Below are 55,908 nucleotides of genomic sequence, written 5' to 3' on the forward strand. Positions count from 1 at the left end.
CGTGGTTCTGTTTGTCACCCTGGGCTATAAAACCTTTTTTACCAAAGATGCCCAGTTTATCAGCAGCCAGCAGTAGCCTCTCCCTTTAATCTTCTGCCAGCTTACCGCCGCAGCCAGTCTTTGGCTGTGGCTCTTTTACTTTAGGAAAATGAAAACTTTTGAAAACTCCTTGACATTTAAGCATTCTTTGATAGAATTATAAATATTATTAGTTTTAAGTTAAAGTTATTTTAAATTTCAAATGAAAAACAGAGAGGAATTATCCATGTCCATAAAAATTATTACCGACTCAACTTCCGATATCTCACAGGAGGAGGCTAAAAAGCTGGATGTCTCCATTGTCCCGCTTAAAGTTATCGTAGGTGATAACCAATACGATGAAGGGGTAGATATCAGCATTGAGGAATTTTACCCAATCCTTGAAAGCTCAAAAACGCTTCCGACCACCTCACAGCCAACTCCCACGCAGTTCCTCCCTTATTTTGAGGAAGCTAAAAAGGCCGGCGACGACGTCATTGTCCTGCTGCTGTCCAGCAAAATCAGCGGAACAGTTCAGAGCGCAACCCTGGCCAAAAATATGGCGGAGTACGACCGCATTCACATCATCGACACCTTAAACGCCAGCATGGGCCTGCGCCTGCTGGTTGAATATGCCGTAAACATGCGGGCTGAGGGTAAAACAGCCGATGAGATCGTCTCTGTCCTCGACGAAGCCCGCCACCGCCTGGTGCTGCTGGCCATGGTCGATACCCTGGAATACCTGCAAAAGGGCGGCCGCCTTGGAAAAGGCGCGGCCACCATGGGTTCCCTGCTGCGGATCAAACCCATCGTTACCCTGAACCAGGGCAGTCTCGAAATGCTGGCAAAGGCCCGCGGCTTAAAAAACGGCAACAAAATCCTTTCTGAACAGATTGCCAAGGCTCAGGGGCTTGACCCTAACGTGCCCGTCTATCTTGGCTATACCCGGGACAAGGAGCAGGTTATGGACTTTAAAGCCCAGGCCATCCGCGACCACCATCTGGGCAAAATCGAAATGCATCCGGTAGGCTGTGTCATCGGAACGCACACCGGCCCCGGGGCGGTCATCCTTGTCTTTTTAAAAGCGAAATAAGCCTGTAACCTAAAAATCCCCAACCGAATCAAAGAACCCGGCTGGGGATTTTTTATTGTTTAACTGGCTAAAATCGGTCTTAAAAGCAATCCGAACTGCTCCTCAATTCGCGGACCCGGAAAGTTTAACAGGGGCAATGAAAGCTGCATGCTGTTGATAAAAAGAGCCAGATGTCTTGCAAAGGCCGCGGTGTCAGGCAAAACAAACTCGCCCTTTCGAACCCCATACTCCAAAATTTCCCGCAGCATTTCGGAGATACCGTCAAACTGCCACTGAAAGATCACCCGGTCATCGGGGTTTTCAAGAAAGAACTCATAAGCAGCGTTGGATAAGGTCGTTCTCTCCTGCTCAAAGGCACATTTCTGCCGCTTCATATAGGAAAAAAGAATGTCTCTGGCAGACATTTCCTCCCAAATCGCCACCTCTACACGCTCCAGCTCCTCTTTGGCGTCACGCTGGAACAACGCCAGAAAAATCTCCCGGGTCGATCCGTAATAGCGGTATAGTCCACCCCGGCTGATGTCGCAGGCCTCCACAATGTCCTTCATGGTAACGGCGGCAAAACCCTTCTGGATAAAAACATCCCGCGCCTTGTCTAAAATATAATTCCGCTTCATATCAGCCTTCAGTGTACTCATAAAACCTCCAAAACGACATACGTGTCACTTTTAATTATATGTTTTATCCCTTCGTTCGTCAAGTAAAGCATGCGTAGATTTTTGTCAGGCTTCAACAAAAGTTTTTCTCCTGTTTAAGACCAGCAAATCCCTTTTTGGCTTAGGTAATAACAGGTTCTGCCGGAACGCCCATCCTGCGGCAATAGTCTACGGTAATATCGTATTGTATGCGGATAACCGCGTACAGGCTTTTTTCCAGGGCGTCTTCATCCTCCTCAAGGTAAGCGTTGAGCGCCCTTTCATAGTTTTCCATAATAGTGCTGACACGGCTGCTGTAATCATATTCGGCAGTCTGTCTGTAATGGCTGCCCTTAATCATGATGTTTTCCAGCTGCATGTAAATATGCCGCAGCGTTGGAGATTCCATCTGGAGGATCATTTCATTAAACAGAGGGATCGGCGAATGGTAGGTCACTGTTTTCAGCCGGCTTTCCTGCTGCTCCGGCCCTTTGTTCCTCCGTTTTCCCTTTAACGCCTCACGGACAAAGGTCTTATGGGTAAGCAGGAACGCAGCGCGGGCATCCAGCAGGTTTTTCAGGTCGTTCTGCATCTGCTGGACCGGTATTTTTTCTTTGTCGATCCGGATGGCCTCACGCTTGATGACAACCGCCTTTTTCCCCTGGGAGCGCTCCACCATACCGGTCTCCTCCAGGCTGCCGAGGGCGTTTCGGGCCGTTTTAACCGAAACCTGGAATTCCTCCCGGATCGCATTGAGGGACGGAATGGAATCGCCTATCTGGTATTCTCCAATTTCAATACGTTTCAGGATAACATTAATGATGGAGTTCGTCAGGTTGTGGCGTTCGCTGCTGATAAACCAGTAAAATGGCACCTGTTCCTCTGCCCCCAGCCTGTCATTATACTTTTCGGAATACGCCACAAACTCGCTGTCTCCAAATACTGCGCCCAGCCCCTGCCGCAGCTTATCCAGGCTGCCTTCCTCCATTCCCTGAAAAAAGACCTGCAGGTAAGGCAGAGACCACACTTTAAAGTCCATCATCATTTTTTCTTCAAAAATAATGGAAAACAGGCCGGTAAACTGAACCATCTGCTGATAAAGCTCTTTGATCAGGGGGTTTTTCAGGGTTTCCAGAAGCTCCTCCCAAAAACGGCTGAAGCAAACGACAATGTTTCTGCCGCAGGCTTCCTGATAATCTGCGTAAAGCTGTTTAAACCGGACAATGTCTTCGGGGCCGCAGTTTAAGGCCGCGTAAATCATAATATCCGAAAAAAACAGCGATGTGGCCCGCATCACATCCACGATGGAGCCAACCCGTTTAGACATAAAGTTCCAGTAAAACTGCGAGTTGTCGTCATGCTCCATATCAAAGGTCACAACCGTTCCCTTTCCCTGAGAGGTGCTCACCAAACTGTTGAGTGCCAGCATCTGGACCGCTGTGCGGATGGTAATCTCTGCGACATTATATTCTTCAGCCAGCTGCTTTCTGGACGGCAGAACATCGCCTTTTTTCAGTATTCCCGTCATGATTCTAAGCAGCAGGTTTTCATAAACATAGGTTGCCAAATTCTGGGTGGCTAATTCACTCATACTCTGTCCTCCGGTTCCAGATTACACACATTTAACAGCCTTGATTATACCATAATCGTTCTAAAAAGCCTACAATATTAAAAATATTATTTATAAAACCTTTTTTCTGCAATAAAAAAACTCCCACAAAGCAGAACACACAGCTACGATACCCCCGTTTATTTGTGCTTTTCCTGTTTTGTTGGAGTTAAAAAACACAAGCCCCGCTTATGTTTTTGGCAAATAGTTTGTCAGCATATCTGCGGGCATGGGCTTTGCATAATAAAACCCCTGTACCCGGTCACACTGGTATTTTTTTAATAAAGCTTCCTCTTCCCGGCATTCAATGCCCTCCACATGTGTCTTGATTCCAAGGTTCTTAACCATCTTCAGCATCGAATCCAAAAGGTTCCGGGCACGCTCATCCTCTATACAGCCAGCCAGAAACGATCTGTCAAATTTAATCACATCAAAGCAGGCCTCCCTGAGCAGGCTTATGGAAGTGTTCTCCTTACCGAAATCGTCCAAAGCCAGTGAAAATCCGGCTTTTTTCAGCGCGCTCAGCGCTTTCATGAGCGTTTCATTTTCTGAAAGCTCAAAGGTCTCGGTGAGTTCAATCTCAATGTATTCGGGCGGCACACTGTTGACTTTGCAAATCTCAAGCAGCCTGTCCGCCAGTCCCGGTTCCCCGATATGTCGTCTTGAAATATTTACCGCAATGGGTACTGGTTCCAGGGCCTGCTTTTTCCAGACGCTTAGCACCCGGCAGGCCTGCTCCATCATATAGAAGTCCAGTTTTCTGATAAAACCGTTCTTTTCAAACAATGGAATAAACTGATCCGGACAGCTGATTGGCCCAGCCTCGGGATTGATCCAGCGGACCAGGGCTTCAGCACCGGACAGGCGTCCCGTTGCCAGTTCAAACTGCGGCTGAAGATATATTCTGAATTCGTTATTTTCAATACCAAACTGCATCCGCTTTTCAATCTTGCGAACTTCCTGAAGGTTTTTCCGCATGGCGTTATCATAAACCGCGAAGCCGTCACCCACAGGCCGCTCAGCGCTTTCCAGAGCATAATTTGCCCGTATGAGCCAGTCGTCACCGCTTTCCATATCTTCGTTATACTCACAGAGCCCAAGGCTCACCACTAACGAATAGGGATAACCAATACAGCGTACAAATTCCGCTTCGATCTGCTGCCTCATTGACTCCAGTCTTTCTTTTATGGCATTAACCGGTCCCAGCATCAGCAGGTAAAAACGGTCCTTGAAAAAGCGCGAAATGCTCTCCCCTCTGCCCAGGACTTTTAGTGACTGGTCAACAATAATTGACAGCAGACGGCTGCCATTGCGCATGCCCCAGATTTCATTCACCAATTTAAAATTATGAATATCCATGGCGGTTAAAACCGCTTCTGTTCTTTTTTCCTTCAGGATTTCTCCAAGATGCCGGATAAAAAGCTCCTTCTTTTGCTCCTTTTCCGGCAGACAGTCTGTCTTATATATTTGAGCAGTCATTTTTTGCTCCTTCATAAAAGCCAGCATTTGCTGATATTAAGAGAGAGACAGCATAAGCGCTGTCTCAAAGAAGAGTAAATGGAGGAAATTGGCGCGCTCCTCCACCCGTCGCACAGGGCCGCCCCTGTGCAGGAATGTAAATGTCTATTCAAGCAGAGAGGGAGTCTCTCGAGAATAGCAGACTTTATGCCCGGATTACAGTCCTCGCTCTAAAACAGCGCTATCTTTTATCCTTATAATCCAAGCAGCTATATTATACAGGATTTTCTTTTACAGTGCAATCTCAAAATAAAAAAATCATATCACTATTTACACTGTGATATGATTCTTTTACCTAAATACTATAATTATTGATTTTGTTTTTGGTAATATTTAAAAACATCTAATTACAGCTATCCTTATTTTAAAAATATGTCTGATACTCAACCGACGGCTTATTTCTTAACGCAAAGACGAAAAAGGGTTCTGTCACCGGGAAAATAATACTTAAAATCAGAAACACCAGCGCCTGGTTGGATGTGCCATAAAGGCGGTATAGCCGGTAGTGTGCCGCAAAAGCATAGATCGTGTAGGCAACCCCGTAAAGGTATCCTATAATCGGAATAAAGGCGACTGCCGGTACCAGAATAAAGCCGATGGGCAGCAGAACATGGGCGTTGGAAATTTTAGCGCTGCCAAAATAAACGCGCCGGTTTATGAGCATCCCCAGCAGATAAAGCTGCGCGATGGGGATCCAGGCGGTCCAGGCATGGGGCAGCTCCCTGTTTTTTGCCATTCGGTAATAAGCATATGCTAAAAGCAGGTAAAGCGCAATACCGATCAGAGCAGAGATAACAGCCACCACGCCGGCGGCTGCGCCAAAAAGGGCGGTCATAAAAGTATTTAAAGTATTACTGGTGCTATAATAATCAAGTGATTCCATTTGTTTAACCTCCAATGTAAGACATATCTATCATATACCCTTATCACTTGCTGAAAATCATCCTTAATGCACTGCCACCTGGCCATAATGCACAAAAAAAGAACAGCTTGTGCTGCTCTTGCCTTTTTAAATATCCTGTTTGTATCTTTTCCGACTATGCCTTTTCCTCTCCGTCCATATTTTGGATAAAGCGGACACCGTCCTCCAATTGGGCAATAGCAATGGTGACATACTCTTCAAAAGCCTTCCCATAACTGGTCAGTACCACATTTCTGCCTTTTTTCCTGAACAGAGGAACGCCGAGCTCTTTCTCCAGTCCCGCAATCGCATAGCTCAAGCTTGGCTGACTGATGTTAAGCTCTTTGGCAGCCTTCGCATAATGTTCCAATCCAGCCAGAGTTTTAAAGTAATATAGATGATTAAGATTCATTTTTTCCGGCCTTTCAATAATTTCTTGAATGTATTGATACAATTATACAAAATTCTAGAGATAATGTCAAAAAAAGATATAAAAATAGAAACTTTTCACAACGTTTATTCTTTATTTTCAATAAAAACGCCAGAGAATGTAGCTCTATGCATCTTCTCTGGCTTATTTTGTTATAATCAATCATCCATCGCAAACTTGTTTTCCAGATTTTCCTTTACAGCCCCAAGGTCATCATCCGCCTTTTCAATATCCATTTTGGCGACCTTATAATCCCTCTCAGAAAGCTTCTGGTTTTGATAGTCTGCTTCTATCTGGTTTTCATAATTGTCAATTTTTTGATCCAGGGTGTTGATTCTCTGCATAATCTCGTTGAACTGCTGAGTTTTTTCATTCATATCATTTTCAATGGGCACCACCGTGTCCACTTTCTGCGAGATTTCCGAGGTTTCGCGTTTGAATTCATTGATTGTACTGTCGTTTGAGGCTTCCTCATCCATTTCCTGGGTTCTGCTGTCAGGGGCAGACGGGCTTTCACCAGAAGGCTGTGTCATGCTACACCCTGCCCCCAAAAATAAAAGAGCAGTCAAAAGCAGCACTAAAACAAAGGATTTTCGTTTCATAGCTTCTCTCCTTTTCATTAATACTGCTTCTGATATACCCTGTTTCTTTCTTATTTAAACTAATTGAACATTTTAAAAATATTCAGCATAACGGTATAGCTTTCACCTGAGAGCTCGTTGATTAACGCTGAAACCGACGGGCTTTCATACCTTGACGGATCATAAAAGTTGGCGGCAAACTGAACGAGAATCTTTTCCTCACTGCCCAGCCCTCCGTTCAGAATTTTGGCGAAGTCAATGGCTGAATCGTTCATGCAGGGCTCGGTTCTGGCCATCAGCTCAGGGGTTGAACTGAAAATATAAGCGCTGACCAGGTATCCCGGCGCCTGGTACACCCTGCCATTGCGGCGGGCCATATCCTTAAATCTTGCTTTGTGAAAATTGTTCAAAAAATAACCATCATTAAAATTCATCTCTGCCTCCAAAAGAAGTGTTTTTTTCATTATAGCACTGCCTGGTTCACGTTAACAAGATACATTTTAGTTCATAAAGGACACACAAATGTCTTAAAGTATGTTATAATATACAGACTGTTAAATGTTTACATGCGGATAGGAGGCATTACACCAATGGGGCAATTGTTAATTGCGTGCGAAACCCTGAAGGATGAAATCCAAAAGGTCATGGATTCACATCAGCTGGAAATACCGGTTCACTGGATGGGAAACTCACTTCATAACGCACCGGACCGCCTGAGAGAAGCCCTGCAGGAAGTTTTAGGCTCCATAACAGACCTCGACCAGGTTTTACTCGGTTACGGTAACTGCGGTAACGGCCTTGTGGGCATTGAATGCCCTGGCGCTGCTATGGTGATTCCCCGTTTTGGCGATTGTATTGATATGCTCCTGAACGATAACTCAGCCCTGGATGAAATACGAAGTAACACCTATTTTCTGACAAAGGGCTGGCTTCGGGGAGAGTGCCCTGTGACAAAGGACCTGAACTACCAGCTTAAACGCTATGGAAAAGAACAGTCAAAAAAAATCATGCGGGTGCTTTTTAAAAATTACACCTACATGATGATGATCCAAACAGGCTCCTACGATATATCAGAGGTGCAGGAGGAGCTTGACGCGTTTTCAGCCCTTACAGAGCTTGAGCTCATCGAGGGCAAGGGCAGCCTGACCATTCTGGAACAGCTGCTGACAGGGAACTGGACAAAAAATTTCTGCGTTATCCCTCCAGGACAGCAGACAACCCTGGAGGATTTTAAGTCCCTTACTTTATGAAAAACACAAAAATCCTCCGGCGCCGGCAGCGGATGCCGGGCCGGAGGCCTGCGAACCCTCAGGAAAGGACCGGTAGATTTCCCGGTCCTTTCCTGTTTATTCTACTGTGATCACTTCTACCGGGCAGCTGTCTGCGGCTTCCTGGACACTGTCCTCCAGATTTTCCGGGACTTCTTCCATAATGACTTCGGCTACGCCGGAATCACCCATTTCAAAAACCTCAGGACAAACCTGTGTACATAATCCGCAGCCGATGCAGCCGCTTTCATCAATACTTACATTCATAACATTCAATCCTTTCTGAATCAATTCAACTGACAATAAGTAATTACCCTTTTAAGGCGTTGTCAAACTGGCTTTTCAGAAAATTTCATGATCTCCGCAAGTCACTGCTCTTTAATATAAGCCTTTTCAATTTCTCCCACATACAGGGTGTGGTAATCCCTATCGGCATACCATTTTTCATCAAGCTCCGGCCCAATGGTAAAGCCCTCCGGCCCCATGTCCGTGGCGTAAAGCTTTTTGCAGATCAGAGCGAGATTTCCCTCTTTAAAGTACGGGGCATCATCCGGCGCCAGCGTCAGGCCGCTTTTAGCAATTTTATCCTCATCCCGTCCTGAGACAGAGCCCAGATAGCCCAGTTCCTTTTTATAGCCTTCATCAAAAAAGGTCAGTGAAAAATACTCTGAGCCATCCACAAATTCTTTTGTAAAACGGCTTTCACGGATGACAATAAAAGCGACATCCTTTCCCCACATTACCCCCAGGCCCCCCCAGCCCGCGGTCATTGTATTGGCTTTTCCATCCTTTTCAGCGGTGATCAGCATCCAATCTTTCGCGATGCGCTTAAATGGGTTCAGGGATAAATCTTCAGTTGTTATTTTTTTATAATCAGACATGGTGTATCACTCCTTTGTTAAAATTATTAATCATTATAAACCTTCTGGTTTAAAAAGTATACCCGTATCAAAAAATAAAAACAGCCAGATCAGCAAATGCCGTTCTGGCTGTTTTCGGCTTAATTTAAATTAAGCAACACTAACGTTTTTAGCCTGTAAGCCTCTTGGACCTTCTTCTGTATCAAAGGTAACTTCCTGACCTTCATTTAAAGTTTTGAAGCCATCGCCTGTAATAGCGGAGAAATGTACGAATACATCATCGCCTTCTTCTCTAGAGATAAATCCAAAACCTTTTTCGCTGTTAAACCATTTTACTGTACCTTTATTCATTTTACGGTACCTCCTAAATTAAAACTTCATTCCAGGAACATATAAATAAAAAAACACATATTTTTGTAAATCATTTCGAAAAGTAAAACCAAAATGACTTGCAAAAATATGTGAAATCAATTGATACTTCCTTGAATACGAGACTTATTATATCCTCTTTTACGCATTCTGTCAATCCCCCAAAGAAAAACTTTTTCTTTTAAGCTTTTTAAATAAAAGCCACTGTCTGAAAGGTGCCAGACAGCGGCTTTCAATATCAGGTATACTGCACCACCGAACGCGTGCCGGCGATGGCGGTCTCAAGCAGAGCGCGTGCCTCTGCCAGATCCTCCTTGACACCCGGAAAGGAAAGGTGCGCAAAGGCGTCCCCCCTGAGCAGAAACTGGTAACAGCCGTACTCTGCTGCCTGAAGCCACTTCAGGGCGTGCAGCACATCCTTTTCCATACCCTCTCCCTTTAAAGCACAGTGCCCAATCCGGGCCGCAATGTTTGGATATTCAGGACAGTCCTCGTCAATTAAGCTGATGGCTCTCCGATACCAGTACACCGCTTTTTTAAAGCTCTGGTCCACATACCTGCCGTGGTAGTACATATCGCCGATTTTATACATACCGCAGTGATTGCCCAGGGCTGCTGCGCGCCCGAAATAATTCCAGGCCTTCTGGTCATCCACATCCACTTCACGGCCGTAATAGTAACAGTAGCCCAGGTTGTTAATACCCCAGACATCACCGGCAGCGGCAGCTCTTTCATACCATTGCCGCGCTCTGGTATAGTCCTGCTTTATATTAACCCCCTCATAGTACATGGCGCCGATCACTGCCATGGCGTGTCCGTTTCCCTGCTCTGCCAGTGTGTGATACCATGACCAGATACGGTCAAAGGTCTCTTTACTCAGCTTTTGCTTATTGGTTTTATAAAAATAATAATCCGCTGCCTGCTCCATGGCCTCCGCATCACCAGCTTCGGCTAGTCCCGTCAGCAGTTCCAGGGTTTCCTGCTCCATTTATACCTCACTTTCAACATAGCCCAGAGGTGTGTCCACCCCGGCTTTTTGTCCTTCCGCCACACAGATCTCACTGAGAACGCCGCCTGCAGGCGCAGTCACAGCGATGCTCTGCTTTTCAATCTCGCCCTCTGCCACCAGCTCCCCCTGGGCTACGGACGCTCCGGCTTGTTTTTGCCAGTAGATCACAGCCTTTTTATATGTCATGAGCACTGGTTCTTTCTTACATTCACAGGCATTCTCATCCTTGACGACAGGCGCTGCCCGGTGGCCGATCAATATCGGGATTTTCATCTTCGCACCTCACATCCTGAAAAAGGGGCAGGCATCCCCTTTGCAGTCTTCATTCACAGTACTGAAGGTGCACTCAATTTCTTCCGGAGCCTCAAGCGTAATGTCTAACGTCTCCTTTAAAAAAGGCACCGCATACTGTAATGCCAGAAAGCAATTGCGCTTGCAGCAGCGCGGACCGTCTATTTCCGCAATCTTCATCAGGCTGCCGGCAGTAATCCGGTTGGTCATGGCCCAGGTTTCCTCCGAATGCGGTGTGGTACCTGTCAGAATGCTCATAAAAATCCCCAGCCCCACAGCTGCGCCACAGTCGCCGTACAGGCCGCAAAAGCCCTTAAGGACATTGAGCGCCCGTTTTTTTGCTTCCTCCAGGGCTGCGCCAAGAGCCTCCTCCGTTTCACCCTGGAGCCGGTACACTGCAGTCAACATAACCGCTGGTACCAGATAATGGTGATAAGGATAATGCATGGGAAATTCCGGATGCCTCATAATCTGGACCGCCAGCCTGGCCGGCACAATGGGCTTGCCCATCCTAAAAGCGCCGAGACATTCCTCCGTAATATAGGCATAGCCATCAAAACATGGTTCCATTTCTTCACTCCTCATTATTAGACTAAATCCAATGTTATTTCTATTATAATAAGTCTCCCAGAACGCGTCAAGGGGACTTTTAATAAAGTCTTAAAAACAGCGTGGATATACCAGTAAAATTTCATAAAATAAAATAAAATTTTGGATATCGTGTTGATTATACCTCAATAAGGGTATAGAGTATACATAGAAAAACATAACAAGCAAAGGAGATGCTAACGATGAGTAATGAAAAAGAACGTAACGATGAAATTATGTTTGGTGCGGATGTAAAGGATGATCCGGCAAGAACCGGTGAAAAAACCAAGGAACAGGAACGCGATGACGAGGTATTTTTCGGTGCTAAGGTGAATGAAAAGGAAGATAAGCCACTTTCCAGCGAAGAACAGGAACGCGCAGACGAAGTTCAATTTGGCGCAAAAGTGAAAAAATAAACAGAAAAAACTCCTGAAGTGCAAAACTTCAGGAGTTTTTTTATACAGGTTCCCCGCAACCGCTTGCCAGACTGCAAAGAATATTAAAAGAGGGTTAAAGATCCTTTCAGACTTCTTCCGGGTCTGTGTTAAGCCCCATGGGGTTTAACGCCTCTGCCCGGTTAAAATACGCTCTGGTTTCCGCAACCACCACACCGCTGAGGGCAATGATGGCGATCAGATTCGGCAGCGCCATCAAAGCGTTAAAGATATCCGCAATGGTCCATACTGCTGAAACCGTCATAAACGGACCGATAAAAACAGCCAGAATATACAGCCAGCGATAGGTTGTCACCGCTGCGCTTCTTCCATTGGCCAGATATTCCAGGCAGCGTTCGCCGTAATAATTCCACCCCAGAATCGTGGTAAAGGCAAAGAATACCAGGCAGGCCATCAAGAGAAAAGAGCTGACCTGCGGCGCGAAGGGCAGGCCTGTTTGAAAGGCATGGGTCGTAACCGCTACTCCCTCAAGTCCGATGTCCCAGGCTCCGGTGATGACAATGCTGAGCCCTGTCATGGTACAGATGATAATTGTATCAATAAAGGTTCCTGTCATGGAGACCAGCCCCTGACGGGCAGGCTCCTTGGTCTGAGCGGCCGCCGCCGCAATGGGGGCGCTCCCCAAACCCGCTTCGTTTGAGAATATACCTCGGGCAATCCCCTTCTGCATGGCCACGATAATGGCCCCGATCGCCCCGCCGGTTACTGCGCGCATGCCGAAGGCACTCTGAATAATTTCGAGCAGCGCGGCCGGAATGGCTTTAAAGTTCATGATCAGAATCAAAAGACAGCACAGAAAATAGGCAATCGCCATAAAAGGTACAATAATTTCAGAAACCCGCGCAATACGTTTGATCCCTCCAATAACCACCAGCCCCACACAAAGCGTTAAAATCAAACCGCTGATCACAACAGTCCAGGAGTAATCCGAGCCAAAAAGACTGACCGTCCAGGCATTGTTCGGGTCAAAAAAACCGTTGACCGCGGAGGCAATCCCATTAACCTGCGTAAAGGTACCGATGCCCAAAAGGCCGACTCCTGCCCCGAAGAAAGCGAAAATTTTACCCAGCCAGCGCCATTTTACCCCCATACCGCGTTCAATGTAATAAAAAGGGCCTCCCAGCACATGGCCGTCCTCCTCAATAACACGGTACTTGATGGCTAAAACGCCCTCGGCATATTTGGTGGCCATCCCAAAGAAGGCCGCGATCCACATCCAGAACAGCGCGCCGGGGCCGCCAGCAACAAGAGCCGTTGCCACACCGACGATATTGCCTGTGCCGATGGTGGCCGATAAAGCCGTGCACAAAGCGCCGAAGCTAGTGACCTCACCGGTCCCGTCTTCTTCATTTTTAACCATAAACTTAAGCGCTTTTGGTAAGTGACGAATCTGTAAAATATGCAGGCGGCAGGTCAGGTAAATACCGACTGCCAAAATCAAGACAATGAGCGGAATTCCCCAAACCTTATCATCCACCCATACCAGAAAATCAGTGAATTGTTGAAACATTTTTGTTCCTCCTTCTTAATATCGTTGGAGTTGAACAAAAGCAAAATAACTGCTCTGTCCTTTTGCCTGAGAGATAGCCCTGAAAACAGGGGGTACACCTTCGGCGCTCTTTTAAAAGAGACTCTCCAGAGTTTTGTTGCATCTTAAGCCTTTCTTAAGGCAACGTATAAAAGTGTACCACACCTTAAAATAAAAGACAATAGTCTTTTCAACAAAGACAAAAACAAATATGCACAAAAATAAAAACAGCAGATCCGGCACACAGGGGGTACCAAAATCTGCTGTTCTCTATTTTTTGAATTTCACGGCAATCTGAGGCCAGACAGGAACGGGTATAAGAACCACCCCAAGCTCCTCCCTTACCCTTGTTGTAAACTGAAAAGCCAGCACATCCGGATTGACGCACCGCGCGTTGGCTGCGTAGTGGGCGGCGCTCTCCGCAATAGCCTTTATCTTTCTGTATTCGCTGTATTCCAGACTTTCCTCCGTCTCATATACATATTGCTGTCCCTTAACCCCAACCACCAGAAACGGCTTTTTTTGCTCATCCATTTTTGATCTTCTCCTATTCCGGGAAATGGTAACGCCCTGCTGCGATTTTCAGCAACTCCCTGCCAAGATTTCCCTTTTTAATGGTATTGATATCCAAAATCACGATGCCCATCTCCCTTGCCCGGATATAAAGGCTGTGATTTGTATTCAGACAATTGTCCGCAGTTATGAGGACAGCCTGTGCCATGTCTCCTCCAAAGCGCTCACACAGTGTCTTAATCTCATATAAATCATAGGGAGAACGCTTGGTGATGCTGGTTTTACAGGAAATAAACAGTGCCCGGATCCCCTTCAGCAAAACCACATCAATCTCATTCTGCGGATAATGATTCTTATTCTCATAATCCCAGCCGATGACAGCGCTCATAACCAGATCATCGAAACCGCCGGTCTGGGCGGCGCTCAGATAAGTGCAGAGCTCCAGCCAGACCCCCTGGTTTGTGAGAAGCCGCCTGATTTCCGTATTTTCAAACCGAAAGCAGACGCGCCGGCTGTCAATAGCCAGATCGTGAATCGCACCCGCCTTCTGCAAAGCGTAAAACACATCCAGATTTTTAAACTGCCGCAGCAGCATATTGACACGGCCATCCCGTTTCTCACTGACCTCCAGACAATCGTAAGCGTGCTCCTCCTCAGCTGCGTTGCGGCACACATACTGGAACCAGATGCTGACATGGGGCCACTCTTCCAGAAACCGCAGAAAAACCTGGCATATCCTGCCAATACAGGCCTCCTGAGCCGCGTCGCCAAGGTTTGGATAATAATGGTCGGTGCGTTCCAGACGCGCGCCGTAGGCCAGCAGCAAATCGCTGATATCAAGCTTTGGCAGCACCAGCGGCTCACGCCGCTCTCCTTCACTGGTAATCCAGATCAGCTCCTGACTGTCCACATCCTTATACAGCTGCGGAACACCGCGCAGCGCACAGAAATGCCCTACCAGGGCCAGAAGCAGATCCGGGCCTCCGGAAATTTCAAAAACACAGTCCGCATGCTCCCAGGTAATCTGCTCAAGCATCCGCACCACCCGGTTGCCGTCCTTTAAATCCGGCTCCATAAAGCGCAGCTCTGCCTCAATGCCCTTTCGTCTAAGCAGACGCTCAACAAGGCTCTGGACCCGGTCAGTAAGACTGCCCTTCAGGCCGATGAATATCAAAACTTCCGGCTTAAAGATCAGCGCCGCCAGAATATTTTTGACCGGATGGGCCGGATCATAAAGCTCAATTAAGGTCTTCATAGGCTTTTTTGTAAGCCGCCAGCGTCCGTTCGTCAAACAAAACAAACAGAATACGGTCAAAGCTGTCCGCATGGGCATCCCAAAAATCCTGAACGGTCTTCAGCGCAATGGCGGCCGCCTGATCCACCGGATAATGGTACACCCCGGTTGAAACCGATGGAAAGGCCACCGACCGCGCGCCGGCTTCCTGAGCCCGCATCATGGCGTTCCCATAGCAATCCCGCAAAAGCGCTGCCTCATGCTGTCCGCCGCCGTGCCACACCGGCCCGACTGTATGGATAACATATTTGCAGGGCAGCCGGTATGCTCTGGTTGTTTTCGCCCCGCCGGTGGCGCATCCCCCCAGAGTCCGGCACTCTGCCAGAAGCTCCGGCCCGGCCGCACGGTGGATGGCGCCATCCACACCGCCGCCGCCCAGCAGCGAGCTGTTGGCCGCGTTGACAATAGCGTCCACACCATAATCCCTTGTGATATCGCCCAGTAAAAGTTCAATGTTTCCCATCCTTTTCCTCCTCTGCTTCCATTTCACATAAAATTATCCAGACATGCATCCCTGCCCATCCTATTCCTGTTTGATCAGATCCTCCCAGTTAACCTCATAGGGCGAATCATACGATGGATTGCGCACAAAGGAAAAGGACGTCTCATCATAATAGAAATAATTGGTATCACAAATAATGTCATCCCGGATCTTCTGCATTTTATCGGAATAATCCCGGGCGCTTTTCAGGCGTCCGTCCTTAAACTTGAGCAGATACACATCCTTGTAGGCATAATGCTTCTGAACACCTGTGGATTCATAAAAATCCTCCACCAGATCCCGCCCAATAAACATACCGCCGCTGTAGGCTGCCGGGATATTGACGCCCCGGTAAACCTTAAACAGGCTCAGAAAAAAGTCCTGGCTGTTGGCCTCTGGAGCCACGCCCCTGATTTCCGGGTAATGGCCCAAGGTGGTCATGTACAGGTTTCTCAGGCACAGACGGCCCTCGCGCAGACCGTACTGCCCATAAAAACCCCTGGCGCAGGCTGGACAAAAGGATACTGGAAAAGCGCCGTAATCCGAAGGATCAAACACCAGCGGATTTTCCAAGGCTGTGATATGATATGCTTCATTTTTGAAAATATACTGATCTGTAAATTGAACGGTCATTTTGTATTCCTTTCCGTAACGGAAATTTTTTCTTGCTTCCCCATCATTTTATGAAAAAAGGCAGACCTGAATAAAACCTCAGCCCTGCCCTCTATCGTTTTTCATTATACCCCATCGGCTAAAAAAAATCAATGCGGGTAAAGGTTTATACCCCAGAGTTAAACCGGCGAATCAAGCCGCTTTCTTCCGCATGGCGAGCAGAGCCCGTTTGTATGCTTTTGTCACTGCCGCCGGGCTCACGCCCTTTTGGGCGGCCTTGTTGTTGTAATACATCAGCAGATGCCAGTAGGCCTGAAGCAGCGTGGACAGCCGGGCGGTCTCCAGCACCTCTCTGTTGATCGGGATATCGTTCTGGCACTGCAGCTCAAGGCCTTCGTTAAGATTTAGCTCATACAAACGCGGTACCTTTCCGGTCGTTTTGATCATCATTTCCACAAGCGACCGCGCGGCCGGGGTGGGGCTTTGAGAATGGCCTGGGCCGGGGTGTCCTCTGGGGTGATGAGGGGGATTAAGGTGTAGTGGGATTCGGGGAGGTGGATGGTCATCATGGGGCTCCTTTGGTTTTGATTTTTTGTATTCGGCGGGCGGTGGGCGGATTGGGGGTTATAAAAAACCGGAAGGCGAAAGGCATTGTAGTATGCTTTCGCTTGCCGGGTGGGTGTCCCGGAAAGCATGGATTTAATTGCAAAAAATTATTTTGCTGACAACTTTGCATTTAATCTATATTTTTTTATCGAAGCAACTCGCTTATGCCAAGGAGGGAATGTTATAATAAATCACGCAGTTGAAAAACAAATCATTTTCTTAAGCGAAAATTTCAAAAAAGTTCGCAGACTACTAAAAGTCCACGAACAATTCCGCCGCTATTTCAACCATAAAAAACACGCGTATTCCCCTGATTTTATCACGGAATACGCGTTTATTTTTTACACTTTACTCATTTTCTTCCTTTTCATTCCAAAAGGCCCGGGTCTCCTGCCGGACGTCCTCTGCATTTCTCACCTTTATATAATGGGACAAATGCGGCGGGAAGAGCCGGCGGTAGCCGCTGCTTGAAAACCGGCTGTCGATAAAGAGCACCATGCCCCGGTCAGCCTCATCCCTGATGACGCGTCCAACGGCCTGGAGGACCTTATTCATGCCAGGAAACTGATAGGCATAAGCAAAGCCGCTGCCCTGCTTATCGTCATAATAATTCCGGATAATATTGCGCTCATCGCCGATTTGCGGCAGGCCCACGCCCACGATAACGGTTCCGATGAGGCGGTCTCCCTTGAGGTCAATCCCCTCGGAATAGATACCGCCCATCACACAGAATCCGATGAGGGTTTCAGGATTTTCGGCGTCGAAGGCTTCCAGAAAAGCTTCTCTTGCGGCCTCGTCCATATCCCGCTCCTGTGCCATGGACCGGATGTCTGGAAAACGCTCTCCAAAAACTTCATAGACTGCACTCAGGTAGGCATAGGATGGAAAGTATGCCATGTAATTGCCCTTTTTCCCTGCCGCAAAGGCAGCGATCATTTCGGCGATGGGGGTATAGCTCTCTTCTCTGTCCACATAGCGGGTGCTGATGGTATCTGCCAGCAGAATACCAAGCTTTGACGGGTCAAAGGGGGAGGGCAGCTCGTAGCGCGGGGTTTCCTCCTCGCCGCCCAGCACAGCGATAAAATATTCCAGAGGGGTGAGGGTGGCTGAAAAGAGAACGGATGCCCTGCCGCAGGCCAGCCTTACCCTCAGCAGCAGCGCCGGGTCCAGGCACACCTGTTTCACGATCACCTCGCTGCCGTAGGTGTGGATGGTGGTAATATAGTGCTCATCGTAAAACTCGGCGATCTTTAAATAGGTCCGGGCTTGAAAATAAAGCTCCAGCACCGCGTCGGCTGCTGGGTGGTCCGGGTGTTTTTTCTGCCAATCCTCGCAGGCAAAGCAGAAGAAGCCCAGAAGCTCGTTAAAATCTCCAAGCTCCTCCCTGCTGATGCGGGACCGGCTGTCCGGGCAGCTTTTGCGCAGGTCGATCATGGCCTGGTTCACCTTGTTCAGGGGCTCCTTCAGGCGTTTGTCCGTTTTGGTCAGCTGTCTTTTAAGGTTCAGAAAATCGGATTTCCTAAGAGCAGCCGAGTACATTTCCCTTGCCCTGTCTACCAGATTGTGGGCCTCATCCACCAGAAAGACGTAGTCCCCTTTCTCGTCTATAAAAAAACGCTTCAGGGCCACCAGCGGGTCAAAGAGATAGTTGTAATCGCAGATAATGGCGTCGCACCAGAGCGTAAGGTCCAGCGAAAACTCAAAGGGGCACAGATTATTCTCAAGGGCGATGGCCTCAATATTCTCTCTTGAAAAGACGGTATCCTGCTGGAGCACCTCATAGAGCACATCGCCCACACGGTCAAAATAGCCGTCGGCATAAGGGCAGTCGTCTGGGTTACAGCTGCGTTCGTCCAGAAAGCAAATTTTATCCTTGGCCGTCAGGGTGACCGTCCGAAGCGCCAGACCCTTTTCCTTCATGAGTGTGAAGGCGTCCACAGCAGCCTGCCGGGTGATGGTCTTGGCTGTCAGGTAAAAGAGCTTTTCTGCCATACCGCCGCCCAGGGCCTTGACAGAGGGAAACAGCGTGGACAGGGTTTTTCCGATGCCAGTGGGCGCCTGGCAGAAAAGCTTACCGCTCTTTTTGATGGTGTTAAAAACAGCCACAGCCATCTCCCGCTGGCCTCTGCGGTAGGTTTTATAAGGAAAAGCTAAAGCATGGATGGATTGATCCCGCTTTTCGACCCACTGGCGCTGCATCTCTGCCCAGCGGATATAAGCGTCTAACAGGGCAAGATAGAAATCCTCCAGCTCGACGACGGAAAAGCTTTTACGGAACCGGCGGATTTCTTTTGTATCTATCTGATAGTAGGTGAGCTGGATATCAATGAAGTCAAGCCCCTGCTGGCTGCCGTAGATATAGCCGTAGCATTTAGCCTGAGCCCAGTGTACTGGACGGCTGTCTTCATCCATGTCCTCCAGGCTTCTGGTGATGGTTTTAATCTCGTCGATGACGATAATGCCATCCTCCTCAAAAATCCCGTCTGCCCGGCCCTGTATTTTAAAGGTAAAGCCCTTCACATCTGTGGTTTCTGCCAGAGTGACCTCTGCCCGGTAATGCTCTCCGGCTTCTTTTTGCAGTTTTCGATGGATACGCGCTCCTTCTGCTGCCCGGTCAAAGCCACCAAAACGGCTATCAATGCTGCCTGAGCGCATAATAAATTCTACCAGCTCCCGCACCGAAAGCTCTACCACCTCATAGGCCATGCTCATCCCTCCTTTCTCGGTAAAGCTATTGTAGCATAAACCCGCCACAATGTGAAATTGCCTCTGCTGCTCCGGCGTGCTATAATGGGCATAACTTACAAAGCGAGGTATCATACCATGTACGATTATATGAAAAGCCGCCCCGAGGAGGGTGCCTACCGCGGCGCCTTTGATGAAAGCCGGCGTAAGCTGCGCGCCCTTGACCCTGTGGTCATCGAAAAAAACACCGGCTGCGCTTATGACGAAAAAACAGGGGTTTTCAGCCTTGTCTGCTTTGGCCAGCCCCTGATGATTCCCTATCCGGATGGTGATGTGTTTTTTGCAGGCACGGCCGAAAAGCCTGAGATCAGCTGGCGGCTCATCGCGCTCAATTATTTTTCCCGCGCTGTGGAGCTTCCTCTTTCGGGTAGATGGATTTCCTATAAGGATCAGCCTAGAGGCGCTGTTTTTTACCCGAACATCCGGAAAAATGTCATTGAACCCATGGGTGTTTTCTATGACCGCTGTGATCCTGAAATACTGAAAGCCAGTCTGCCGGAAATCGGCTTTTCGATCATCCCGGATAAGGCGGATCTCTGTGCACAGGGGTTCTTTGCGCCGCGTATTCCTGCCCGCATCCAGTTCTGGGCAGGTGATGAGGACTTCCCGGGTGCTTTCCAGCTTCTTTTTGACGCCACCATCAGTGACCAGATGCACATCGAAGACAGTGTGGCTCTTTGCAACCTGGTGGCGGATCTGCTTCAGGAGCAGTACTATCTGAAGCTTAAAAAAACAGCTGATGACGACCGGTAATTTTTACCGGTCGTCAAAATGTCTGCTTTATTTTCATAAGGGCGGGTATATTTATACTATAAAAATAAATTTCAATCAGGAGAATGCCATGATTTTTTTAATACCTGCCATTATTATCCTTATCCTGTTTTACCGTCTGTATTATAAGCAGAGGCGCCCCATTGCCGGCGGCATTTTGATAACAGTCCTCCTTGCCCTGTTTCTGCTGGGGCTTTGCGGTTATGCGTTGATGTCCCCTCTCAGCCCGGTTATCTGGGTCATACTGGGAATCGTCGCTTTGATATTTTTAATGGGGCCCCTGCTGCTGCTTTTCTCAAGCATTGCGTTGATGATCAATGGGCAGCGGATGGTATCGCGCGAGGGAACACGGCTCAGCAATTTTCTACCCTTATTTCTCGGACTCATCATGCTTGCCGCGCTGATACTGTTCTACACACTTCCCTTTTTTATGAATGTCAATCCTGTCATTCCACTGATCTATTCCATGCTGGCGATTGTCGTTTTGTTTTTCGGCTTTCTGTTTATCAGCTTTGCCAATGCCTCTGCCCTTTACTACTTCAACAAGCCTTCCTACAACGAGGATTTTATTCTGATCCTGGGCTGTCGGGTGATTGACGGCAAGGTTACACCGCTTCTGGCCAAGCGCCTGAACCGGGCCATTGCTTTTTATGAAAAACAGATGGAAATGACTGGAAAGAAAGCAAAATTTGTTGTCTCTGGCGGTAAAGGAATGGATGAATCGGTTTCGGAGGCCTTGGTAATGAAGGATTACCTTTTGTCCAAAGGCTATCATAAATCGGATATTTTAGTGGAGGAGCATTCCCGAAACACCCGGGAAAACATGCTGTTTTCCAAGGCGATCATTGACAGGCTTAAGCCGAATGCCCGGGGCATATTTGTAACCAGCAGCTTTCACGTTCTCCGTGCCAGTCTTTATGCCCGTGACGCTGAGCTTGACTTTACTGGTGTTCCCGCAAAAACAGCGTTTTACTATTTTCCAAACGCCTTTCTCAGAGAATTCATCGGGGTGCTCTCAATGAACCGGCAGACCTACGCCATCGTCTTTGCCGCTCTGGTCCTCTGTACCATGGTTCCCCAGCTTGTCTTTTTAAACATGGGTCTTCTGTAAACTGAAAAAGGACAGACGCGATCGTCTGTCCTTTTTATATTAAAGCTTTATTTCATATATTTTTCAATAATATCATCCGCTAATTCTTCAAGAACACCCATGTCATAGAAGAACTGAAGTGCAGCATAGCGGTTGCGCAGCTCTTTGGCATACATCAAAATATCCTTGAATTCTTCCTTTGTTACATTGAACTCTGCCGGACTGGTAAGACCGTGGAGGGCTTTTAACAGCTGCGGCGCTTTCTGGGTATCTGCCACCACGTCTTCCATCAGGCTCACCAGCTTCGCTTCATTATTCTGAATGCTGTCAATGCGTTTTTCAACCACTTCAGGATCATTCTGATGTACCTGCTTATAAAGTTTAATGACTTCATCTGCGCCCAAGCCAAAGGAACGCTTGATTTCCTTTTCCCAGGTGTCATAGTCAAAGGTTTCTGCGTGCGCGCGTGCTTTATCATAGTCGAAAGGCATGGTCAGGAATTTTGCGTACATATCGCTGACGATGCAGGTTGCCATGCCAACACAGGTGCCGTGCAGCTGGCCGTATTCGCCCTTGAAGATGGACTTCATTTCCAGGAAGTGGGAGATATGATGCTCGGAGGCAGACGCCGGTCTGGAGAAACCGATATAGCTCATGGCAATCCCGATGAGCACCAGGGATTCCATCAGGTACTGAAGCGCGTCGGATTCTCTATTCACGAGGCCCGGCACCGTATCCACACATTTTTTAACAGAGTAGAGCACCAGCTCTCCGACCTCTGGGCAGTAATATTCGCCGTTGATCAGCTCAGACATTTTCCAGTCGTTGATGGCTAAATATTTACCTAAAACATCGCCTAAACCAGCCGCGATCATGACATCCGGTGCAGTGGCCAGAATATCGGTATCACCGATGATGGCATTGGCACATTCTGCGGAATAGGTGATTTTAAGATTGTTATGAACTAAAGGAGAAACGTTTGAAGCGTAGCCATCCATAGATGGTGCCGTCGCCACAATATAATACGGCAGTCCCGCGCCAAACGCGACATAACGGGTTAAGTCATTTAAAGAGCCTGAGCCAATGGCAATGATCAGCTTGGTATCAGCCGGTAAATGTTCCTTCATTTCTTCGGCGTATTTATCTTCTGCGTGCATGCTCTTATGTGGGAAAATATATTTTTCAACAGGATAGCCTGCTTGCACTACCATACTTTCAACGCGTTCACCGGCTACTTCCCAGGTATTGACATCGGCCACGATAAAAACCTTATCGCTTTTACTCAGGATGCTCCCGTCTTTTAATTTCTGGGTTTCCATAATGCCTGGCAGTTTGTCTAAAGCGTTTTTGCCGATGGCGATATTTTCGATGCTTGCGATATGTTTTTTGCCGCAGCTGCAATCAAACTCGTGGTTAATCAATTCGTTAATGGATAATTCTTTAAAACTCATGTTTTTCTCCTTTTAATATTATAAATAGGTTAGATTCAGATATTTAATTTGTTTTTTAAGAAACATAAAATCATAGATTTGGGTTCTCTAGTTCTGGCCGTAATAGGCGTTTTCGCCATGCTTGCGGTAGAAATGTTTGTTTAAAAGCACATCCTGCATTGGGTACGCGCCGCCAGCCAGCTGCTCGGTGTAGAAGGCCATCATGGCCAGCTGGTCTAAAACAACCGCATTATGGACAGCCTCGTGCGGGTCTTTCCCCCAGGTAAACGGGCCGTGGCTTTTAACCAGGACGGCTGGCATATAATCGGGATTGATGTCCATATCATTGAAGGTTTCAACAATAACCTTGCCAGTATTGAGCTCGTAGTCACCCTCAATTTCTGTATCGGTCATAACACGCGTGCAGGGGATCGGGCCATTGAAGTAATCAGCATGGGTTGTTCCGTAAGCATTAATATCTTTTCCTGCCTGAGCCCAAATGGTCGCCCACTGTGAGTGGGTATGTACCACACCGCCGATATTCGGAAATTTACGGTAAAGCTCAAGATGTGTGTCGGTATCGGAGGATGGATTCAGGTCTCCTTCTACCACTTTACCATCTTCTAACGCGACAATGACCATATCTTCCGGCTTTAGCTTGTCATATTCCACACCGGAGGGTTTAATGGCAATCAGACCTTTTTCCCGGTCAATACCGGATACATTACCCCAGGTAAAGGTAATAAGCTTATACTCCGGCAGCAGCATATTGGCTTCATAAACTTGCTGTTTCAGTTCTTCTAACATGGTTCCTCCCTAAATGATTAAAAATTTCTGTCGATCTTCAAATGTTCTTTTTGTTACTTTATGTTTTTATAATAGCACATTTTTAACATTTCGTCAATTGTAAATTGATAAAATCCTCCAAAAAACAAATAATTTGGGACAAAAAAAGTCATTCCCCTGTTTGGGGAATGACTTTTACTGACTATTTAGCTGCTTCTGCCTTGATGGCTTTCAGACGTTTCATTACGTCGTTTTCGCCGCGGCCGAAGTAATCGTGCAAGATGGCATATTCCGCAAACAGCTTGTCATATACTTTTGCGTTTTCTTCATTTGGTGTATAAAGAATATCTTTTTCATTGGCCAGAACCTGAGCAGCTTCAAATACAGAATCGTAGCCGCCCTCAGCAGCGCCTGCTGCTACAGAAGCCATAACCGCAGCGCCAAGGGCCGGGCCATACTCAGAGCCCGCAATGCGGATCGTTCTTCTGGTAACATCGGCGTAAATCTGCATCATCATGGCATTCTTCATGGCAATGCCGCCAGTTGCGTACAGATTATTGACCGTTACACCGCATTTTTCAAAGTTTTCAATAATTTCTCTGGTACCATAAGCGGTTGCTTCGATTAATGCACGGTACATTTCCTCTGGTTTTGTCTGCAGTGTCATACCGAGCATCATACCCGTCAGGTCGTTGTCGAGGAGGACGGAGCGGTTGCCGTTCCACCAGTCAAGCGCGATGAGTCCACTTTCACCGACCGCCATTTTTTCAGCTTTTTCGGTTAAAATCTGATGCAGGTTTAGGCCGCGTGCTCTTGCTTCTTTAGCGTATTCTTCAGGAACGCAGTTGTCAACAAACCATGCAAAATGATCCCCTACACAGCTCTGTCCGCCTTCGTATCCAAAATAACCTGGCAGAATACCATCTTCAACGACGCCAAAGACGCCGGGCACAATTTTTTCTTCTTTAGAGATCAGCATGTGGCAGGTGGATGTCCCCATGATCATGAGCATCTGGTCCGGACCGGCCTGTTTCATGGCACCCGGTACACCTGCATGAGCATCGACATTGGCAATGGCCACAGCGGTACCAACCTTAAGGCCTGTCAGCGCGGCACCCTTTGTGTCAATTTCGCCTGCTCTGCTGCCGATCGGTGAGATTGGGCAGTTTAATTTTTCTTCTACCACATTTTCAAACTGTGGGTCGAGTGCTTTATAGAAATCCTTTGACGGATAACCGTCTACTTTGTGATATAAAGCCTTGTAGCCTGCTGCACAGGAGTTTCTGGTCTGTTTTCCGGTCAGCTGCCAGATTACCCAGTCGCCAGCTTCAATGTAATAATCCATGTCTTCATATAATTCATGGTCTTCAACACAGATCTGCCACAGACGCGGTGTCATGGATTCAGATGACGCCTTGCCGCCATAGCGGGCCATAAAATCTTCTCCGCGCTGTTCTGCAATTTCAGTCAGTTTATTGGCATAGCTCTGAGCGCCATGATGTTTCCACATCATAACATACGCCATTGGGTCGTTCTTATATTTGTCTAAGAAGCACATAGGTGTGCCGTCAGCTTTTACCGGCAAGACTGTACATGCTGTAAAGTCAACCCCTACGCCGATAACATCTGCCGGGTCTACCTGTGTGCGTGATAAAACTTCCGGAACCGCGTTCTTGAAAACGTCCAGGTAATCCTGCGGATGCTGGAGTGCATAGTCCATTGGCAGCTTTGTGCCATCCGGCAGCTCTCTGTCCATTACCGCATGCGGATAATTGTAAAATGCCGAGCCAATTTCTTCCCCTGTTTTTACATTGACCACAACTGCTCTACCGGAGAGCGTACCGAAGTCGATACCGATTACATACTTTGCCATCTTTGTTATTCCTCCTCATGTTTTAAATGAACCTTTAACATGTTCGTTTGGATACTTTATGTTTGTATAATAGCACATTTTATAATAGAAGTCAACCGTTTACCTTTAAGCTACTTGCAATTAATCCTAAAATGGTTTATTCTATAGATAAGTGACACAAAAGAGCACATAAAGGAGACATAAACGATGTTAAAAGAACAAAGAGAGGAACAAATTCTACAACTTTTGGAACAACACGGCAGTGTAGAGGTTTCACAGCTCTGTAATCTTTTTGGCGTTACCAAAATGACGATTCGCAGAGATCTTGATAAATTGGAGAATGAAGGAAAAATTTCCAGAACACATGGCGGTGCTGTCTTAAACAATACAGATATTCTTTTGGAAAAACCTCTTTATGTGCGTTTAAACACAAATACCGAACATAAAGAGCGCATTGCCAGAAGAGCCGCTGCCATGATTTCAGACGGTCAGAAGATTTTTCTGAGCTCCGGCACCACTGTCTTTACCCTGGCGCGGCAGCTGGACAATTCCAGACGTCTGCTTATTGTGACCGATGGTCTCAACACAGCCCTTGAGCTCAGCAAGCGCACAAATATATCCATTATCATCATCGGAGGTGAACTGCGCAGTAACACCCTAGCAACAACCGGCAGTTTTGCAGAGGGAATGATCCGGGAATTTAAGTTTGAAACAGCTTACATCGGTGTAACCAGCATCGGCACAGACGGCTCTCTGCACCACGGGAGTCTGGTGGAAATCGGACTGTATAAAGTGCTGGCTGAAATCTCAAAGAAACTTGTGATTATGGCCGATTCCGACAAGCTTGGAAAGGATGACTTTGTCTGTGTAGGAAAATTAAAATCCGGCGACACACTGATCACAGACTCTGACGCAGACCCTGACATTGTAAAGCTATACCGGGATATGGGTGTTGAGATCATTCTGGCATAATTTTCGTTTTCGCAAATTCGCAAATATGCTATAATAGCATTAGGATTAATTTTGTCAAAGGATGTGACGCCATGAATACAACCCTTACGCTCAATAAAGCAATCCAGAACCTCTCAAAGGCCATTCAAATAAAAACAATTTCCAACAGGCCCGGACGTGTACCAGACTATCAGCCTTTCGATGATTTTATTGTCTTCTTGAAGGAGGCCTACCCTATCTGCCACGAGCATCTTGAGCACACCCGTGTGAATAATTATGGACTGGTTTACCGCCTGAAGGGTAAAAACCGCGATGCAGAGCCCTTGCTTTTTCTGGGGCATTATGATGTTGTTCCGACCGCCCAGGGCAGCGAATCGAAATGGACCTACCCGCCTTTCAGCGGTACTGTTGCCGATGGCTATATCTGGGGGCGCGGTGCTTTAGACGACAAATTCCAAATTATTGCTCTTTTCGAAGCACTGGAACGCTTTATTACCATGGAGCAGCAGCCTGAGCGTGATGTTTATCTCGCCTTTGGATTTGATGAGGAGGTTGGCGGAAACCTTGGCGCCTCCCGGATTGCTTCCTTTTTCAAGTCGCAGAATATTCAATTTGACTGTGTGCTGGATGAAGGCGGAATGTGTATTGAAGATCTTTTCCCGCAGATTAACCGCCCAATGGCGACTGTCGGCGTCGGCGAAAAAGGGCAGGCCAACTTAAGGGTTACCTTCTCACAGAAGGGCGGGCATTCCGCTGTGCCTTCACCGGGCAGCGCTATCTATCAGCTTTCAAGGCTTCTGGTCAGCATCGAAGACCATCCTATGCCTCCGCACCTCACCGAGCCGATTAAACAGCTGCTCAAAAAGGTCTCACCGGATGTCCATGGTAAAAGACGTCGTTTTTACGACCATATTGAGCTTTTAAAGCCTGCGCTCTATAAAGAGCTCTCAAAAGTACCCATGACAAACGCCATGATAAGAAGCACCATTGCTCCAACCATTCTGCAGGGCAGTGATATGGCTAATGTACTTCCAGGAGAGGCATCTGCTATTTTAAACTGCCGTATACTCCAGGGCGATACTGTGGAGGATATGATCCGGCATATCACCAGGCTCTGTGGCAAGAAAAAACCGGATTTTGAAATTTTGATGAATCATCCCCCTTCTGCATTCTCGGAAACTGATACCCAAGCCTACAGGCATCTGGAAGCCTGTATTTCTGTTATCTTCCCTGGCGCAGAAACGACGCCGACCATTTCACTGGGCGGAACAGACGCGCGTAAATACGATATTGTATCAAAAAATATTTATCGTTTTACCCCTGTTCAGGTCACTAAAAGTGAACGTGATGCCATGCACAACATCAATGAACGTATTTCCATTGAAAACCTGGGCCGGGCCATTACTTTTTACACCACGTTTATTCAAAATTACCGGTAAATCTCAAAAGACACAGAGGCTTTTCCTTTTGTGTCTTTTTTATTTTTTAAAATTATATAAAAACCGCTTGCGAGTTCTGTTTTACAGCGTTATCATAAGAACAGGTTTACATAATTAGGAGGAGAGAATGTATAAACGTAATTACCGAAACACTGAAGATGCTATCTCAATTTTAGGCTTTGGCTGTATGCGCCTGCCAAAAATCAACCCGGACAGACCGGAGATTGATGAAGTGGCCGCGCAGGCACTTTTTGACTATGCCTTTGAACATGGCATTAACTATTTTGACACAGCTTTTAACTATCATCAGCGGCTGTCTGAACCCTTTGTGGGCAAAGCTCTGAAAAAATATCCCCGGGATCAGTTTTATCTTGCCAGTAAGATGCCAGGTTTTCTGGTAAAAGAGGAAAAGGATGTCGATGAGATCTTTGAAAAGCAGTTAGAAAACTGTCAGGTAGACTATTTTGATTTTTACCTTTGCCATGCGATTTCGGATGAAAGTTTCAAGGTCTATGATGACTGTAACATTATGGAACATCTGCTGAAGCGCAGGGCTGACGGACAGATCCGCCATCTGGGCTTTTCCTTTCACGGCTCTCCGGAAAAGCTGGAGGAGCTGGTTGAACGTTACGACTGGGATTTTGTCCAGCTTCAGTTAAACTATGTGGACTGGAATGTTCAGAATGCCAAGCGCCAGTATGAAATTCTTGATGCACATGGTCTTCCATGTATTGTCATGGAGCCTCTGCGCGGCGGCACCCTGGCAGTCCTCTGTGATGAGGCGGCTGCTGTTCTTAGAGAGTCTGAACCAGATAAAAGTCTGGCTTCCTGGGGATTGCGCTATGCTGCCACTCTGCCAAATGTGCTCACTGTGCTCAGCGGCATGTCCGCCATGGACCAGGTCGCTGATAATATCTGTACCATGGAAAATTTTGAACCCTTATCCGAATCCGAGATGGCGCTTGTCAACAAGGCCGGTGATATCTTCACTAAAACAAAGACCATTCCCTGCACTGGCTGCCGGTATTGTATGGACTGCCCCTCCGGCGTAGAGATTCCAGGACTTTTCAAGCTCTATAATGAATATATGCTGGGCGAGGACAAAAATGATTTTGTCAACGGCTATAAAGCGCTGGGCCCAGAAAAGCAGGAATCACAGTGTACTGCCTGTGACCAATGTACAGAACATTGCCCGCAGAGCATTGATGTTCCTGAGGCCTTAAAAAAAGTGACCGCGCTGGCGGAAAAGCTTTTATAATAAACAAAAACCGTCCAGGCTTATCAAACAAGGCCTGAACGGTTGCTTTTATTATTGATTCATACATTTCTCAATAACATCAATCAATTTGTTAAAATCAATGGGTTTAGAGACATAGTCGTTCATCCCTGCTGCCAACGCTTTAGCCATATCCTCCGCAAACGCATTGGCCGTCAGGGCAATAATTGGTATAATTTTTGCTTGAAAATGCTCACAGTCACGGATCTCACGCGCCGCGGTATAGCCATCCATGACTGGCATTTGCAAATCCATTAAAATAAGCTGATAAGTGTAAGGCTCTGATTGCATAAAAATTTTAAGTGCTTCCTCTCCATTTTCAGCACATTCCACCAGATAACCTTTTTCTTCAAGTATTGTCTGGGCAATCTCCAGGTTAAGTGAATTATCTTCGACCAGCAGCAGCTTTATCTTGTCTGCAGCCTTTGATTTCTGTTTTTGGACATCTGCTCTCTCTGCTGGTTTCTTAATAACATCTGAATGGTCTTCCTCTATTTTCAAATTGAGGGTGACAACAAAGCGGCTTCCTTTCCCTTTTTCACTTTCAACCTGAATATTCCCCTGCATGGCGGCAACTATCTTTTGTGAAATGGACATTCCCAGGCCCGTTCCCTGGATCTTCTGAACCTGTGGGTCCTCTGCACGTGAAAAGGGCACAAAAATATAATCCAGAAAATCCTCATCCATTCCAATACCGTTATCCTCAACCGTAAAAACAAAGCTTCCATAGCCCGATATTTTTCCTGACACCTCCTGTACTGTTAAAAGGATCTCCCCGCCATTCAAGGTATATTTGATAGCATTGCTGATCAGATTTAACAGTACCTGCCGGATACGTCCAGCATCTCCGATCAATATATTGTGCTCAATATCCTTAATAATCACTGTTAACTCATGATTTTTCTCCGCTGCCTCTGTACGGACCATCGCGCTTATGTCCTCGATCACTTCACTGAGGCAGAAAGGTTCCTCTGCCAAAGCGATTTTCCCCTTTTCGATTTTAGACATATCTAAAATTTCATTGATCAATGCCAGCAGATGCTTGCTGGACAGGTTGATTTTTTCCAGACAATCCTTTACTTTTTGAGGATTATTGATCTGACTGGCCGCTATAGACGACATACCGATGATAGCATTCATTGGCGTACGGATGTCGTGGGACATTTGTGCCAAAAAGCTGCTTTTGGCTTCATTGGCTGTTTTTGCTGCTTCGTAAGCGGCAAGAAGTACTTTTCGGTTCTGCTCTTCCTGTTCCATCTCTTCCAGCTTTTGTTCATTGATGTTCATATTGGCAAAGATGACCTTTGTCACCTCACCATCCCGTATTTCTGCAATACTAAAACGTGAACGTACCCAATAAAGCCCATCTGGATAAATTCTCCGAAAGTCAATCTCGTAAACCGGCTGCTCCAATGAGAGCGCATATCTCAAAAAATCAGGACTGCCCGCACGATACATTTTTTCCTGATCTGCCTTATAGACATATTCCCTGACAAATTTTGAATAGTACGTGTCAAGACTTCCTTTTGGAAACTCACGACGCTTCCGAATAACTTCTTCCTGCCAGATGGCCTCCTCGGTGTTGTTTTCCAAATCAAACAGGTAAATGGAATAATAGCATTGGCATAAATTGGACAGTATGTTTTCCCTCTGTTGTGCCTCCTGTTTATCATCAATGTTTCTCAGCATTAATATAATGCGCTCCTCATTGTCCTGGAAAATCCTGACTGCATAATAACTGTAATAATGCAGGATTTCTCTCTCTTTATTCCAAAGTCTCAGAACACCTTCAAGATAACCTTTTTTATCATAGCATTGATTGTCAAAGACATTATCAAAGGCCTTTTTATCCTCCAACGGCATCATTTTAATTAATTGTTGATAAAAATCTTCATAATTTCCGTGTTTTAGCAAATGAAGCAGTTCGCCATTATAGTGAATGCAGTGATACTCAAGCCGTTCAAAATCCAGGCATATAACCAGTTTATAAATCTGTGATAAAGCAATTTGTGTGGTTGTGTCATCAATCTTTTTTTCCATCTCCACATCTTGCTCATCAAATGCGATAATAACCCACGGATACTCAGGCGAATACTCGGACGAAGGCATGATTTTGGTGCGCCGCCACCTGCCCTGTCGATTCCGGTACAAGACCTCACTCTGTTTTTCACCACTTCTTATACGGCGCCATATGTTTTCAATCCCCGCCGTTTCCAAAAAAGCTTCCTGGTACTGCGGTGCTACCTCCGCTATTGTATAGTTTTTTATGAATCCTTCATAGTCCGAAAAATCCATCTGTAATTTTCGAAAAACCTCAGACTGCTTTATCGCTTTATAAGTCTTATCCTGAAGATTACACAAAAAGATTCCCGTATAGCTTTTACTGAGCGTCTGTATAATCGTGTCATATTCTCTTTTAAGCATCACTGTATTCGTGATGTTTTGGTGATAACCTCTCAGACACAGGCCTTTTTTATAATTCCAGTCTCTGACGCCCCCACAACGCACATAGATTCTTCCCCATTTTGGATGCTGCCAGGGGTACTGTACCTCTGCCCGGTCATCCTGGGCCATTCGCTCTACTGCACTCTCTACTACCGGGTAATAGTCCTCATCAATACGATTATACCACCATTCATAACATATCTCCGGTGTGGGGGTTTCGGTAAAACCCAGTAAGTCTAACATCGATTTGTCTGCATACATTCTGGGTTTTGTTCCTTCCTCCAGCTCAATAACCCACAGCCCTGTCTGTGCTTCATGCAGCACCTCCTGCATTTTATTCATATCCTTAAAATGGTCAAGCATATCCTTTTCCCTTTCCTCTATCCGCATCCTTTATAAGCTCCCTTCCATATCTTTTGAAGGGATTTTAATATTAAGTTTATTATACTATAAAACCGCATTAAAACCGAATAAAAAAAAACAGGGCAATGCCCTGCATTTATTTTTTAATTTCCAGCAGCTTCTGCTTCAGCTCGCTTTCAATTTTCTGCATTTCAACTTCAGCGGCCTGGCGTTTTTCCCGGCCTTCAGCCTGAATTCGCAGAACCTCGTCAAAGGTAGAAATCAGTGATTCATTTGTGTGCTTCAAGGTCTCAATATCCACAATACCGCGTTCAGATTCTTTGGCGGTTTCAATGGTTGCCATCTTAAGGGTATCGGCATTTTTCTTAAGAAGCTCGTTGGTCATATCGGTAACCTGTCTCTGGGCCTCTGCTGCCTGACCCGAATGGACAACCCCCAGCGCCAGCACCATCTGGCTCTTCCAGAGTGGAATGGTATTAACGAGTGAAGACTGGATCTTTTCCGCCATCAGAATATCATTATTCTGAACCAGGCGGATCTGTGGCGCCATCTGCAACGAGATCATACGGGTAAGCTCAAGGTCATGAATTTTCTTTTCAAAGCGGTTACACATGGCTGCCAGGTCGTTGGCTGCCTGGGCGTCCTCTGGTAAACCGCTGGCCTTAGATTTTTCCACCAGCGCTGGCAACTCTTCGCTCTGCGTTTTAGCCAGCTTCTTTTTACCTGCCAGAATATACATGGACAGTTCTTTAAAATAGGTTTTGTTAACCTCGTACATTTTATCCAGCATGGCCACATCCTTCATAAGCTGGATCTGATGACCTTCCAGAATTTCCGATATTTTATTAACATTTGTTTCTGCTGTTGCGTATTTTGCACGCATGGCCGTGATCTTATTGGCGCTTTTTTTAAAAAAGCCGAAAAATCCCTTTTCCTCCTCCTGGACGTCAAAGCTTTTGAGCTCAGTGACCATATTGGTGAGCATATTACCAATTTCACCAAGGTCTTTGCTCTTGACGCTGTCCAATGCAGTCTCCGAAAAATCAGCAATTTTTTTCTGTGCACCCGCACCGTACTGCATGATCATATTGGAATTGGTAAGCTCAATCTGCTGTGAAAAGTTTTCCACCATTTGGCGTTCTTCTGGCGTCAGCGTATTTTCATTAAAGGCTGCATCCTCCACAGCTATTTCTTTTACGGTCTCTGGCATCGGCTCCTTTACTTCCTCAAAGGGGTCAAAAGTCAGGGTCGGCGTAACGGTTTCAAAATCTTTTATTTCATCACTCATTTTACTTTCCTCCAGTGTTAAAGTCTTTTTCTGTCAGGCCTTCCTGGGCCAGCATGGTTTCAAGTACTGTAATATCGGTTGAGATATCCATTGCCTTGTCCTGATAAAAGCTGTCGAGCAAATTTTCAAAGGCATAATTGATGGTGTCCAGTGTCTCCTCGATCTCATGCTTTGCGCTCCGGATATTCTCTCCCTGGATAGGCTCCGCGTCCATTTCACGGTAGGCATTGACCAGCTTCAGGGTCGTTGGCAGATAGTAGCCCATAAATTTGCGGGTTTCGGGAAGCTCATCTGTATGGTTTTCGACATACTCAAAAATTTTGCAAAGTATGATTTCCAAACGGTCAAGCTTCTGCGAGATCACTTCCCCTGAAATGGCCTCATTAGCCTCTCGGATCTGTTCTATACTTTCCTTGCCTTCTTCTATGAGCAAACGTGTTTCTTTGAGAATCGGATTTTGAGCCTCCATTCTCTGCTGCCGTTCTACTTCTTCCTTTAGCCGGCGTTCCTCACGCTCGCGCAGACGGACGCCTTCCTCATATTTTTCATAAGCATCGTAGGCTTCATCGCTTAACAGAAGATAAGTTTTTTCATCATTGATCCGCCCTTCCGGGAACATGCCCGAGCGAATCATTCTCAATAAATCCTTGACGACAAACTTATCATTTTTTCCAACACTGGATGCCAGCTGTTTTACGGAGATATAGGCCTGCCCGTTAAGGGTGCGCACATACTCATAAAACCGCTTTACCCGGCCTCTGGATTTTGTTCCTGTTACGGCTAGGATAATGCATATAATCAGCAGGGGGATCAACACCCCCATGGATACGCCCATTGCAATAAGACTGCCGGATATACCGACGGCAATCCCCACAGCCGCCAGAACAAAGGCGCTGAATCCTATCCCAAAGTACCCCAGGACCATCATAATGATACTGGATATTTTACCAGCCGGTGACTTTGCCACCGGTGCACGCAGCGGCCGCTCTACCACCTGCGTCTCTGTTTCTGTTTCTTCTTCATCGTCAATCCTGGCACTTGTTTCATACCATACGGCTTTACCTCTCTGCACACCTTTTTTTACTTCTTCCAGTGCGCTGTTCACCGTATTGCTTATATTTTTGTTGAGCTGTTTAAAATCCGTCGAGTTTATGGCTTCCTTCACAATGGATTTAATTTCCTCGCCAAGATTGGAGTAATCATTCTTAGACACTTTTTTCCTCCATAATATTCATGCTGTAAAACAATTATATCCCATAACACTTAAAATAACAATTTGAAATTGCTAAAACAGGCGGTTTGCAAGGTTTTATTAAACAAAAACACAGCCGTCAGAGGCTAACGCGGCTTTCTGGCGGCTGTATTTTTATCGGATCACCTGATTATGGATATCCTGCATTCTCACATCGGTTTCTGCAATGGTGTCTGCGCACTCCTTCAGCTCACGGGCCACAGACTCCGGAATGTTGGCAGAATCCACAGCCTTATAACGAAGCTGATGTTCCAGGCTGGCCCAGAAATCCATAGCGATGGTCCGAATCTGAACCTCTACCTTGACCATCTCCTTATGGTCAGAAAAAAACACCGGCACCTTTAAAATTAAATGCAGACTTCGGTAGCCGTTGGGCTTTGGCTTTTTTATATAATCGGTAACACGGACAAGCTCAATATCATCCTGCGCCTTCAAAAGATTTTTAACAGCGTAAATATCTTCAATATACGGACAGATGATACGAATCCCTGCGATATCATCCAGATTTTCCCGGGCGGACTGGACGCTCAGGTCAAACCCCTTGCGGTCCAGTTTTTCAACAATGCTTTTGGGCGATTTTACTCTGGACTGGATGGTGTGGATCGGGTTGCGCTCGTGGGTAGACTGAAACTCGTCATTCAGAATCTCAAGCTTCGTACGAACCTCCTTAATCGCTGCTGTAAAGGTATTTTCCAAATCATATAATTCCTTGATTAAAGCCTGAGCCACCTCATAGGGGTCTGTGGTATCGTTTCCAACAAATACCTCTGCCTCAACCTTCTTTAGTATATCCACCATGGGTGTCTTATCGGTTATTTTTGTATTTAGCATACTATCTCTCCTGTTGTGATTATAAAGCAATCTCAATAACAAACTCTATTTTAATATCTTTCGCTTAATTTTTCATAAAATAAATTAAAAAAGCAGACGCTTTTTTCGCATCTGCTTTTATTCTACCATTCTTTTGAGAAGGCTTCAACCTCTAAACAGGCATTATTCACGATCTCCTGTGTTTTATCCGGACATTCCTCCATGCCCTGGGCGTAAAGCACAGAGACATCCTTAATCCCACACAGTCCAAGGATTCCTTTAAGCCAGTCCACACCATAACAGTGCATGATGGGATTATCGGTGTTACAGGTACCGCCGCTGGCCAGCAAAATCAAAGCTTTTTTATTTTCCAGCATGCCGACCGGCCCTTTTTCTGTATAGCGAAAGCTTTTGCCTGCGCGCATGACCGCCAGTGAGTAGCTGACCATCTTCGGCGGAACAATCAGGTTCCAATGCGGCAGTGCAAAAACAGTTCTGTCCGCCGTCATAAATTCCTCACAAAGGTCGTCGATTTCTGTGTAGACGCCATTATCTCCGTCAGACTGCCCATTAAAATAAGCAATCAGCTCTTCGTCAATCTCGGGAAGTTCCAGACGGCTGAGATCAATACGCTTAAGCTGATCCTCTGGATGCGCCGCCTGATAGTTTTTCATAAAAATATCTGCCAGTCTGCAGCTGACTGAATCCTCAGCCAGGGGACTGGCTGTTACAACTAATATTTTTTCCATTTTTTACCTATACCCTATTCTGTGGATTCCCTTCAAGCCAGCAGCGAATATTATCAAACACAATGACTGCTCGCTTGTACAGGGATTCTTTTGTGGCGTAAGCCACATGTGGTGTTAGAACCGTGTTCGGTGCGCTTAAAAGCGGGTAGTCCTTTGGCAGCGGCGGATCTTCTTCGTAAACGTCAATACCTGCGCCGGCCACCTTTCCCTCTTTTAGCGCGTCTGCCAACGCCTCATTGTCAATAACGCCGCCTCTCGACGTATTGATTATAATGGCTTCGGGTTTCATAAGCGCCAGCATATCCCGGCTGATCAGTCCCTGTGTTTCTGGACTTACAGGAATATGAAGCGTTACAATATCGCTCTGCTTGAGGAGCTCCTCTAAATCCATATATTTGATACCCATTTCCAGACCCTCTGAGCGAACGGTCCGGCTGTAGGCTAAAAGCTCACATCCAAAAGCTTTTCCAATTTCTGCCACCTTTAAGCCAATGGCGCCGGTTCCTACGATTCCCAGTTTTTTGCCACAGAGCTCATGGCCGATCAAGCCTCCGATGGTCCCGCCATTACGCGTTTCGTGGTCACAGGTCACAATATAGCGGTAGACATCAATCATAAGCCCAAAGGCCAGCTCGGCCACCGCATTGGTCGAATAGCCCGCCGCATTGCACAGAATAATACCCCTTTCCTTACAGGCGGCAACATCTACATGGTCAACCCCTGTAAAGGCAATATCCACCAGCTTTAGATTTTTGCAGGCGTCAATAACCTCTTTTCCAAAGGGCTGGTTGGCCAGTACGACAACATCGGCGTCCTTTACCCGCTCAATCAGCTTTTCTGTGTCGGTTTCCCGGTTTTCATAAGCAATAAACTCATGCCCGTCCGCACGGAGCAGCATGCTCAATGTCTGCAGTGCATCCTCTGTAATGCCGAGGGGTTCCATTATTACAATCTTCATCGCTCGTTGCCTCCGAATCCTTATTTAATCCTAATAAGCTTATTATAATACAAACCCGCATGCTTTTTAAGGATAAATTTATACCAATCACCAAAATTCTTTGTCACTTTAACGGCAGAAAAGATAATTATTCGTCTTCTTCGGTCATTATTCGTATTTGATCGTAACTGTAGCCTCTGCTCATCAGATTACGGGTAACACGCTGCTTCAGTTCTCGGCCCGTATAACCTTTGTTTTCCTGCATTCTGCGGTATTTTTCATAAAAGCGTCTGAGCTCGGTCATCTGTTTTTCTAGAAGTGCCTCGGTCTCTTCCTCGGTCAGGTTTTCAGTTTCATCCTCTGGCAGTCTAGCCTCAATCACCTCGCGGATTACCTCACCCGGAAATCCCTTTCTCTGCAAAAAGGTATAGATCTTACCTTTGCGTTTCCTGTAGCTTTCCCGGCTGTACTGACGAGCCGCTTTTTCAAACTGTTTCTCACAGCATATCCGTTCCTGGTCTGGCGTGTAAAGCTCGTCCATAACGGCAATCAGTTCCTGAGGAATCCCCCTTTTTTTCAGATCATAACGCATTTTTACTCTGCCCCAGAAATTGAAATGAATATTGTTATAGCAGTAATTCTTTACATAAGCGGTGTCGTTAATAAAGGCATATTGTACAAGCTTTGCCATAACCTCTGCAACCACACGCTCACTGTACTCCTTTTTTTCCAGATAGTCGACCATTTCCTTTTCAGTCCGATTTTTAAAAGAAATGTAATTCAGACTCTGGTCATAGGCTTTCTGAACGGTCTTAGGGTCACTCATAGGATTTCCTTTCCACTAAAAAACTGCCGGCTGATCCCGGCAGTTTTATTTTAACAAATTTTAAACATAAGCGCCAGACGAAACAGGAATATAATCCTGAATAAGCTGGGCAACACCGCCAATCTTCACTTCAAAATGAAGATGGTTGGCTGTTGAAGAGCCAGTAGAACCGGTTCCTCCAATATATTCACCCTGGCCAACAGTCTGGCCAACACTGACATCAATGCTGCTGAGGTGGCCGTACAATGTTGAGTAGCCGCCTTCATGCTGAATTTCAATGCAGTTTCCATAGCCGCCAAAGCTTGACGCACGCGTTACGGTTCCGGCCGCTGATGCATAAACCGGGGTGCCATAGCTGTTCAAAATATCCACAGCGCAGCCATTGGAGTGATTGCTTGATCCGCCGCCCGGGCGTCCTATTTCACCTACAAGGCCACTGGTCGGGATCAGAAACTGTCCGCTGCCGCTGATGGAGCCTCTGGATACAGGCGCAGCTGCCGCTTCCTTTGTTCCTACACGCTTAACTGCCTTAACTGGTTCCTTGGTAGTGTTTTCTGATTTAACTTCCTTACCGACCTCCTGGCCGTTTTCATAGGTAAAAACAGCATCAACATCCTTCTGGCCGTTTTCCCCCTTCTGTACTTCTTCCACTTCGCCAGTCATCAGCTCATCGGCAGGCTGTTCCTCTGTCTCAAAGGGGATTTCTTCTTGATACTGCTTTTCGACAACGGTAACCACTGTCAGTACCGGTGCTTTCTGAGTTGTATTCAGAACGTCGCCTTCCTTTAAAGTATTCAGATCTTTATCAGCATTCATGGCTGCCAGACGGTCAACGGTTGTTCCACGATTGGCTGCGATAAGATTTCCATCGGTTTCTCCCGGCTGAACGGTGGTTTGAGCTGTAATCTCATTTCCCTCTTTCAGATATGACATGGTAGCGTCATAATTCCTGGCGTCAGGCACTTCCACATTTTGTTCATCAATGGTAACATTCTGCTTAAGTTCTGAGCTCAAAACTGTCGCACCCTCTACCTGGGAATACTGCTGTTTGAAATCATTCAATGCCCTTTCTGCCGTCTCTTTGGAGTCGGTCTGAATGGCTGGCTTTCCATCAATCATGATGGCAGCCCCCTTGAGCTTAACGTCAACTCCGGCATTGTAAATGGTTTCGGCACACTGACCCACATCAAGCTTCTCTCCCATTGTGCGGGCAGGCTTAAGCTTGATATCATCCGCTATAATAACATTCTCATTGCCATATTCTTTGGAGAGCTTTTGCTGCAGCTCTCCAAGAGCATTGTCAAAGGTACTCTGATCCTTGACATATCCAATGCTCTGCCCGTTATATAACACCTCGTAAGCTGTTGTCTGGGCATGGGCAATTCCCGTACCGGCACAGACCAGAAAGGCTGTTACCACAATGGCAGATGCTCTGGCAGTGAAAACCCGCTTTCCAATTTTATCATTAAATTTGTCCAGCTTTGCGTTAATCTTTTCTTCAACAGAACTCAGCTTGTCTCTGAATTTTGAGGTTTTCATTTTTTACTTTCTCCTTAATTAGCGCTAAAACATGTTGTTAGTTGAATTTTAACATAAACGTAAACTTTTCTCAAGATTTTTGTAACTTTTTTGTTACAAAAAAGATGAATCTTTAAGATTTTTTGTTTTTTAGTCCCATCACGCAACTGCTTATGCTATAATAGAATACCAAATACAATTTACTATTGAGGTGAACAAAATATGACAACTGAAAGCTCTGATAATATAAATCGTTTAATTCCGTCTGATATCTTTAACACGCTTTCCTTTTACCGTCCCGTTCTGGAGCACCCAATCCTCAAGGATTTTCTGGTTCTTTCAAGAGCCTATGAATCTGGTTTAAGGGGCGCCGAATACCGGAGGGAATATCTGGATACTTACTATCATTTGAAATCTCTGATGCTGGGTTACTCCTTTAATAAAAGCGAGGATACCAATTACGCCAAAACTCCCTGGAAGGATTTTCTGATCACCCAGATCGTCGGAAATGAGAATCCTCTGACGCTTCTGTTCGAAAGAGGGCCAGTCACTAAGCAGCACCCTTTTGCCAAAAGTATGTACCATGAATTTGAAATTTTCATGAAGCTCTATCATTTTGACTGGGATGCCTTTTTAAAGGAAACAAATCTTGACGACACCAATATTTTTTCTGCCCATATCTTTTTCCCGGTTCCGCCCTGTGATGAAATCGACCTGGCCTTTTCGACCGAGGACATCGACAAAGCCTTCAACGCCACCAACGAATACATCAACCATCACGGTCTTGGAATTTTTGAAATTAACGTCAGCTTTAAAATTGTAGCCGGCGGACGCCTTTCCCCTATTACCAACCAAAAATATAAGCCTATGGATTCCCTGGTTGGCTATGATATGCAGAAAAAGGAGCTCATTGCCAATACCGCCTCCTTTATAAACAATTATACTGGTCTGAACGTACTGCTTCAGGGCGATATGGGCACCGGAAAATCCACGATGGTCAAAGCCCTGCTGGATACCTTTAAGGATACCAAGCTCAAAATGGTCGAAATAAAGAAAGACCAACTCGAATATATCCCTTCGGTCATCGAATACGTTAAAAAGCGCCCTTACCCGTTCATACTTTTTATCGACGACCTCTCCTTCGACGAGGACGACGCCGACTATAAAATTTTCAAAAATGTTATGGAGGGCTCTCTCGAGGAAAACCCGCAGAACGTGCTGATTTATGCCACCTCCAACAAACGCCACCTGGTAACTGAAACCATGTCCGAGCGCGATAATGCAGTCCATACAAAAGATGTCATGGAAGAAAAGCTTTCACTTTCCAGCCGTTTCGGCCTGGTGCTCACCTTTGAGGTTCCCAATCAGAAAGGTTATCTCTCAATGGTTTTGGAACTCGCAAAGGAAGCGGGCATCGACATGCCCACCGCAAGAATCGAGTCTCTGGCCATTCAATGGGAACTGCGTCACCTTAACCGCTCCGGGCGTACAGCCGAACAGTTCATAGACTATTTAAAAATCAATTCTTTTACAGAGGACTAACCACTAAAAAAACGCTGAAAGATGCTTTCAGCGGCCTTTTTGCAGATTATCGACGACCGGTAAAATTTACCGGTCGTCTTTTTTCAAAAAAAGAAAAAACATTGACAGCACTGCGCGATCAATGTTATACTAGTGTTTGCGTTCAAATTATTTATCTATATTAATTTTATAATTATATCACATATCGGTCATTTTGTCAATAGGCAAGGAGGATATTTATGAAGAATTTTCAGATTGCACTGCTGAATTCTGGTACTCTGGACATTGCTGAAAAAGAAAATGCCATTCTCAGTACCAATGATGATGCCGCTAAATACGGCCTTTCCCTCACTCCCGACGAAGCCCATGAGCTGATAATGCGCAATATCACCGAGCTTAAAAGCCATGGACGTGTAGAAATTGGCCCGGGTATACTGCCAAAAATTACTCACGCAGTCTGCCATTCCCAAAGTCTCTGGCCTGAAAACTATGCACAAACCCTGGAAGAACTGGTTGAAGCCTTCTATATTATTAAAGAAGACACTCTGGATCGTATTAGTGATGACTGCATCATCGAGCATCTGGCCGATGCTCTGGACCGCGGATTGACAAATGCCGAAGATATCCTGATGGATCGACAAATTAACGCACTTTGCAGAAGCAAATTACACAAACAGGAGATTTAGAATGAAACAAATAGAGCCCGTTAACACACTGAAAGTCAAAAATTTAGACCCTGCCGAGTACACAAAAACACTGTTATACGAGGGTGTGCGCATTGGAATGATTAACAAAAACAATCTTGAGACCTTTCAAAAGCATCTCAGCGCACTGCTTACCCGCCAGATCAGCCATTACACCAAGGGGGGAAGCTCTGTCAAAACAGAAATCGCCGGCGTCCTGACAGATGGCATTTTTTATTGCATCGACACCATCTTATCCCAGTATGAAAATCCCGAAGATGCCATCGATAAACTTCAAACCTCAACCCTTCCCAGCCTTTTTACCGAAGGGCTGACTCAGATCAAACAGGAAATCAACCAGACAAAGCTGCTATACACAAGGCTGAAGGGGAACCGGCTGAAGGTTGATGTCTATGCCTACAACACCACCATTGACGACATGCCTTTATTTTTTAAAGAGTATAACCCAGAATTCAAGGCAACTGAAACTCCTGGAATGCTGGAATACCTTCCCTGCTACTATCAAAAGAACCTTTCCGGTATCCACTATATGAAAGATATTATCAATAACCTCTACCTTGAAAATCACTTTTGTAATCAGTTTGACCAGGACGAAATCTTTACACTATTGAACCGGTTTGCTGCCAATGTCGGATATCCCAGCAGAGACCTTACAGAAAATATTTTTGGTCTAGTGCTCAATAATGCCGTAGCCCGCAAGCTTTTAAACGACGATAATGCGTCAATCCTTCTCACAGAACAGGAAGCCCTGTCGCTGGCTGAACAATTTGAGGGGCAGCCACGCAAAAAATGCAAGGAAGCCGTCAGCCAGGCAATCTCTGCTATCATCGTCGAAAAGGGACTGCGATGGCCCTCACTGAAAACTTATTTAAGCAAATGCCAGGATAAAACCGTCGCCGGATTATACCGCTCCGTCAAACAGGAAACCATCTGCTCTTTTCTGTCTGTCCGTTAGCTTCCGCTCAAATGCCTTTTCTCACCAGATACGGCAAGACCCTCAGGCTGATGCTCAACGATATGAGACCAATAGCGTTTCGGCATATGTGTCATCTGGCATTTTGGATTAAAACGCTGCTTAATGCCGATCGTTTTGTAAAAACGCTGCCACAGCTGTTGGAAAAGAAGCTCCTCTGCATCTGCTTCTGGCAGTGTGAAATCGTCAATGGGCACAAGCATCCACTCATAGGGGTGATAAATAAGCGCTGAGTGGTGAACTTCGTCATAGATCATAAACGTTTCTCCATTATACCGATCGCTGAAATGCTCTGCTAAAAGAGGGAGCACCCAATTCTTAGGTGCAATCACCGAGACAAGGGTTTTATTATATTCCCCAAAACGGATAAAACCGCGAAGGAGATGCGCTTCGTTTTTCAGGTGCTTTACAGCCTTATAGAGCTCATGGACATCCGGGTCGGCCAGACAGTCAATGATGCCGCCGCCCACACGATAACCCTTGCGGATAAAACGGTACATCAGCATTTCCTTTTTAGGATGACAAGTCAAGAATCCACACTTTATAAAATCCGTCACCTCTGGAGACATTTTAATATCAAACGAACGGAAAACCCTATCGGCGTGTCCGCGGTCTGTTTCAATTTCCTTAATGGGATAAAGAAAAAACTGCTCAAAAGTATCAGGCACAATATCGACAGGGGTTTCTTTTTTCATATAGCTTTCAAAAACACAGCATAGAAACCCTTCAAAGGTGCCATCATAAAGATAAACCTGCCTTATTGTGTCAGACATTTTAAAACCTCCCTGTGCAATACAGGCGACTGATCTTTGTCAAAAAAAGACAGCTGCTCATATTTTCGCTCAATTAAATCACGCTGTCCCTGCTCTGAAATCAGTGCTCTCAGCACACCGTCCGGCGTTACCTTAAGCCCTTCAACCATTTTCCCGCTGCACAGAATAAAATACTGTGCCCGTTTCAATACCACGCCGATTTTACGCAGCCCCTCAAAATCCAGCCTGCCCATCCGTCGCGCCTGAATAATACGCATGGTGCTTTTAACCCCGATGCCCGGCACCCTCAGAAGCATTTCTCTGGAGGCAGTGTTCACCTCAATGGGAAACTGATCCAGATGCGCCAGTGCCCAACTGCATTTCGGATCAACCAGAGGGTTAAAATTCGGATGCTCGGCATCCAGCAGCTCGGCTGCGTGGAAGCCATAAAACCGCAGCAGCCAATCTGCCTGATATAGCCGGTGCTCCCGCAAAAGCGGCGGCTTTGTATCAAGAGCTGGCAGCAGCTTATTTTCTGACACAGGCACATAAGCAGAAAAAAACACACGCTTAAGCGAATATTTCTGGTAAAGACCCTCAGTCAAGTTTAGTATTTTGTAGTCCGTGTCCGGGGTTGCTCCGATGATCATCTGTGTGCTCTGGCCGGCTGGAACAAATTTAGGGGTATGACGATATTTGACCACGTCGTAGCTGTTTTCTTCGATTTTGTCTGTAATCATCCCCATAGGTTTAAAAATGGAAGTCTTTGTCTTATCCGGCGCCAGTCTTTTAAGGCCTTCCTCTGACGGAAGCTCAATGTTAATGCTCATCCTGTCTGCCAGATAGCCCAGCTGTGTCAAAAGTCTCGGATCGGCTCCCGGTATGGCTTTTACGTGAATGTACCCATTAAAATTATATTCATCCCCTCTTAAAAGTGCCAGGGTTTCAATCATCCTTTCACAAGTATAGTCAGGGTTTTTGATAACCGATGAGCTGAGAAAAAGTCCTTCGATATAATTTCGCCGGTAAAAACCAATGGTCAGATCTGCCAGCTCTCTGGGAGTAAATGCAGCGCGCTCAACATCCTGAGAAGCTCTGTTCACACAGTACTTGCAGTCATAGACACATACATTCGTCATCAACACCTTCAAAAGTGAAATACAGCGGCCATCTGATGCAAAGCTATGGCAGATGCCGTCCGCCACGGTATTCCCCAAAGCGCCCTTCTTCCCATCCCGTTTTACCCCGCTGGAGGTACAGGCTACGTCAAATTTCGCAGCATCGGTCAGAATTTTCAATTTATCCAACAGTTCCATTTTAAGCCCTCATCTCTTCAAATATCCGTTCTTTCTTTAAAAACAGTATAAAACATTTGATCTCATTAGTCAATCGAAAAAGAACAAATTTTCTATTTATTTCTGATATTTGTTATGCTATAATGAATCATCACGAAAGGAGTGTCCTTATGCGCTTACAACCTCCGGCTTTTCCCGATCCGCTAAAGCCTTATAATGACCTGCTCACTGTTATTTATGAATGTATTGATGCGGAAGAAGATATTGAAAGTTTTGAATTCAGCGATACCAGTCTTGAAGCCTTCCACCAGTCAAAGCTTGAATTTCATCACTGTCAGTTTAAGAACTGCCAGTTTCTGTCTTCTGGCCTGACCCATACTTTTTTTGCTGATGTTATTTTTACGGGCTGTGATCTGTCGAACCTTAACCTCAGTGATTCCACCTTTCACCGCGTTATTTTTAAAAACTGCAAGCTTCTTGGCACAGATTTTAACGCCTGTATTTTGGAAGAATGCCACTTTACAGAATGCCTTGGAAACTTCATGAATTTTTCCACCAGCAAAACCAAACATGTCTTTTTTGAAAACTGTCCTCTGCAAAATGTCAGTTTTCAGGACTGTAAATTGAAAACCACCCAGTTTCAGCAATGTGACCTCTCCGAGGCCGATTTTCTCCATACGCCTTTAAAGGGTATAGATTTCACAAGCAATACTCTGAGCCGGATCACGGTTTCAGGCAGCCAGGAGCTGCGCGGCGTTGTTGTAAATCTTTTTCAAGCCGCTGAGCTTTCAAAACTTTTGGGCGTTGTCATTAAAGAATAAAAAATAAGCTGCCAGCAAAATCCGGCAGCTTATTTCAGCTTTACAGCTCAATGACAATTTTTTTATGCTTAACCTCATAAGCTTCATAGGTGATCCCAACCATATCAAACATTCTTTTGGAGGCAATGACCGCGTCCGTATCCGCATATTTATCTTCCATGTAAATAACCTTTTGGATTCCCGACTGAATAATCGCTTTGGCACATTCATTACAGGGAAAAAGCGTCGCATAAAGGGTCGCTCCCTTCAGGGAACGGCCGCCGTTGTTTAAGATGGCATTAAATTCGGCATGACAGACGTAAAGATACTTTGTTTCAAGAGGGTCACCCTCCCTTTCCCAGGGCATATTGTCATCATGACAGCCTGTGGGCATGCCATTATAGCCCATGGTTAAAATTTTGTTGTCCGGGCTTACAATACAGGCCCCTACCTGCGTCCCAGGATCCTTGCTCCTCTTGGCCGCCAGCAAGGCGATTCCCATGAAATATTCATCCCAGGATAAATAATCTTCTCTTTTCATTCTCTTTCCTCCTCATCCTGTCCTCTATAAATTCGCTTGCACAATACGCAGCCCGTCGGCGTTGCGGCCATGCCCCCAAGGGCTGTTTCCCGCAGCTCTGGCGGCAGCCTTCTTCCAACCTGCAGCATAGCGCTGACGGCCTCGTCAAAGGGAATAAGATTTTCCACGCCGCTCAGCGCGATCTCTGCGCTGATGATGGCATTGGATGCCCCGATAGCGTTCCGCTTCTGGCAGGGCGCTTCCACTAATCCTGCGATGGGGTCACAGACCAGTCCCAGCAAATTTGAAAGGGCGTTGGCGGCTGCGCCCAGACACATCTGCGGTGTACCGCTGAAGAGCTCGGTCAGCGCGCTGGCGGCCATGGCGCTGGCAGCGCCGACCTCGGCCTGGCAGCCGCCCTCTGCTCCGGCTACGGTGGCATTGCGTGAAATAATGTAACCGATGGCCCCGGCGTTGAATAAGGCTTTTTCCATCTCGGCATCGCTGAACTCGTGTTCCTCCTGAATGGCCAAGAGTACGCCGGGCAGTACACCGGAAGATCCGGCGGTGGGGGCTGCAACGATCAGCCCCATGGAGGCGTTGACTTCAAGCACACCCATGGCGTAGGCGATGGCTTTGGCGGTCAGGGGCCCGCTGATGCTTTTACCGGCCAGGCGCCGCGCATTAAGCTTGCGTGCTTCACCGCCAATGAGTCCGCCAACGGAGGTCAGCTCTTTTTCAAGAGCGGTTCTGACTGCGTCTTTCATGATTTCCCAGGCGTGGTGCATCCGGACTTCTGTTTCCTCAGGTGTGTTTTCCAGATCGATGGTTTCTCTTCTGAACATGGCCTCGGAAATCGTGCACTGATGGCGGTGGCAGCTTTTTAACAGGGTACTTCCATTTGTGAAATTCATCGTTTTCCTCCTACAGCTCAATGCGCGTAGCGCTGATAATGTTCCCGGATGCTTCGATGGCGGCAATGACCTCACCTGTGATCTCTTCATCGGTTTCAATGATGGTGTAGGCGATTTCGCCTTTCTTTTCCCGGTAAAGCTTTGTAAAAGCGATGTTGATCTGGCAGTCACTCAGGCAGCGGGTGATGTGGGCCAGCACGCCGGGTTTGTCCCTCTGCTTGACCAGTATGGTGTTATATTCGCCGGAAAGGGCGATCTCGACACCGTTGATTTCCCGGATTACTGCGGCTCCGCCGCCAATGGACTCTCCGACAACAACGGTGGTCTGTCCCTCTGTATCGGTGATGGTAATGGCCACAGTATTGGGATGGATATCTTTTTTCTCGGTATTGGTGATAAAACGGTATTCAAGCCCTGCTTTTCTGGCGTATTCAAAGGAATCCCGGATGCGGTAGTCTTCGGTGCCAAAGCCCAAGATTCCGGCCACCAGCGCTTTATCTGTCCCGTGGCCGCGGTAGGTCCGGGCAAAGGAGCCATAAAGCACAAACTCTGCCTTCCGGATACTTCCCTTAACCATTTTTCGGGCCAGCAGCGCGATTCTCAAGGCTCCCGCGGTATGGGAGCTGGAGGGCCCGATCATATTTGGCCCAATAATGTCAAACACGGTTAATTCTTTCAATTGCTTCCCCTTTATATTTTAGAAGTTCTTTCAAATAAGTTTACTCTTTATTTTAATGGATTCTATACTTTTTATCAAGCCGCAGCTTCTGCGCATTTTTGGAAATCCGAACATTTTGTGCTGGCTCGTCTTCTTTTTGAGTCTTCAGACTGTCCACCGACGTTGCTGGCGAGCTGGTCTGCTCTTTTTCCAGTATATTTTTTATATCCGTCAACAGATCTATCTCCGTCACTGCGTCCTGTTGATCCTGATTCTGCTCTTTACGGCTGAGCTTCCGGATGGCTTTTGTCACTATATAAATAGACAACGCTATGATAAAAAAATCAATGACATTCTGCAAAAAATCCCCGTAGGAGATCACAAGCTCTGGACGGATAATTTTATCCCCCTCAAGAGTTGCCGGGTGCAGCACCAGTCTCAGCGTTTTAAGATCAATACCCGCTGTCAGATAGCCAAAAAAGGGCATGAGAATATCGCTGACCACCGAGGACACGACCCTGTTAAAAGAATTCCCAATGACCACACCGATGGCCAGGCTGAGGATATTCCCCTTAAACGCAAATTTTTTAAAATCATCAAACACAAACCTGCCTCCCTTCACGTTATACTTATTACCCTTTTTCAAAAAATAAAAAAAGAAAGCCTGAGCTTTCCGAGCGAACGTTTAAGCTGTCAGATTTTCTAATGTGGATTTCACATAACATTTTTTTGCAGACTGTCCGCTTGGAAGCGCATTGATTATCGCATCCTCAAAGCCCGCCTGCTTCACCTCATTAAGTGTCAGATTTGTTTCTTCCATGGTCATTTTTAACAGAGCAATGACGGTTTCCTTCTCTGTTTTCATTTTTTCTGCTCTTGCGCAGGCCAGTAAAAACAAAGATCTTCCTTTTCTGTCGATACGGTCTGAATAAGCGTGTCTCGCGAGGGACATTGCTTTCCGCATCATTTCTGTACTGTATAACATGATTTTAGCACTCCTTTCTTTTTATATTTCTATTGTATATATTTACCCAGAAGATATCATTAGAAACATGTTAAAACTTGTGCTCAATCGCATTAAATCAGAAAGGCTTAAGCATTGACAGCCACAGCGTTTCTCCGGTACTGGATAAAGAAAAAAATACCAGCGCCAATTAAGGAAGCCCCCAGCCCAGTGTAAAAGGTACCGAGATAGAGCGGAGGGATTAAATGTGACATTCTTAAGGTTACTCCAAAGGTAATCATAAAAATCATAATCAGATAACTCTTTTTATCAAAAAAACGGTAAAATGGGATCTTCCCGTCTCCGTAATTCATAATACGTGCGCTGTGCTTAACTACCATCTTATGAAACACAAATTTAAAAAACAGACCGAATACCACCACTGAAAACAAAAGCGGGAGCAACGGGCTATGCCAGTTTGCAATCATATCCGGCGTGCCGATCCGCATAATATTAAAGCCTGCGATAAACCAGACAGCGCCAGCCAGTAACAGCAGTTTAAGCTTATCGACTTTTGGAATTATTTTCTTCACTTAATTTATCCTTTCTTTATTCACAATAGAGCACCTGCTCCAGCATCTGGGTTAAAAAGCCGCATTCCTTTTCTCTTTTTCCCATAAGAAGCAGTAAATTGTCAAAAACAAAATCAATCAAGGCCGTTTTTGTGAACTGCTCATTCCAGATGTCCTGTCTTATGGCAGTGTCATTTTCCAGAACCTCCAGCAATCCCTTCTTAATATGTTCAAAATAGCGGGCTTCCTGCTCTTTACCGCCCTGGCCAAGATCCATCCTGGTAATTTCCTCCAGCCAGCTCTCATAAACCTCCTGTACATTACGGTATAGACGCTCGTAGACACCTTTTATAAAAAGGCAAAAATTCTTTTCTTTAAATAAATCATCCCCCATGCCATGAAAGGCTGATCGCCAAAAGTCTTCGATAACGGCAAGCATCAGCTCACTTTTGGTTGGAAAATAATTATATATGGCACCGACCGAGATGCCGCATACAGAGGCAACTCGCCGGATACTGATTTTAGAGAGACTTTCTGTCCGCGCGATTTCCCGGGCAGCTGTCACCAGTGCTTCCCTGGACGTTACGTTTATATTCATTGTTTCCTCCAAAATGAACATCGTTCATATTACTATGTTAAATCTTTTTTGCAGTTTTGTCAATCTTTTAAAATAGAATTATTTTAATTTAAGCTTTTATAAATAATCCGCCTCTTATACAATCTCTGTCAAAATTCACAATCTCTGTTTTAAATTAAATGAATTCTAATTTTCTTTTCTGTTTAACCCTCCCAATGTGGGTATATACAATACGAACAAATTTTAAGGCTGTTTTGACAGAAAGGAGCACTTATAATGAAAAATCTTGACGAATTAAAAGAAAAAACACAGGAAATAAACAATAAAGCCAGCCAGAAAGCAAAGGAAGCGGTCGATAAGGTAAATGAAAGCGTGGAAAAGGCCGCAGATAAAATAAACGAAGCTGCTGAAAATATGGTCGGTAAACTGAACCAAGCTGCCGATAAGGCCAAAGATTCGGTTGAGGAATCCAGAAAAAAGGTTAAGGATAACTCAGAAGATGCCGCTTCCACGGCAAAAGCCAAGGCCGATGAAACCATTGACAAGCTAAAACATAAGACTGATGAGGCTGCCGACACAGCCAAGGAAAAGACGGATGAAGCTACCGACAAACTTAAGCAGCAGCAGGCGCATTAAGTCTGCCGACCGCACATCCTAAACCTCTTAAGCAATATAAAAAGCTACCGCTCAAAACACAGCGATAGCTTTTTTCGCGCAACAGGTATAAAAACAGACTGCCGGACATCAGGAAAACCTGCGACAGCAAAGTAACGTTTTTCTGTCAAGGCTTAATATATGCATAGCCCTCTTCCTGCCTTTGGGCCAGTTCAATGACGCCTGCGGGAACGATGGTAACAAAATCACACAAATCCTCTTTTGAAAGCTGATGAGCATTCAATGCGTTTTGACAGGCCGCAATGCGTACCTGCCCATCTGACAGCTTTTGCAGCCTTTGGTATAACGGCTCTTCGATACAGCGGCGTACCAGCCCGGTAACAGCTTCGCCATTCACCACAATCTCAGCCTCCAGCGTAAGCTCGTTATCCTGAACATACTTAACGGCATTGGCAGCATTGGTGGCCGCCATACCCAACCGGTCTGTATCATCCACATGAAACAGTATTTTCATTTTAAAACACTTCCTTTAATGGTTTTTTCTTATTATACCCGGACCAGCGCTTGTTTACCTGAGCCCAGGCAGGTTTTAATCTTCACTTTGGATTTCTGCTGACGCTTGTTTTTTTCGTTTAACCAAAACAGTGGTGCAGTGCGGGCAGCGTACTGCCTTTTGGGGTATTTCGGTATAGCAGTAAGGACAGGTTTTTGTTTTTTCTTCCTCTTCCTCACTGTCCTTTGTTTTTCTGAGACCCGCCAGCTTATTCATGCCCTTGACCATCAGAAAAATAACAAAAGCCATGATAATGAAATTGATAACTGCTGTTATAAAAGCGCCGTAGCGGATACTGGCATCCCCGATATTGATTGCGAGATTGCTGAAATCAACACCACCAAAAAGGCCGAGAACCGGTGAAATAATATCCCCGGTTAATGAACTGATAATTCCCTGAAAGGCCGCGCCCATAATCACCGCGACAGCCAGTTCCATCACATTGCCTCTGAGCGCAAACTCTTTAAATTCTTTTAGTAAATTTTTCATAAACACAATCCTTCCCTAAGTTGTTTTAATAAATATATCCAACTTACAGAAAAAAGCAACATTTTTATCAACTTTTTAAAACCAGTGGTTCCGCTTAAAATAGATAACCGAGGCAACGATCACTCCGGCGCTCAGGATAATAACCATGGGATAACCGTAGAGGCTTTGATACTCTGGCATATTAAAATTCATACCATACCAGCCGGCAATCAGACTGAGCGGAAAAAAGATGGTAGTGATAACAGTAAACAATTTCATGGTCGTATTGAGGTTTATGTCCACCTCGGCCTGATAAGCCTCACGTATCTGTGCCACATATTCAATAAGTGAGAGCACATTGTTATAAAGGCGGTCCACCTTCCCCGACAAAATCCGCAGCAGCTTTAAAGACTGGTGATCAAAAAGCTTGTTTTCATTCAAATCAATATATTTAAAAACAACACTGACCTGCTCATAATACCTTTTCAGCAGTACCAGCTTCTTTCTGTAGCCGATAATATTGTTCACATAGTTTTTATTTCTCTTGTCATCAATGATCTTTTTCTCAAGAGCCATAACTTTCTCTTCAAATTTATCCAGATAGCTGTTGTCATCCTCCAGAAGTTTATCGAAAAGATGAAACAGCAAACGGCCAAAGCTCACCTCGAGCTTATCGTACGCTGAAATCCGCTTAAGAATTCTGCTGACAAATTTCCTATCCTCACAGACTATAAAAAAAGCATTTTCCCGGATAAACAAATGCATTGTCGGGACATCCAGCTTCATTACCGCCAGATCGACCACAGCAATACAGAGCATATCCAGCCGGTCATAGCTTTCAAAGCGGATCGAGTCATTGGACAGTGTCCGCTTTAGAAGCCCGGAGTGAAGTCCAAATTTATCCCCCAGCGCGCCGGCCGCCTCGTAGGTGTAGACACCAATATATTTCTTATCGGGTTCCAGCGCTGTTTCATCTTCGATAGGGTAAATCCCTGATTTTTCCATCAAATATAACATTTCATCATCCATTCCTGATTCTGTATTTTTATGGGAGATTAATCATTAGCACACCGTAAGCTCGCTCGTTGACCCAAACGGACAGGGCGGCCAGCGAAACCTTAAAAATACCATAGCCCTCTGTATCTATGACAACCGGCTCTGAAAAGTGACGGGTACAGTCCCTGAAAGACTGGCCCGCGCAGGCTGCTCCAATATACATCCGTTTTTCCCCCTCCGGGCCGTTGGACAGTAAAACACCAATGCCGGAATCCGGATGCTCAACGTCCCCTTCTCTGGTCCATCCCACAATATTCGCATCGTCAAAATAATCATGCTGCTGTCCGTAGGCGTAAAGGCTCCGGACCCTCAAAAGCATTTCCAGTCCAATGACTGCTGGCAGATTGTCGTGGGGCATGGCATAATAATCCCCGTAAAAAATACAGGGATAGCCGCTTTCCCTCAGCAGGATCACCGCGTAGGCCTGGGGCTTGAACCATTCCTGCACCCAGGATTCCAGGGATTGTCCTGGCTGTGTGTCATGGTTATCCACAAAGGTTACGGCCTTATCCGGAAAGGCGGCAACCAGCGTGTTTTCCAGCAGGCTGCCCATATCAAAGGCCTGCCCCTCACAGGAGGCCTGATGAAACTTAAAATGCAGCGGCACATCAAAGAGTGACATACTCCAGTTACAGACTTTAAAGTAATGCTCCAGCGTTTCGACATCCGCACTCCAGTATTCGCCCACTGAAAAAAGCTCTTTACCCGTTGTATCTCTGAGATAGGAGAGCCATTCATCAAAAAACTCGAAACGGATATGCTTAACCGCATCCAGGCGGAAACCATCCATATTGGCAGTTTCGAGATACCATTTTCCCCACCGCTTCAATTCCTCGACTACCTCCCGGTTGGTCATATCAACATCTGTGCCCATCAGGTAATCATAATTACCGTTTTCCGGATCCACCTCGCTGTCCCAGCCCTTGTCATGGAACCGGTAAATACCGCCGCTGTTGCTTTTATTATCCCAGTCTGTCCCGTCAAAATAGCGCCAGTTCCAGGTGAAATCCGAATGTTTTCCATTTCTTCCTGGAAAAGTGAATCTTGTCCAGGCTGTAATGACACTCTTTTCGCCGATTTGCTCATTTCGGTCCGTTTCCCTGCTCTGGATCGCTTCCGTTTCCTCACATTCATCTGCGCCAATCCGGTGGTTTAATACAATATCGGCTAAAACCTGAATCCCCTCATTGTGAAAAGCGTCAATAGCCATTAAATATTCTTCACGGGTGCCGTATTTGGTGGCAATGTCGCCTTTCTGGTTAAATTCTCCCAGGTCATATGTATCGTAAACCGCATAACCCACATCGTAAATACCGTCCGCGCCTTTATAGGCTGGAGGCAGCCACACGGCAGTAATTCCAACTTTTTTCAGATTTCCTGCCTGAGCAGCGCACCGTTTCCACAACAGCTTATCTGCCGGAAGGTACCATTCAAAATACTGCATCATTGTTCCGTTATTCATTTTATCACCTTCTCATAACGATTATAGGTTTTGGCTTTTATTATATCATGCGGAAATTATAAAAACATTAAACCACAATGAAAACGACGCCACATTTTAGCAAAATAAAAGACACGCCCTCAGACGTGCCCGGATTTGCTTAACCGTGTTTATTCAACATCTGCCGCTGCATCGGGCTTCGGTGATTCTGAATCAATACATCCCTGTGGAAATTCGGCGGAGCAAATGGTTTCCTCGTAAATATATTCACCACACTTGCCTGTGTTATCAGCTGTCAAGGCGGCACCTCTTTTATCCTTTAAAAATGCGCTTGTATCTTTTTCCATCATAAATACCTCCTTTTAGTGTTATTTAGTTTTTACCCAAAGACCCGTTAAAAATAACACTTTACCTCAAATTTCAGAAAAGCATAAAATCAACGGTTCAATGTTGAATTTTTTTATTTGAACAAGTATAATAGCACTGAGCCAAAACGTTCAACTAACAAAAGAAAAGGAGAAAAATATGGGCTTTCAATTTGGTAAAAGAGGTTATACCTTTGGCGTAATAGCCATTATTCTGTGGGCGCTTAACATCCTCTTAAGCTTTCAAAATAACACCAATCCAATTTCACTTGTTTTAAGCGGCATCATCCTTATCTGCGGCGTTGCAGCCTTTTTTATGGGGAAAAAAGAGCTGGCGGCAGATCCGAAAAATGATAACGCAAAAACCGGACGGACCATTGGTCTTATGGTAGTCGTCTTTAAAGTGGCCAGCCTGCTGTTCTTTATATTCGGCGGCGAACGTCTTTTTTAACACCTTATGCCTGGCTCGCCAGGCTTTTTTTATACATAAAGAGGCTCCCGCCAAAAAGCGGAAGCCCCTGAGAAAAATGAAAAGTTTTCTGGTGTCTGATTTAATTATAGCTGCTTTCTGCCCTGAGCACCAGTTAAATGCTTGTTAAATTATATTGATGTTAAGCTCTCAATCTCGTCGTCTGAGCAGCCCATTGCTTTCAGCACCTCTTTTGTGTGATAGCCGACCGGATAACCGCCGTATCGGTATTGGGCAGGGCTTTCGGACAACTTGACCGCTGTGCCGTACTGGGTGACCTTTTTACCATCTGACAGCGGCAGCTCTACCTCTACCACCATTTCACGCTCACGAATATGCGCATCCTCCCACAGAGCCTCCTGCACTGACAGTACTGGCTCCACACACACATCGAGGCCGTCAAAAACAGCCATCCACTCATCCCTTGTTTTTTCCTTGAGAATCCCCCTTATGACCTCCTTGACCGCCTTTACGTCCTCAGGCCATACCGATCCCTCGATCAAGTCCTCACGCCCGATACAATGACAAAATTCTGCCCAGAATTTTGGCTCAAGGGCGCCAAGGCTTAAATACTGTCCATCTTTTGTCTCATAAAAATCATACATACAGCCGCCATTCAGACGTTCACCCTCGCGCTTCGGAACTTTTCCATCCGCCAGAAAGGCTGTGCCGTCCATACCATTAAAGGGAATGAGGCCGTCCAGCATGGCAATATCCACACGCTGTCCCTTCCCTGTCCGATTCCTGTACTGGACCGCTGCCAGAATCCCGATAACTGAGTTCATTGATCCCACCGCTACATCGGCTACCTGCATATTGGTCAGAACCGGTCCTGTTTCCGTACGGCCAGCCTGGGCCATGTTGCCGCTTCTTGCCAGATAATTAATATCATGCCCAGCCCTGTGGCTCAAAGGGCCTGTCTGTCCATACCCGGTTAAGGAGCAGTAGATCAGACGCGGGTTGATCTCGGCAAGGGCTTCATAACCCAGTCCCAGCTTTTCCATGACCCCAGGTCTGAACTGCTCCATAACAATATCATATTCCATGATCAGCTTTTTAACGATATCGACGGCTTCCGGCTTTTTCAAATTCAGCAGCATGGTCTTTTTATTTCGCCCAAGCCAAGCCTGGTTCGCCGATACATCTGTCCCCTCAATGAAGGGCGGATAGTCTAAAACAATATCCGGCTTGCCCGGTCCGCTTATTTTCAACACCTCTGCTCCCAGGTCTGCCAGCATGGTTGTGGCAAAGGGGCCTGGTAAAAGTGTTGAAAAATCCAGTATTTTCAAGCCCTCCAGAGCTCCTTCTTCTCTTTTATCTGTCATTGTCATAATTCCTCCCCATTTTTTAGCTTCATTTTAACAGAATGACCGCTGTTATGCAAAAAACAAAAATGCCTCCGGCGGACCGGAGACAAAAAATGAGGGGAAAAGAATCATTCAATTCTTTTCATTCGCTTTTGCATTTAAAGACAAAAGCTCTTTGGAATTCTTCATTATTTTATTCTTTTAGCGCTAAAGTTTCA

General features: G+C 46.0%; 61 protein-coding genes and 1 riboswitch (1 of these 62 cut by a window edge). Of the genes, 15 read left to right on the top strand and 46 right to left on the bottom strand.

Annotated features, from left to right (window positions below; genetic code table 11):
* Together BUC22_RS02745 and BUC22_RS02750 are read left to right on the top strand one after the other, a co-directional pair.
* Positions 1-76, top strand: the 3' portion of a protein-coding gene (locus BUC22_RS02745) for an ABC transporter permease (RefSeq protein WP_013379706.1). 719 nt of this gene lie to the left of the window's left edge; 76 of the gene's 795 nt are visible here — the last part of the coding sequence; its start codon lies off the left edge, out of view; the stop codon is at positions 74-76.
* A gap of 189 nt (positions 77-265) precedes the next feature.
* The gene (locus tag BUC22_RS02750; protein WP_013379705.1) at positions 266-1,111 is read left to right on the top strand and encodes a DegV family protein; all 846 of its coding nucleotides are present in this window, start codon (positions 266-268) and stop codon (positions 1,109-1,111) included.
* A gap of 59 nt (positions 1,112-1,170) precedes the next feature.
* Here BUC22_RS02750 and BUC22_RS02755 read toward each other — a convergent pair whose 3' ends face one another.
* The 7 genes from BUC22_RS02755 to BUC22_RS02785 all read right to left on the bottom strand — a co-directional run bounded on the left by BUC22_RS02755 (position 1,171) and on the right by BUC22_RS02785 (position 7,219).
* Positions 1,171-1,749: a TetR/AcrR family transcriptional regulator gene (locus BUC22_RS02755; RefSeq protein WP_013379704.1), complete on the bottom strand. Its 579-nt coding sequence runs from the start codon at positions 1,747-1,749 to the stop codon at positions 1,171-1,173.
* 139 nt (positions 1,750-1,888) lie between these two features.
* Positions 1,889-3,337: a GntR family transcriptional regulator gene (locus BUC22_RS02760; protein WP_073382313.1), complete on the bottom strand. Its 1,449-nt coding sequence runs from the start codon at positions 3,335-3,337 to the stop codon at positions 1,889-1,891.
* 207 nt (positions 3,338-3,544) lie between these two features.
* Complete coding sequence (locus BUC22_RS02765; protein WP_041689839.1) at positions 3,545-4,834, bottom strand: putative bifunctional diguanylate cyclase/phosphodiesterase; 1,290 nt, start codon at positions 4,832-4,834, stop codon at positions 3,545-3,547.
* Positions 4,835-5,237: 403 nt separating this feature from the next.
* Complete coding sequence (locus BUC22_RS02770) at positions 5,238-5,756, bottom strand: hypothetical protein (protein ID WP_013379700.1); 519 nt, start codon at positions 5,754-5,756, stop codon at positions 5,238-5,240.
* 154 nt (positions 5,757-5,910) lie between these two features.
* Positions 5,911-6,186, bottom strand: coding sequence for a LysR family transcriptional regulator (locus BUC22_RS02775; protein WP_081474280.1), 276 nt, complete (start codon positions 6,184-6,186; stop codon positions 5,911-5,913).
* 176 nt (positions 6,187-6,362) lie between these two features.
* Positions 6,363-6,806 carry a hypothetical protein gene (locus BUC22_RS02780; RefSeq protein ID WP_013379698.1) on the bottom strand — a complete coding sequence of 148 codons (444 nt, stop codon included), beginning with the start codon at positions 6,804-6,806 and terminating at the stop codon, positions 6,363-6,365.
* Between the two features lie 59 nt (positions 6,807-6,865).
* On the bottom strand, positions 6,866-7,219 hold the full coding sequence (locus BUC22_RS02785) for a hypothetical protein (RefSeq protein ID WP_041689838.1): 354 nt from the start codon (positions 7,217-7,219) through the stop codon (positions 6,866-6,868).
* Between the two features lie 156 nt (positions 7,220-7,375).
* Between BUC22_RS02785 and BUC22_RS02790 the strand changes: the two genes are divergently transcribed.
* The gene (locus BUC22_RS02790; RefSeq protein ID WP_013379696.1) at positions 7,376-8,035 is read left to right on the top strand and encodes a DUF1638 domain-containing protein; all 660 of its coding nucleotides are present in this window, start codon (positions 7,376-7,378) and stop codon (positions 8,033-8,035) included.
* 96 nt (positions 8,036-8,131) lie between these two features.
* Here the strand turns inward: BUC22_RS02790 and BUC22_RS02795 are convergent, their stop codons facing one another.
* From BUC22_RS02795 to BUC22_RS02820, 6 genes are all read right to left on the bottom strand, one after another.
* Positions 8,132-8,320 (bottom strand): ferredoxin, encoded by a 189-nt coding sequence (locus tag BUC22_RS02795; RefSeq protein WP_013379695.1) that lies wholly within the window; start codon positions 8,318-8,320, stop codon positions 8,132-8,134.
* 101 nt (positions 8,321-8,421) lie between these two features.
* Positions 8,422-8,934: a flavin reductase family protein gene (locus BUC22_RS02800; RefSeq protein WP_013379694.1), complete on the bottom strand. Its 513-nt coding sequence runs from the start codon at positions 8,932-8,934 to the stop codon at positions 8,422-8,424.
* A gap of 129 nt (positions 8,935-9,063) precedes the next feature.
* Positions 9,064-9,264, bottom strand: coding sequence for a cold-shock protein (locus BUC22_RS02805; RefSeq protein ID WP_013379692.1), 201 nt, complete (start codon positions 9,262-9,264; stop codon positions 9,064-9,066).
* A 256-nt stretch (positions 9,265-9,520) separates the two neighbouring features.
* Positions 9,521-10,270, bottom strand: a complete 750-nt coding sequence (locus tag BUC22_RS02810) for a tetratricopeptide repeat protein (protein ID WP_013379690.1) — start codon at positions 10,268-10,270, stop codon at positions 9,521-9,523.
* Positions 10,271-10,564, bottom strand: coding sequence for a lipoyl domain-containing protein (locus BUC22_RS02815; protein WP_013379689.1), 294 nt, complete (start codon positions 10,562-10,564; stop codon positions 10,271-10,273).
* A gap of 9 nt (positions 10,565-10,573) precedes the next feature.
* On the bottom strand, positions 10,574-11,152 hold the full coding sequence (locus BUC22_RS02820) for a DUF5714 domain-containing protein (RefSeq protein WP_013379688.1): 579 nt from the start codon (positions 11,150-11,152) through the stop codon (positions 10,574-10,576).
* 221 nt (positions 11,153-11,373) lie between these two features.
* On the opposite strand from BUC22_RS02820, the gene BUC22_RS02825 reads away from it, so the two are divergent.
* Positions 11,374-11,586 carry a hypothetical protein gene (locus tag BUC22_RS02825; protein ID WP_013379687.1) on the top strand — a complete coding sequence of 71 codons (213 nt, stop codon included), beginning with the start codon at positions 11,374-11,376 and terminating at the stop codon, positions 11,584-11,586.
* Between the two features lie 106 nt (positions 11,587-11,692).
* Here the strand turns inward: BUC22_RS02825 and BUC22_RS02830 are convergent, their stop codons facing one another.
* From BUC22_RS02830 to BUC22_RS02860, 7 genes are all read right to left on the bottom strand, one after another.
* Positions 11,693-13,135 (bottom strand): alanine/glycine:cation symporter family protein, encoded by a 1,443-nt coding sequence (locus tag BUC22_RS02830; RefSeq protein WP_013379686.1) that lies wholly within the window; start codon positions 13,133-13,135, stop codon positions 11,693-11,695.
* A 44-nt stretch (positions 13,136-13,179) separates the two neighbouring features.
* Positions 13,180-13,274, bottom strand: a riboswitch (glycine riboswitch).
* A 149-nt stretch (positions 13,275-13,423) separates the two neighbouring features.
* Positions 13,424-13,687, bottom strand: coding sequence for a hypothetical protein (locus BUC22_RS02835; RefSeq protein WP_013379683.1), 264 nt, complete (start codon positions 13,685-13,687; stop codon positions 13,424-13,426).
* Between the two features lie 13 nt (positions 13,688-13,700).
* Positions 13,701-14,921, bottom strand: a complete 1,221-nt coding sequence (locus tag BUC22_RS02840; RefSeq protein WP_013379682.1) for a Card1-like endonuclease domain-containing protein — start codon at positions 14,919-14,921, stop codon at positions 13,701-13,703.
* The gene (locus BUC22_RS02845) at positions 14,905-15,423 is read right to left on the bottom strand and encodes an O-acetyl-ADP-ribose deacetylase (protein ID WP_013379681.1); all 519 of its coding nucleotides are present in this window, start codon (positions 15,421-15,423) and stop codon (positions 14,905-14,907) included. The genes BUC22_RS02840 and BUC22_RS02845 overlap by 17 nt, the downstream gene beginning before the upstream one ends.
* 60 nt (positions 15,424-15,483) lie before the next feature.
* Positions 15,484-16,074: a hypothetical protein gene (locus BUC22_RS02850; RefSeq protein WP_013379680.1), complete on the bottom strand. Its 591-nt coding sequence runs from the start codon at positions 16,072-16,074 to the stop codon at positions 15,484-15,486.
* Positions 16,075-16,245: 171 nt separating this feature from the next.
* Positions 16,246-16,503, bottom strand: a complete 258-nt coding sequence (locus BUC22_RS02855) for a hypothetical protein (RefSeq protein ID WP_013379679.1) — start codon at positions 16,501-16,503, stop codon at positions 16,246-16,248.
* Between the two features lie 504 nt (positions 16,504-17,007).
* Positions 17,008-19,365: an ATP-dependent DNA helicase gene (locus tag BUC22_RS02860; protein ID WP_013379677.1), complete on the bottom strand. Its 2,358-nt coding sequence runs from the start codon at positions 19,363-19,365 to the stop codon at positions 17,008-17,010.
* A gap of 117 nt (positions 19,366-19,482) precedes the next feature.
* Between BUC22_RS02860 and BUC22_RS02865 the strand changes: the two genes are divergently transcribed.
* Positions 19,483-20,157 carry a DUF3786 domain-containing protein gene (locus BUC22_RS02865; protein ID WP_013379676.1) on the top strand — a complete coding sequence of 225 codons (675 nt, stop codon included), beginning with the start codon at positions 19,483-19,485 and terminating at the stop codon, positions 20,155-20,157.
* An 88-nt stretch (positions 20,158-20,245) separates the two neighbouring features.
* On the top strand, positions 20,246-21,286 hold the full coding sequence (locus BUC22_RS02870; protein ID WP_013379675.1) for a YdcF family protein: 1,041 nt from the start codon (positions 20,246-20,248) through the stop codon (positions 21,284-21,286).
* 47 nt (positions 21,287-21,333) lie between these two features.
* Here BUC22_RS02870 and BUC22_RS02875 read toward each other — a convergent pair whose 3' ends face one another.
* The 3 genes from BUC22_RS02875 to BUC22_RS02885 all read right to left on the bottom strand — a co-directional run bounded on the left by BUC22_RS02875 (position 21,334) and on the right by BUC22_RS02885 (position 25,354).
* Complete coding sequence (locus BUC22_RS02875; RefSeq protein ID WP_013379674.1) at positions 21,334-22,716, bottom strand: sn-glycerol-1-phosphate dehydrogenase; 1,383 nt, start codon at positions 22,714-22,716, stop codon at positions 21,334-21,336.
* A gap of 87 nt (positions 22,717-22,803) precedes the next feature.
* Positions 22,804-23,502: an L-ribulose-5-phosphate 4-epimerase gene (gene araD, locus BUC22_RS02880; RefSeq protein WP_013379673.1), complete on the bottom strand. Its 699-nt coding sequence runs from the start codon at positions 23,500-23,502 to the stop codon at positions 22,804-22,806.
* Positions 23,503-23,683: 181 nt separating this feature from the next.
* Positions 23,684-25,354 (bottom strand): ribulokinase, encoded by a 1,671-nt coding sequence (locus BUC22_RS02885; RefSeq protein WP_013379672.1) that lies wholly within the window; start codon positions 25,352-25,354, stop codon positions 23,684-23,686.
* Positions 25,355-25,540: 186 nt separating this feature from the next.
* On the opposite strand from BUC22_RS02885, the gene BUC22_RS02890 reads away from it, so the two are divergent.
* From BUC22_RS02890 to BUC22_RS02900, 3 genes are all read left to right on the top strand, one after another.
* Complete coding sequence (locus BUC22_RS02890) at positions 25,541-26,305, top strand: DeoR/GlpR family DNA-binding transcription regulator (RefSeq protein ID WP_013379671.1); 765 nt, start codon at positions 25,541-25,543, stop codon at positions 26,303-26,305.
* A 71-nt stretch (positions 26,306-26,376) separates the two neighbouring features.
* Positions 26,377-27,723 carry a M20/M25/M40 family metallo-hydrolase gene (locus BUC22_RS02895; RefSeq protein ID WP_013379670.1) on the top strand — a complete coding sequence of 449 codons (1,347 nt, stop codon included), beginning with the start codon at positions 26,377-26,379 and terminating at the stop codon, positions 27,721-27,723.
* A 127-nt stretch (positions 27,724-27,850) separates the two neighbouring features.
* On the top strand, positions 27,851-28,981 hold the full coding sequence (locus tag BUC22_RS02900; protein ID WP_013379669.1) for an aldo/keto reductase: 1,131 nt from the start codon (positions 27,851-27,853) through the stop codon (positions 28,979-28,981).
* 51 nt (positions 28,982-29,032) lie between these two features.
* On the opposite strand, the gene BUC22_RS02905 is transcribed toward BUC22_RS02900, so the two are convergent.
* The 8 genes from BUC22_RS02905 to BUC22_RS02940 form a co-directional block, all read right to left on the bottom strand.
* Complete coding sequence (locus tag BUC22_RS02905; protein WP_013379668.1) at positions 29,033-31,834, bottom strand: ATP-binding protein; 2,802 nt, start codon at positions 31,832-31,834, stop codon at positions 29,033-29,035.
* A 109-nt stretch (positions 31,835-31,943) separates the two neighbouring features.
* Positions 31,944-33,095, bottom strand: a complete 1,152-nt coding sequence (locus tag BUC22_RS02910; RefSeq protein ID WP_013379667.1) for a toxic anion resistance protein — start codon at positions 33,093-33,095, stop codon at positions 31,944-31,946.
* A gap of 1 nt (position 33,096) precedes the next feature.
* Positions 33,097-34,308: a 5-bromo-4-chloroindolyl phosphate hydrolysis family protein gene (locus tag BUC22_RS02915; RefSeq protein WP_013379666.1), complete on the bottom strand. Its 1,212-nt coding sequence runs from the start codon at positions 34,306-34,308 to the stop codon at positions 33,097-33,099.
* A 153-nt stretch (positions 34,309-34,461) separates the two neighbouring features.
* A complete protein-coding gene (locus tag BUC22_RS02920) occupies positions 34,462-35,178 on the bottom strand; it encodes a GTP pyrophosphokinase (RefSeq protein ID WP_013379665.1) in 717 nt (238 codons plus the stop codon).
* Between the two features lie 122 nt (positions 35,179-35,300).
* The gene (locus BUC22_RS02925; RefSeq protein WP_013379664.1) at positions 35,301-35,906 is read right to left on the bottom strand and encodes an FMN-dependent NADH-azoreductase; all 606 of its coding nucleotides are present in this window, start codon (positions 35,904-35,906) and stop codon (positions 35,301-35,303) included.
* 7 nt (positions 35,907-35,913) lie between these two features.
* Positions 35,914-36,864, bottom strand: coding sequence for a 2-hydroxyacid dehydrogenase (locus tag BUC22_RS02930; RefSeq protein WP_013379663.1), 951 nt, complete (start codon positions 36,862-36,864; stop codon positions 35,914-35,916).
* Positions 36,865-36,991: 127 nt separating this feature from the next.
* Positions 36,992-37,669 (bottom strand): RecX family transcriptional regulator, encoded by a 678-nt coding sequence (locus tag BUC22_RS02935; protein WP_013379662.1) that lies wholly within the window; start codon positions 37,667-37,669, stop codon positions 36,992-36,994.
* A 60-nt stretch (positions 37,670-37,729) separates the two neighbouring features.
* Complete coding sequence (locus BUC22_RS02940) at positions 37,730-39,208, bottom strand: M23 family metallopeptidase (protein ID WP_013379661.1); 1,479 nt, start codon at positions 39,206-39,208, stop codon at positions 37,730-37,732.
* Between the two features lie 201 nt (positions 39,209-39,409).
* On the opposite strand from BUC22_RS02940, the gene BUC22_RS02945 reads away from it, so the two are divergent.
* The 3 genes from BUC22_RS02945 to BUC22_RS02955 all read left to right on the top strand — a co-directional run bounded on the left by BUC22_RS02945 (position 39,410) and on the right by BUC22_RS02955 (position 42,367).
* The gene (locus BUC22_RS02945; protein ID WP_013379660.1) at positions 39,410-40,729 is read left to right on the top strand and encodes an ATP-binding protein; all 1,320 of its coding nucleotides are present in this window, start codon (positions 39,410-39,412) and stop codon (positions 40,727-40,729) included.
* Positions 40,730-40,947: 218 nt separating this feature from the next.
* Positions 40,948-41,394 (top strand): DUF6323 family protein, encoded by a 447-nt coding sequence (locus BUC22_RS02950; RefSeq protein WP_013379659.1) that lies wholly within the window; start codon positions 40,948-40,950, stop codon positions 41,392-41,394.
* Position 41,395: 1 nt separating this feature from the next.
* Entirely contained in the window at positions 41,396-42,367 is a 972-nt protein-coding gene (locus BUC22_RS02955; protein WP_013379658.1) for a DUF6179 domain-containing protein, read from the top strand.
* Here BUC22_RS02955 and BUC22_RS02960 read toward each other — a convergent pair.
* Both BUC22_RS02960 and BUC22_RS02965 read right to left on the bottom strand, forming a co-directional pair.
* Positions 42,364-43,158 (bottom strand): TIGR03915 family putative DNA repair protein, encoded by a 795-nt coding sequence (locus BUC22_RS02960; protein ID WP_013379657.1) that lies wholly within the window; start codon positions 43,156-43,158, stop codon positions 42,364-42,366. The genes BUC22_RS02955 and BUC22_RS02960 overlap by 4 nt on opposite strands.
* Positions 43,143-44,453 (bottom strand): putative DNA modification/repair radical SAM protein, encoded by a 1,311-nt coding sequence (locus BUC22_RS02965; protein ID WP_013379656.1) that lies wholly within the window; start codon positions 44,451-44,453, stop codon positions 43,143-43,145. Before BUC22_RS02965 ends, BUC22_RS02960 begins: the two co-directional genes overlap by 16 nt.
* Positions 44,454-44,602: 149 nt before the next feature.
* Between BUC22_RS02965 and BUC22_RS02970 the strand changes: the two genes are divergently transcribed.
* On the top strand, positions 44,603-45,253 hold the full coding sequence (locus BUC22_RS02970) for a pentapeptide repeat-containing protein (RefSeq protein WP_013379655.1): 651 nt from the start codon (positions 44,603-44,605) through the stop codon (positions 45,251-45,253).
* Between the two features lie 40 nt (positions 45,254-45,293).
* Here the strand turns inward: BUC22_RS02970 and BUC22_RS02975 are convergent, their stop codons facing one another.
* The 7 genes from BUC22_RS02975 to BUC22_RS03005 form a co-directional block, all read right to left on the bottom strand.
* Complete coding sequence (locus tag BUC22_RS02975) at positions 45,294-45,773, bottom strand: deoxycytidylate deaminase (protein ID WP_013379654.1); 480 nt, start codon at positions 45,771-45,773, stop codon at positions 45,294-45,296.
* Positions 45,770-46,666, bottom strand: a complete 897-nt coding sequence (sdaAA, locus tag BUC22_RS02980; protein ID WP_013379653.1) for an L-serine ammonia-lyase, iron-sulfur-dependent, subunit alpha — start codon at positions 46,664-46,666, stop codon at positions 45,770-45,772. The genes BUC22_RS02975 and sdaAA overlap by 4 nt, the downstream gene beginning before the upstream one ends.
* A gap of 10 nt (positions 46,667-46,676) precedes the next feature.
* Positions 46,677-47,345, bottom strand: coding sequence for an L-serine ammonia-lyase, iron-sulfur-dependent subunit beta (gene sdaAB, locus BUC22_RS02985; RefSeq protein WP_013379652.1), 669 nt, complete (start codon positions 47,343-47,345; stop codon positions 46,677-46,679).
* 52 nt (positions 47,346-47,397) lie between these two features.
* Positions 47,398-47,928 carry a large conductance mechanosensitive channel protein MscL gene (gene mscL, locus BUC22_RS02990; protein WP_013379651.1) on the bottom strand — a complete coding sequence of 177 codons (531 nt, stop codon included), beginning with the start codon at positions 47,926-47,928 and terminating at the stop codon, positions 47,398-47,400.
* Between the two features lie 81 nt (positions 47,929-48,009).
* Positions 48,010-48,309, bottom strand: a complete 300-nt coding sequence (locus BUC22_RS02995) for a hypothetical protein (RefSeq protein WP_013379650.1) — start codon at positions 48,307-48,309, stop codon at positions 48,010-48,012.
* 107 nt (positions 48,310-48,416) lie between these two features.
* Complete coding sequence (locus tag BUC22_RS03000) at positions 48,417-48,860, bottom strand: hypothetical protein (RefSeq protein WP_013379649.1); 444 nt, start codon at positions 48,858-48,860, stop codon at positions 48,417-48,419.
* 16 nt (positions 48,861-48,876) lie between these two features.
* Positions 48,877-49,437, bottom strand: a complete 561-nt coding sequence (locus BUC22_RS03005; protein WP_073382316.1) for a TetR/AcrR family transcriptional regulator — start codon at positions 49,435-49,437, stop codon at positions 48,877-48,879.
* Positions 49,438-49,692: 255 nt separating this feature from the next.
* Here BUC22_RS03005 and BUC22_RS03010 point away from each other — a divergent pair, with 255 nt between their 5' ends.
* A complete protein-coding gene (locus BUC22_RS03010) occupies positions 49,693-50,052 on the top strand; it encodes a hypothetical protein (RefSeq protein ID WP_013379647.1) in 360 nt (119 codons plus the stop codon).
* Between the two features lie 145 nt (positions 50,053-50,197).
* On the opposite strand, the gene BUC22_RS03015 is transcribed toward BUC22_RS03010, so the two are convergent.
* The 5 genes from BUC22_RS03015 to BUC22_RS03035 form a co-directional block, all read right to left on the bottom strand.
* Positions 50,198-50,545: a DsrE family protein gene (locus BUC22_RS03015; RefSeq protein WP_013379645.1), complete on the bottom strand. Its 348-nt coding sequence runs from the start codon at positions 50,543-50,545 to the stop codon at positions 50,198-50,200.
* 75 nt (positions 50,546-50,620) lie between these two features.
* Positions 50,621-51,073: a large conductance mechanosensitive channel protein MscL gene (gene mscL / locus BUC22_RS03020; protein ID WP_013379644.1), complete on the bottom strand. Its 453-nt coding sequence runs from the start codon at positions 51,071-51,073 to the stop codon at positions 50,621-50,623.
* 75 nt (positions 51,074-51,148) lie between these two features.
* A complete protein-coding gene (locus BUC22_RS03025) occupies positions 51,149-52,069 on the bottom strand; it encodes a magnesium transporter CorA family protein (protein WP_050814042.1) in 921 nt (306 codons plus the stop codon).
* 28 nt (positions 52,070-52,097) lie between these two features.
* Positions 52,098-53,570, bottom strand: a complete 1,473-nt coding sequence (locus BUC22_RS03030) for an alpha-amylase (RefSeq protein ID WP_013379642.1) — start codon at positions 53,568-53,570, stop codon at positions 52,098-52,100.
* A 149-nt stretch (positions 53,571-53,719) separates the two neighbouring features.
* On the bottom strand, positions 53,720-53,899 hold the full coding sequence (locus BUC22_RS03035; protein WP_013379641.1) for a hypothetical protein: 180 nt from the start codon (positions 53,897-53,899) through the stop codon (positions 53,720-53,722).
* A 175-nt stretch (positions 53,900-54,074) separates the two neighbouring features.
* On the opposite strand from BUC22_RS03035, the gene BUC22_RS03040 reads away from it, so the two are divergent.
* Entirely contained in the window at positions 54,075-54,365 is a 291-nt protein-coding gene (locus BUC22_RS03040; RefSeq protein WP_013379640.1) for a hypothetical protein, read from the top strand.
* A gap of 149 nt (positions 54,366-54,514) precedes the next feature.
* Here BUC22_RS03040 and BUC22_RS03045 read toward each other — a convergent pair whose 3' ends face one another.
* Positions 54,515-55,708: a CaiB/BaiF CoA transferase family protein gene (locus BUC22_RS03045; RefSeq protein ID WP_123876041.1), complete on the bottom strand. Its 1,194-nt coding sequence runs from the start codon at positions 55,706-55,708 to the stop codon at positions 54,515-54,517.
* Between the last annotated feature and the right edge of the window lie 200 nt (positions 55,709-55,908).

It is taken from the genome of Eubacterium callanderi, from assembly GCF_900142645.1.
GTDB classification, from domain to species: Bacteria; Bacillota; Clostridia; order Eubacteriales; family Eubacteriaceae; genus Eubacterium; species Eubacterium callanderi.

Coding starts and splice junctions, on each gene's coding strand:
- BUC22_RS02750 (WP_013379705.1), top strand. CDS start 266: ATGTCCATAAAAATTATTACCGACTCAACTTCCGATATCTCACAGGAG.
- BUC22_RS02755 (WP_013379704.1), bottom strand. CDS start 1,749: ATGAGTACACTGAAGGCTGATATGAAGCGGAATTATATTTTAGACAAG.
- BUC22_RS02760 (WP_073382313.1), bottom strand. CDS start 3,337: ATGAGTGAATTAGCCACCCAGAATTTGGCAACCTATGTTTATGAAAAC.
- BUC22_RS02765 (WP_041689839.1), bottom strand. CDS start 4,834: ATGACTGCTCAAATATATAAGACAGACTGTCTGCCGGAAAAGGAGCAA.
- BUC22_RS02770 (WP_013379700.1), bottom strand. CDS start 5,756: ATGGAATCACTTGATTATTATAGCACCAGTAATACTTTAAATACTTTT.
- BUC22_RS02775 (WP_081474280.1), bottom strand. CDS start 6,186: ATGAATCTTAATCATCTATATTACTTTAAAACTCTGGCTGGATTGGAA.
- BUC22_RS02780 (WP_013379698.1), bottom strand. CDS start 6,806: ATGAAACGAAAATCCTTTGTTTTAGTGCTGCTTTTGACTGCTCTTTTA.
- BUC22_RS02785 (WP_041689838.1), bottom strand. CDS start 7,219: ATGAATTTTAATGATGGTTATTTTTTGAACAATTTTCACAAAGCAAGA.
- BUC22_RS02790 (WP_013379696.1), top strand. CDS start 7,376: ATGGGGCAATTGTTAATTGCGTGCGAAACCCTGAAGGATGAAATCCAA.
- BUC22_RS02795 (WP_013379695.1), bottom strand. CDS start 8,320: ATGAATGTAAGTATTGATGAAAGCGGCTGCATCGGCTGCGGATTATGT.
- BUC22_RS02800 (WP_013379694.1), bottom strand. CDS start 8,934: ATGTCTGATTATAAAAAAATAACAACTGAAGATTTATCCCTGAACCCA.
- BUC22_RS02805 (WP_013379692.1), bottom strand. CDS start 9,264: ATGAATAAAGGTACAGTAAAATGGTTTAACAGCGAAAAAGGTTTTGGA.
- BUC22_RS02810 (WP_013379690.1), bottom strand. CDS start 10,270: ATGGAGCAGGAAACCCTGGAACTGCTGACGGGACTAGCCGAAGCTGGT.
- BUC22_RS02815 (WP_013379689.1), bottom strand. CDS start 10,564: ATGAAAATCCCGATATTGATCGGCCACCGGGCAGCGCCTGTCGTCAAG.
- BUC22_RS02820 (WP_013379688.1), bottom strand. CDS start 11,152: ATGGAACCATGTTTTGATGGCTATGCCTATATTACGGAGGAATGTCTC.
- BUC22_RS02825 (WP_013379687.1), top strand. CDS start 11,374: ATGAGTAATGAAAAAGAACGTAACGATGAAATTATGTTTGGTGCGGAT.
- BUC22_RS02830 (WP_013379686.1), bottom strand. CDS start 13,135: ATGTTTCAACAATTCACTGATTTTCTGGTATGGGTGGATGATAAGGTT.
- BUC22_RS02835 (WP_013379683.1), bottom strand. CDS start 13,687: ATGGATGAGCAAAAAAAGCCGTTTCTGGTGGTTGGGGTTAAGGGACAG.
- BUC22_RS02840 (WP_013379682.1), bottom strand. CDS start 14,921: ATGAAGACCTTAATTGAGCTTTATGATCCGGCCCATCCGGTCAAAAAT.
- BUC22_RS02845 (WP_013379681.1), bottom strand. CDS start 15,423: ATGGGAAACATTGAACTTTTACTGGGCGATATCACAAGGGATTATGGT.
- BUC22_RS02850 (WP_013379680.1), bottom strand. CDS start 16,074: ATGACCGTTCAATTTACAGATCAGTATATTTTCAAAAATGAAGCATAT.
- BUC22_RS02855 (WP_013379679.1), bottom strand. CDS start 16,503: ATGATGATCAAAACGACCGGAAAGGTACCGCGTTTGTATGAGCTAAAT.
- BUC22_RS02860 (WP_013379677.1), bottom strand. CDS start 19,365: ATGGCCTATGAGGTGGTAGAGCTTTCGGTGCGGGAGCTGGTAGAATTT.
- BUC22_RS02865 (WP_013379676.1), top strand. CDS start 19,483: ATGTACGATTATATGAAAAGCCGCCCCGAGGAGGGTGCCTACCGCGGC.
- BUC22_RS02870 (WP_013379675.1), top strand. CDS start 20,246: ATGATTTTTTTAATACCTGCCATTATTATCCTTATCCTGTTTTACCGT.
- BUC22_RS02875 (WP_013379674.1), bottom strand. CDS start 22,716: ATGAGTTTTAAAGAATTATCCATTAACGAATTGATTAACCACGAGTTT.
- araD (WP_013379673.1), bottom strand. CDS start 23,502: ATGTTAGAAGAACTGAAACAGCAAGTTTATGAAGCCAATATGCTGCTG.
- BUC22_RS02885 (WP_013379672.1), bottom strand. CDS start 25,354: ATGGCAAAGTATGTAATCGGTATCGACTTCGGTACGCTCTCCGGTAGA.
- BUC22_RS02890 (WP_013379671.1), top strand. CDS start 25,541: ATGTTAAAAGAACAAAGAGAGGAACAAATTCTACAACTTTTGGAACAA.
- BUC22_RS02895 (WP_013379670.1), top strand. CDS start 26,377: ATGAATACAACCCTTACGCTCAATAAAGCAATCCAGAACCTCTCAAAG.
- BUC22_RS02900 (WP_013379669.1), top strand. CDS start 27,851: ATGTATAAACGTAATTACCGAAACACTGAAGATGCTATCTCAATTTTA.
- BUC22_RS02905 (WP_013379668.1), bottom strand. CDS start 31,834: ATGCGGATAGAGGAAAGGGAAAAGGATATGCTTGACCATTTTAAGGAT.
- BUC22_RS02910 (WP_013379667.1), bottom strand. CDS start 33,095: ATGAGTGATGAAATAAAAGATTTTGAAACCGTTACGCCGACCCTGACT.
- BUC22_RS02920 (WP_013379665.1), bottom strand. CDS start 35,178: ATGCTAAATACAAAAATAACCGATAAGACACCCATGGTGGATATACTA.
- BUC22_RS02925 (WP_013379664.1), bottom strand. CDS start 35,906: ATGGAAAAAATATTAGTTGTAACAGCCAGTCCCCTGGCTGAGGATTCA.
- BUC22_RS02930 (WP_013379663.1), bottom strand. CDS start 36,864: ATGAAGATTGTAATAATGGAACCCCTCGGCATTACAGAGGATGCACTG.
- BUC22_RS02935 (WP_013379662.1), bottom strand. CDS start 37,669: ATGAGTGACCCTAAGACCGTTCAGAAAGCCTATGACCAGAGTCTGAAT.
- BUC22_RS02940 (WP_013379661.1), bottom strand. CDS start 39,208: ATGAAAACCTCAAAATTCAGAGACAAGCTGAGTTCTGTTGAAGAAAAG.
- BUC22_RS02945 (WP_013379660.1), top strand. CDS start 39,410: ATGACAACTGAAAGCTCTGATAATATAAATCGTTTAATTCCGTCTGAT.
- BUC22_RS02950 (WP_013379659.1), top strand. CDS start 40,948: ATGAAGAATTTTCAGATTGCACTGCTGAATTCTGGTACTCTGGACATT.
- BUC22_RS02955 (WP_013379658.1), top strand. CDS start 41,396: ATGAAACAAATAGAGCCCGTTAACACACTGAAAGTCAAAAATTTAGAC.
- BUC22_RS02960 (WP_013379657.1), bottom strand. CDS start 43,158: ATGTCTGACACAATAAGGCAGGTTTATCTTTATGATGGCACCTTTGAA.
- BUC22_RS02965 (WP_013379656.1), bottom strand. CDS start 44,453: ATGGAACTGTTGGATAAATTGAAAATTCTGACCGATGCTGCGAAATTT.
- BUC22_RS02970 (WP_013379655.1), top strand. CDS start 44,603: ATGCGCTTACAACCTCCGGCTTTTCCCGATCCGCTAAAGCCTTATAAT.
- BUC22_RS02975 (WP_013379654.1), bottom strand. CDS start 45,773: ATGAAAAGAGAAGATTATTTATCCTGGGATGAATATTTCATGGGAATC.
- sdaAA (WP_013379653.1), bottom strand. CDS start 46,666: ATGAATTTCACAAATGGAAGTACCCTGTTAAAAAGCTGCCACCGCCAT.
- BUC22_RS02995 (WP_013379650.1), bottom strand. CDS start 48,309: ATGTTATACAGTACAGAAATGATGCGGAAAGCAATGTCCCTCGCGAGA.
- BUC22_RS03005 (WP_073382316.1), bottom strand. CDS start 49,437: ATGAATATAAACGTAACGTCCAGGGAAGCACTGGTGACAGCTGCCCGG.
- BUC22_RS03010 (WP_013379647.1), top strand. CDS start 49,693: ATGAAAAATCTTGACGAATTAAAAGAAAAAACACAGGAAATAAACAAT.
- BUC22_RS03015 (WP_013379645.1), bottom strand. CDS start 50,545: ATGAAAATACTGTTTCATGTGGATGATACAGACCGGTTGGGTATGGCG.
- mscL (WP_013379644.1), bottom strand. CDS start 51,073: ATGAAAAATTTACTAAAAGAATTTAAAGAGTTTGCGCTCAGAGGCAAT.
- BUC22_RS03025 (WP_050814042.1), bottom strand. CDS start 52,069: ATGTTATATTTGATGGAAAAATCAGGGATTTACCCTATCGAAGATGAA.
- BUC22_RS03030 (WP_013379642.1), bottom strand. CDS start 53,570: ATGAATAACGGAACAATGATGCAGTATTTTGAATGGTACCTTCCGGCA.
- BUC22_RS03035 (WP_013379641.1), bottom strand. CDS start 53,899: ATGATGGAAAAAGATACAAGCGCATTTTTAAAGGATAAAAGAGGTGCC.
- BUC22_RS03040 (WP_013379640.1), top strand. CDS start 54,075: ATGGGCTTTCAATTTGGTAAAAGAGGTTATACCTTTGGCGTAATAGCC.
- BUC22_RS03045 (WP_123876041.1), bottom strand. CDS start 55,708: ATGACAGATAAAAGAGAAGAAGGAGCTCTGGAGGGCTTGAAAATACTG.